The sequence below is a fragment of the Massilia rubra genome, assembly GCF_011682065.1.
Taxonomy (GTDB): Bacteria; Pseudomonadota; Gammaproteobacteria; order Burkholderiales; family Burkholderiaceae_D; genus Telluria_A; species Telluria_A rubra.
Genome location: NZ_VUYU01000024.1, coordinates 55,403 through 105,173, shown reverse-complemented (window position 1 = coordinate 105,173; position 49,771 = coordinate 55,403). Strand labels below are relative to the sequence as shown.

Here is a 49,771-nt window from a genome sequence, read left to right as displayed (position 1 = left end):
CCCCCCCCCCCCCCCCCCCCCCCCCCCCCCGCGGCGGGGCGCGGCGGGGCGGCCCCCCCCCGCCCCCGCGCCCGGGGGGGGGGGGGGGGCCCCCGCCCGCCCCCCCCCCCCGCGCCGCCCCCCCCCCGCCCGGGGGGCGCCCCCCCCCCCCCCGCCCCGCCCCCCCCCCCGCCGCGCGATCTCGCGCAGCGCGCGTTCGCAGGCGGCCTCAACTTGCGCCGCACTAACGCGGTGCGCACGGATGGCGGCGCTGTTGAGCACGCGGATACCGCCGCTGGCGACCGCGCCCATGGCGTATTCCTCATGGCCGGGCAAGCCGAGCTTGCGCACGAGCAGGACGTCGAGCGCAAGGCCGAGCGCCCTGGCGATGGCGAAGCCGACCGGAACGCCGCCGCGCGGCAAAGCCAGCACCAGCGCGTCGGCGCCAGCGGCGTGGCGGGCCAGCGCCAGCGCCAGGAGTTTGCCGGCCTGCGTGCGGTTTTTGAAGTGTCGGAGGGGTTCCATACTTCTTCGACAGGTGAACGGCACTTCGGTTGCACGAATGTCGAGAAATGATGATGTTCTTTTCAAAGCCCGGCGCGATCGGGTCCGGCGACCGCCGCCATTCGCATTTCATGGTTTTTTATGGCGCACGATTGATCTGGCGCAGGGCTTGCGTCTGCGCGCCGATCAAAACCGCGCAGGCGCTGTCTGATTCAGCAGGGAGGAGACCTTCATGAACGAAACTTTACTGCGCAATTGGTGGTTGCTCGCTGTGCGCGGCGCCATTGCCATTGTGTTCGGCGTGCTTGCCCTTGCGTGGCCAGCGGTCACGCTGCTGACCCTGGCGGTCCTGTTCGCCGCGTTCGCGCTGCTGGGCGGCGCGGTCTGGATCTTCGGCGCCATTAAATACCGCGGCGAAGACCGGCACTGGTGGATGCTGTTGCTGCTCGGCCTCGTCAGCCTGGCCGTCGGCGTGCTGGCCACGTTCAACCCGGCCATCACCTTGCTCACGCTGATTCTGCTAATGGGGGCCAATGCCGTGGTCAGCGGCGTGCTCGATATCGTCATCGCCATCCGCGTGCGCAAGTTCATCCGTGGCGAGTGGCTGTTGCTGCTCAGTGGCGTGGTGTCGATCGTGTTCGGCCTGATCGTCCTGCTGTTTCCGCTCGGGGCCGGCGCCGTCCTGCTGGCCGCCATGGTCGGGGTGTATGCGATCGTTACCGGTGTGTTGATGCTCGTGTTGGCCGTGCGCGTGCGGACCTGGTCGCGCATCAATGCGGGACGCAGCAGCCCGGCGGCGGGGACGGTGTAGCGAGCACAGGCATGGCGCGCGCCCGGACAAGCCTGCGCGCCATGCCTCGCTGGTCAGCCTAACTGCACCCGATGGAAGCGCAGGTGGTCTTCCATGAAGGTGGAAATGAAGTAGTAGCCATGATCGTAGCCGGCGTGCCGGCGCAGTTCGAGCGGCTGGCGTGCTTTGACGCAGGCCGCTTCAAAGGCTTGCGGATACAGCTGCTGTTCCAGGAACTTGTCGGCCAGGCCCTGGTCGATCAGAATGCCGCCGGGGAAGGGCGCTTCCATCGTCAGCATCAGTTCGCTGGCGTCATATTCTTTCCAGCTGTCCCGGTCGGCGCCGAGGTAGCCGCTGAAGGCCTTTTCGCCCCAAGGGCAGCGGGTGGGGGCGGCAATCGGTGCAAATGCCGAGACCGAGCGAAACAGGTCCGGGCGTTTCAACGCCGTCACCAGCGCGCCGTGGCCGCCCATCGAGTGCCCGAAAATGCCGACCTTGGCCGGGTTAACCGGCAATTCGGCCACCACCAGCGCGTGCAGTTCGAGCAGGTAGCTGAACATGCGGTAATGCTTGCTCCACGGCGCTTCGGTGGCGTCCAGGTAAAACCCCGCGCCGGCCCCGAAGTCCCACTCATCGGTTTCGCCGGCAATGTTGGCGCCACGGGGACTGGTGTCCGGGCCGATCAGGATCAGGCCTTCGCGCGCGGCCACGCGCTGGGCGCCGGCCTTGGTCGCAAAAGTCTCTTCAGTGCAGGTCAGGCCGGCCAGGTAAAACAGCGCTGGCAGCTTCTGGCCGCCTGGTACCGCCGGGATGAAGGCGGAAAAGCGCATCGGCAGTCCAATCGCCGTCGATGCGTGGCGGTAAAAGCGCTGTACGCCGCCAAAACAGGCGTGTTCTGATAAAAGTTCGAGCATCGGTCGGTCCAAGTGGTGAATGGTGGCGCAAGTATGCCTTGTCGCGGGAGAGTTTGTCGCCTTGACTTGTCGCCCCGGCTTGCCGCCCCGGCGGGGGCGGGAAGCTACACCAGTTGCAGCCACCCGAGCACGGCGCCGCCGGCCAGTAGCCACAGCAGATGGAGTTTGGTGCGCCAGATCAGCAGTCCGCTCGTCACTGTCAGCAGCCACAGCGGCCAGTCGGTGGCGAAGCGCTGGCTGGCGCTGCCGAGGAGCCAGCTGGTCGAGAGCAACAGCGCGATGACGACCGGCGCCATGCCTTGCTTGAAGGCGCGCACGGCCCGCAAGTCGCGGTTGCGATGGCCCCATTGCGCCGCGAACCAGGTCAGCACGGTCGAAGGCAGCAAGATGCCGAGCATGGTCACCGCCACGCCCAGGAAGGCCGCCCCGGTGCTGCCGGCGTTCATGCCGACTTGCCAGCCCATCAGTGCGACGAACAGCACGTTCGGCCCCGGCGCGGCCTGGGCCAGGGCGATGGCATTGTTGAATTGCGCCTGGCTCAGCCAGTGATGCTGCTCGACCAGGTAGCGATGCATCTCTGACGTGGTCGAGATGGCGCCGCCGACCGACATCAGCGAGAGCATCAGGAAGTGTCCGAACAGACTGAGCCAGTCGCTCCAGCTGAGCACGATCTGCGGCACGATCTCGGGCGCGCTCATGGCCGCAGCCGGCGATAGGTGAGAAAGCAGGCCAGCCCGCCCACGCCGAACAAGACGACCATCAGCGGCAAGCGCAGCAGCGCCACCAGCACGAAGCCGATGACGCACAGGGTCCAGCACCACAGTTGCGGCATCGGGTTGCGGGAGAGCGCCAGCGACAGCTTCAGGCCGGCGGCGCCGATCATGCCGGCCGACACCGCCGCCATGCCGCGCAAGGCGCCGGCCACGCCGGGATGGTCGATAAAGCGCGCATGGACCAGCGCCAGCAGCAGTACCAGCACCAGCGGCAGGGCCAGCATGCCGGCCAGCGCCGACAGCGCGCCGGCCAGGCCAAAATAGCGCCCGCCGATCATCATCGACAGGTTGACCACGTTCGGTCCCGGCAGGATCTGGGCGACCGCCCAGTCTTCCAGGAATTCCTCATGGGTCAGCCATTGCTTGCGCTCCACAATCTCGCGTTGCACAACCGCCAGCACGCCTCCGAAGCCTTGCAGCGCCAGCAGGGTGAAGGAAACGAACAGGTCGGTCAGCGATTGCGGACGCGGACGCTCGGTCAGGGACGGATTGCTCATGCGCCATTATCGCGCCGGCCCGTCCGCCTGTCCATGCGGGCTCAGCCGCCGCCGATGCCGCGCATCACCCGGCCCGTGCCGCCGCATTCGGGGCAGGCGCCGCCGTCGCCCAGCTTGCCCTTGCCGCTGCAGGCGTCGCAGATGTCCTCGGCCGCACCGGGGGTGCCAGGTGCGGCTTCGTCACCGGGGTTCAGGGTGGGTTCGGTATTGACTGTTTCAGTTGGGGTCGTCATGAGGTCCTCGGCAATGATGGATGGAATGCGCACGGGTGCGATCCGCCATTCTAAAAGCGCCCGATCGGGTCCGGCGCTGCGTTGCCGAAGACAAATATGGCGCGTAAAAACTATGCCCGAAGCATATTTTTTGCCATTTCGATGGAACCTTGACATTGACTTTGATCTTTATTGATGGATACTCGTTAAGCAACTTGGGTTCCCATCGACGTTCTCGCCATGCCCTGTAAGGAATTACAACATGAATCGACAGCAACGCCACGACAGCGGCGGCCTCGCCCTGGCCGAACCGAATTATCAACGCTTGGATCTGCGCCAGCGCGACATCGTCAACCATGCCATCTCGGTCCAGGCAAGCAGGAATACCATGTCCGCCATCGAGTACCTGAAAGCGCAGGATATCCATCCCGACGTGATCGAACGGGTGTTGCTGGAACCTGAGCGCCGGCGCGGAGCGCTCCACCATTGAGCGGTGCACGGTGGGGCTGTGGGGCCGGCGCAAGGCGCGCGTCGGATGCTGTGTGCATATCAGAATGTTATCGAACCACCCCTCCCGAGCTGCGTGCAAAACAGGCGGTTATGCACAAAAAAATCTTGTAGGAAATTTCTTATTATTTTTTACCGCCTTCTCCATTGACTTTGTAAGCGCTTGATTTATATAGGAATAATTTCTGCCTCACGAATGAGCATTTTGTTGAAACCCGCATCGTTACACGCTTGCGGACTGTCAAGGGGGGATTATCCACAAAGTTATCCACAGCGATTGTGGATATCCCAAAAAGTACTTTAGAAACGGCTACTTAGCGCGTGCAAGGGGATGTTTGAGCGTTGCTTCGACCGACGCCGCAGGCGCGGCGGGGCGCGCGACGGAAAATATCGTCAGCGTTTTTACTTGCGTCATAATACTGTATAAATGTACAGTCATGTCAACTCCAGTTCGAATGTCCGATATGACCGCTGCTTTACACGCCGATGTGCCCGCCGACGCCGTTGACGATCCCTTCGCCAGTCTTAATCCCGCGCAGCGCGCCGCCGTCGAGCATGACATCGGCGTGGCCCCGGCCGATGCGCGGCCCCTGCTGGTGATCGCCGGCGCCGGCTCCGGCAAAACCAATACCCTGGCGCACCGCGTGGCGCGCCTGATCACGAGCGGCGCCGATCCCCAGCGCATCCTGTTGCTCACATTTTCACGCCGCGCCGCAAACGAAATGACTACGCGCGCCGGTAATGTATTGCACCGGATCATGGGCGTGCGCGGCGGCCAGGCGCCTGCCACGCTGCCTTGGGCCGGCACGTTTCACAGCATCGGCGCGCGCCTGCTGCGCGACTACGCCGGCCGCATCGGCCTGGACGAATCGTTCACCATCCACGACCGCGGCGATTCGGAAGACCTGATGGGCATGGTGCGCCACGAGATTGGCCTGACCCAGACCCAGAAACGGTTTCCCCTCAAGGGCACCTGCCTGGCCATCTACTCGCGCGTGGTCAACAGCCGCGATGCGCTGGCGCTGGTGCTCCAGAGTACTTTTCCATGGTGCAGCGAGTGGGAAGCCGAGCTCAAGACGCTGTTCGGCGCCTACGTGGACGCCAAGCAAGAGCAGAACGTGCTCGATTACGACGATCTGTTACTGTTTTGGGCGGAGATGGCGGCCGATGCGGAACTGGGTCTGCACATCGGCGGTTTGTTCGATCATGTGCTGGTCGACGAGTACCAGGATACCAACCGCTTGCAGGCCGCCATTCTGATGGGCATGAAGCCCGGCGGGGAGGGCGTGATGGTGGTCGGCGACGATGCGCAGTCGATCTATTCGTTCCGCGGCGCCACGGTGCGCAATATTCTCGATTTCCCCAAGCAATTCGCGCGGGAAGCGCGCATCGTCACCCTCGACCGCAACTACCGTTCGACCCAGCCGATCCTGGACGCCTCCAACGCCGTGATCGGCGCCGCGCTGGAACGGCACGCCAAGACCTTGTGGACAGACAAGGTATCGACCGTCCTGCCGCAACTGGTGCTCATTCCCGACGAAGCCGAACAGGCGCGCTGGGTCTGCAACCGTATCCTGGAGCACCGCGAAACCGGCATGGCGCTCAAGGCGCAGGCGGTGCTGTTTCGCGCCGCCAGCCACAGCGCCGCGCTGGAGCTTGAACTCATGCGCCGTAACATTCCCTTCGTCAAATTCGGTGGCCTCAAGTTCCTTGAAGCATCGCACATCAAGGATGTGCTGGCGGTGCTGCGTTTTGCCCAGAATCCGAGCGGCAGGGTGGCCGGTTTTCGCGTGGTGCAACTGGTGCCCGGGATAGGCGCCGCCACCGCCACCCGCCTGCTCGATGCGGTTGCCGAATCGGCCGAGCCGCTGCGCGCGGTCGAGCAATTCGCCGCGCCCGCCAAAAGCGGCGGCGACTGGGAGCAGTTCGTGGCCCTGTTCCGTGCCCTGCGTGCGCCGGGCTTGCGCTGGCCGGCCGATATCGAGCTGGTCAAGAACTGGTATCTGCCGCACCTCGAACGCATGCATGACGATGCGCAGGTGCGCGTGGCCGACGTGGAGCAGCTGGCGCGCTTGGCCTCCGGTCATGGCTCGCGCGAAACCTTTCTGGCCGAAATTACCCTCGACCCGCCCGAAGCGACCAGCGACCGCGCCGGGCCGCCTCATCTGGACGAGGATTACCTGATTCTCTCGACCATCCATTCCTCCAAGGGGCAGGAGTGGAAGTCGGTGCATGTGCTCAACGTGGTGGACGGTTGCATTCCGTCGGATATGAGCACCGGCAATTCGGACGATATCGAGGAGGAGCGGCGCCTGCTGTACGTCGCCATGACGCGCGCCAAGGAGCATCTGCACCTGGTGGTGCCGAACCGGTTTTTCATCAAGCAGCAGGCGCAGATGGGCGACCGGCATGTGTATGCGGCGCGTTCGCGCTTCATCAGCCCGGCCATGCTCAAGCATTTCGACGAATCGGTATGGATGACGGCCGACACCGCTCAAAGCAGGAAACCCATGCCCGAGAGCGTGCGCATGCTGGTGCGCGATCGCGCGCGCAACGCCTGGAAGTAAGCTGGGCCGCCGTCAGGCGCTGTTACACGAGCACGGTGGCCACCGCCACATATTCGTAGGGCGCACCGCCCGCTTCGCTCAGCGCCTGCACCGAGCAGCGCAGGTGCAGGGCGGCGCCATCGGCCGCTTGCGTGCGGATGTCGCCCGACCAGGCGCCATCGTGCGCCAGCGCCTGCTCGATCTCGCTGGCGAGCGGCTCGGGAAACGGCGCCGCGTGCAAGGCGTCGAGCCCATGTCCGATGAGTTCGTCGCGCCGCTTCCCGCTCAGCTCGCAGACTCGATCGCTCGCGTCGCGGATGCGCCCCTGTGGATCGAGCGTGAGCACCAGGGCTTGTTGCCCGATCAATTCCTGCACCGCGCGCGCCTCGGCCAGCTGGGCTTGCAGCGCGGCCCGGTCGGCGGCGGCCGCCTGCAGGCCGGCATAGGCGCGCAGCGACGCGATCACGGTGGTGAACAATTTGCGTGTGGTCAGGTCGGCCTTGGACCAGAAATCGTTGATATCGTAATCGCAGATGATGCTGTGTTCCAGCGCCTGGCCAGGCTGGCCGGTGCGCAGCACGATACGCACGAGTTCGTTGTGGAGATCGGAACGCACCTGGCGCGCCACCTGCAGGCCGGCATCTGGCGTTTCCATGATGACATCAAGTAGCACCAGCGCAATGTCGGGCGTGGCGCGCAGGGTAGCCAGCGCTTCCTTGCCGCTGTAGGCGTGCAGGAAGCCCAGGCGCCGTCCCTGGAACTGGGTATTGCTGAGCGCAAACTTGGTGACCACGTGGACGTCGACATCGTCGTCCACGATCAGGATGCGCCAGGGCGGTTTTTCGTGCGCTGGCGACGCAAGCAACTCGGACGGGTCGTCGTCCTCGATGAACAGGTCGCCGTTGATAGCGTCGTCGGAAGCGGTAGCGGGCATGCAGCCACACTATGCCAGGCGGCACGCTTTGTCAAAGACCACACGAGTTATCCCCTGTTTTGCTCTTTTGTAGGAATTTGCCGAATGGACAGTTTGTGACAATGCCAGCACCAGTTTTAAGTCCCTGATTTCATTCATGATTTTTTTTGCCTTTTGAACGGGCATTTTGTAGAAACCCGTTTAAATCCGGGCGTTAAGCGGCGCCGGGGGTGGCTTATCCACAATGTTATCCACACTTCTTGTGGATATCCTTAAAAAGCCTGAAAAATCCGGGGCTTACGGTTAAACAGGGGCGCCGCGCCTGGTTTTTTTGCGCAAGGGCAATTGCGCCAGGTGCTTGACTTGCTCGAAGCGCTCGAGAAACAGGGTGTAGGCGCGTTCCGGGCCAACCGGGATAATGCGCTCAGGATGGGGCGGCGGCAGGTGACTCCAGTCGATCCAGGCGGCCGGCAGCAGGTCGCGCAGTTCGGTGGCCATGCAAACCAGGTCGGCTTCCTTGATCGCCGGCACATCGTCGTTGAAGCCGAAGTGCCGCCGCAATGCAGTCTTGATGGGATGGACCCGTTCCTTCACATAGTCGCGTCCCAGCATGACCTTGACCGGTGACGGCCAGTCGCCGAGGAATTCTTCGCAGTCGTGCATCAGCGCGGCATACGCCAGCGCCGGCGGCACCAGGTGGGAACTCATCACCGAGTGCTCGGCCACTGAATACCAGGGCCGCGCGGCGCCGCCCCAGCGCGGTTGCGAGGCCAGGCACAGGGCAATGTCGGCAATCGGCAGCCCGCTCGCGTCGGGGGTGAGCAGGTCCAGCACGAAGCCGGACGGCAGCAGGATCGCCGTGCGTCCGTCCGGCTTGTTGAGTAAGTCAAATTGCATGATGACAGTGATCGCGACGAGAGTGGAGCCTCCTGAAGTGTACTGTTTTTGCCAGGGCGGCGGCGTTTCGGACCGCCCGGCGCGGCATACTACTGGCTGCCCTCGCCGCAATGGTCCTGGCATGACCCTGGAAATTCCCCTCGATCACCTGAAGGAGCACGATGAACAGGCTGAAAAGACTCACTTTCTGGGGCGCGCACGACGATGACGACAGCCTCCCGCGCAGCGTGATGGAAGGGCGCAAGACTGTCACGGCCGAGACCTTGGAGGAGTACGGCAAACCCTATGGCGACTACGGTGACGGCGCTTACGAGCCCGGCGACCTGATCGAGGTTTACGATTTGCGCCAGCGCCTGCGCTGCACGATCAGGGCGACCAAGGTGCTTACCATTGAGTTCGGCAATATTCCCGAGGAAGTCTGGCGTGGTGAAACCTTTTCCAGCGCGGAAGAGTTCAGGGAATGCCACGTGCGCTGCCTGCCGCACCTGCACTTGCATGACGGCTTCCAGTTCGTCACGCTGCATTTCGACTTGGTCGATATCATCTTGCCGTAGCGGGACGCGGGCGCGCCATCGCCAGCGCCAGCACAATGGCCAGCACGGCAATCCCGGCGGCGAGGTAGCTCAGCGACGGCAGGCCGAGCTGGGCAATCGCGGCGCCGCCGGCAATCGCGCCCAGCCCCGTGCCGGCATTCGCCGCCGAAATATTCATGCTCGCCGCCAGCGCCTGGGCCGACGAGCCGGCCTTCACACGCGCACCTGGCAGATCGGGAACAGCGCCGTGTACGCCAATCCCCACACGGCCAGCGCCAGCGCCAGCCAGCCATGCTTGCCAACCGCCAGCAAGGTCGCCAGCATGCCGCCGATTAACAGCAGCAGGAACACCACGGTCGCGCCGAGCGGATTGCCGTCGACCACGCGCCCGCCGATCCAGTTGCCGATCATGCCGACCGCCCCGAATCCCATCAGCCACCATCCGACCTGGGCGGCGGGAATGCCGGCCAGCCGTTCGAGCATGTCGGCCAGGTAGGTGTAGGCCGTGAACATGGCGGTAAATACCAGCACCGACAGGGCCACGTGCGCCAGGAAGCGGCGGTCTTTGAAAATCGCGGTCTGCTTTTCACCGGCTTTGGTGGCCGGCGCCGGCAAGGCCGGCATGAAGGCCTGGATCATGCCCGCCATCAGCACCGAGAGTCCCGACAAGATCCAGAACGTGTTGCGCCAGCCAAAGGTATCGGCTGCGAGCGTGCCCAGTGGAATGCCGAATACCAGGGCGGCCGAAATGCCCAGGTACACCTTGGCCACGGCCCGGCCGGCGTGTCTGGGTCCGGCAAGCTGGCCCGCTGTTTCGCTGGCGGTGCCCCAGAACACGGGCAGCATCAGGGCCGGGATGAAACGCGCCAGCGCCAGCACCCAGATGTTGGCGGACAAGGCCGCCAGCGCGTTCGAGGCGCCGAAGACCAGCAGGATCGCCACGAACAGCTCCTTGCGCCCGACCTGCGACAGGCGCGCCGTGAGGAAGGGACCGAACAGCATCACCGTGAACGCGAACAAGGTCACCAGTTGCCCGGCGGCCGAAATGGAGATGTGCAGGTCTTGCGCCAGCGACGGCAGCAGGCCGAGGATCAGGTATTCGGTGGTGACGATGACAAACGCCGCCACGGCCATGATGGCGATTTGCAGTCCCGCGCGCGGGCTGTCCAGCGCGGCCGCGCCCGCTGTCATTGTTGATGTGTTCATATCTTTTTATCGGAAAGGAAACAGGCCGTCAGTGTATTGGCGAATCGATTTCGTATTGATGGTAAGATTTACGGCTATCCATGACCAAAATTCATCAATTGTGTTTTCTTCCGAACGCCTCAGGGGATCGACGTCTTCGTCAGCGTCGTCGAGCGCGGCAGCTTTGCCTCGGCTGCCGCTCGCCTCAACCTGACCAGCTCGGCCGTCAGCAAAAGCATTGCGCGGCTGGAAAGCCGCTTGGGCGCACGCCTGTTTGCCCGCACCACGCGGCGCCTGGCGCTGACCGACGGCGGCGCCGTGTTCTACCAGACCTGCCTGCGCGTGCTGGCCGACCTGGAAGAGGCAGAGGCCCTGATCGGCGCCGAGTACGTGGAACCGACCGGACGAGTGCGCATCGACCTGCCGGCTTCGTACGGTCGCCTGCACGCCTTGCCGGTCATCCTGCGTTGCCTGGCCGGCCATGACCTGCTGCTGCCGCACATCTCGTTTTCCGATCATTTCATCGACCTGGTCGAAGAGCGGGTCGACATCGTGGTGCGCATCGGCGGCTCCAACGCCTGGCCGGCGGCCCTCGGCCATCGTTACCTGGGAGCGGAACGCCTGGTGTTTTGCGCCGCGCCGGCCTATCTGGAGCGCAAGGGCGTGCCGCTGACGGACGCCGACCTCGACCAGCACGAGCGGGTCGTGTACGGCCGTGCGGACGGACTGGTCAATTCGTGGTTGTTCGCGGGCGGCGAGCAGGGCGCGATCGAGCAGCGTTTCATGCCGGGACGCATCGCCGTGGGCGATGGGGAAGGGCAGACCGCGGCCGTGCTCGCCGGCCTGGGCATCGCCCAGTTGCCCACCTGGCTGGTCAGGCAGCATATCGAACGCGGAACGCTGGTCGAGGTCTTGCCGCACCTGGCAACCGACGGTTTGCCGATGAACGTGGTGTGGCTCAAGGCGCGCCAGCATCTTCCCAAGGTCAAATTGTTGCTCGATGTACTGGGCAGCGCGCTGACACCAGCAGGGGCTATGCTGCCCTGAACGCGGCCGTGTTGATGGTCGTCACCGAAAACAGCCGTTGCGCTGGCACTTGCATTGCCATTCAATTACTGTGACTGCGGCAACTTACTTGCCGTCCACCTTACACCGGAGAATCAGCATGGAATCACAAGACCTGGCGTCAACGATGTTCCTCATGTCGATGTTCGCGCTGTACATGATGTACCTGAAGCAGGATGAGCAGTACAGGAAGCTCATGCGCCTCGAAAACATGCTCAGCTCGGTTCCCGGCGCGGGCGACGGGTACAAGGATGTCAATCCACGGGTCAGGGCCAAGATTGTCGCCGGCGAGATCAGCGCCGCCATCATCCTGCATCGGAGCATCGAGGCGATTTCGTTCGGCGAGGCCGAGGCCGCCATCAGGACGTACATCGCCCGCCAGGATTAATCCGACGGCGCCGTGTCCGCGGCCAGCAGGGCGACAAACTCGTCGGCCGCCACCGGTCGGCTGAAGAAATAGCCCTGTACTTCATCGCAGCCGGCGCCGTCCAGATAATCGAGCTGTGCGCGGGTTTCCACGCCTTCCGCCACCACCGTGATGCCCAGGCCATGCGCGAGCGCAATCGTGGCCTTGGCGATCGCCGCGCTTTTCGCATCCTCGGTAATATTGCGCACGAAACTCTGGTCGATCTTCAGCTTGTCCAGCGCAAAGCGGCTCAGGTAGCTGAGCGACGAATAGCCGGTGCCGAAGTCGTCCAGCGCCACCGCCACGCCCATGCCGCGCAGCTCGGCGATCTGGGCCATGGCCAGCTCCGCTTCCTGCATCAGCACGCTCTCTGTCAGTTCGATGGCCAGGTAACGCGCCTGCATGCCGCTGGCGCGCAGCGCGCTGCTCACGATCGCCGGCAGGGTGCCGGCCGTGATCTGGTGCGCCGACACGTTGACCGCCACCGGCAGCGCGCACAGGCCGGCATCCTGCCACGCCTTGTTCTGCGCGCAAGCGGTGCGGATCACCCATTCGCCGATCTCGACGATCAGGCCCGAGTCTTCCGCCAGCGGAATGAATTCGGCCGGCGACACCATGCCCAGCTCGGCGCTGCGCCAGCGGATCAGCGCTTCCGCGCCGCACACCCGCATGTCGGCCAGCCGCACCTGGGGCTGGTAGAACAGGGAAAACTCCGAGCGCCCCAAGGCGCTGCGCAGCCGGTGCTCCAGCGCCATCCAGTGCAGCGCCCGGGTGTTCATTTCGGATGTGAAATAGCGGAAGCTGTTGCGCCCGCTGTTCTTGACGTGCGACAGGGCCGTGTCCGCATTCCTGATCAAGTCGCCCGGGTTCACGCCATCGAGCGGGAACAGCGCAATCCCCACGCTGGCCGTCACCACCACCTCATGCCCCAGCAACTGGCACGGCGCGGCCACCGTGTCGAGCATTTGCTGGGCGGCGGCGTTGATGTCGTCGTTGTCGTCCACGCGCGAGAGCACCAGCACGAACTCGTCGCTGCCGATACGCGCCAGGGTGTCGCCGGGATGCAGGCGCGCCAGCAGGCGCTGCGCCATTTCGCGCAGCAGCAGGTCGCCGGCGTCGTGCCCGATGCTGTCGTTGACCCGCTGCAAACGGTCGATATTGAGCAGCAGAACGGCAATCGCGCGCTGCGCCTGGTGCGCCGCCTCGATCGCCTGTTCCAGCCGGTCGTTCAGCAGCGAGCGGTTCGGCAAGCGCGTCAGCGGATCGTGGTTGACCATGAATTGCAACTGCTCATTGGCTTCGGTGATATCGCTCAGGTCGGTGAACACGCCCACGTAGCCGGCCATGCCGTGTTCCGCGCTGGCCACCGCGCTCACCGTCAGCCACTCGGGAAAGACTTCGCCATTTTTGCGCCGGTTCCAGATTTCTCCGCGCCAATGCCCATCGCGCGCCACCGTCTCCCACACTTGCCGGTAGAAATCGATATCGTGCAAGTTCGAGCGCAGCATACGGATATTGCGCCCCAGCACCTCGGACTCGCTGTACTGGGTGATCCGTTCGAACGCCCCGTTCACGGCCACGATGTTGCTGGCCGCATCGGTTACCACGATGCCGTCGCGCGTGTATTCGAACACGCGCGCGGCCAGTTCGAGTTTTTCGTTGGACTGGCGCCGCTCGGTGACATCCTGCAAGGTGCCCATCAGCGCGATCACATTCCCGGCCGCATCGCGCACCCCCGTGCTGCGCGAATGAAAGGTGCGCTGCGGACCGAGCGCCGGGTTGCTGCGCAGCTCGCCCGCCCAGTTCATGCCATGCTGCACGGCCGACTCGACCAGATGACGGTCGTGCGGGTGAATTTGCTGCAAAAACACGTCGAGCGGCGGTGGCTGATCCGCCGGCGGCAGCCCCAGCAGCCGGTACATCTGCTCCGACCAATGCCCGCTGCGGCTCTTCAGATCGAGCCGCCAGCTGCCGATCAGCGCCAGTTGCTGCGCCGCCCGCAGCGCATCGTCGCTGTTGTGCAGCGCCTGGTTCAATCTGAAGCGCTTGTGCAATTCGCGCAGCGCCAGGGAGCTCAGCCCGGCCAGCACCACCAGGAACGCCAGCGACACGCCGATGTAGGCGCCGGCCATGCCGTACCAGTCGGCCAGCAGTTCGTCCTCGCCCAGGCCCACCACCACCACCAGCGGGCGCCCGCTGACGCGCTGGTAGAAATACAGGCGCCGGATCTGGTCGATGTTGCTGTCGGCGATATAGCTGCCGGCCTCGGGCGTGCCGGGCGTCTCATGGAAATTCGGGAAGAAGGTCAGGCGCTTGCCTTCGGCCATGCTGGCCACCGGCATGCGCAGCATCAGCACGCCGTCGGTGCGCACCAGGGCGACGATCCCATCCTTGCCGACCTTGACCGCATCGTAAAAGCGGCGCAAATATTTCGGTTCCAGCGCCGCCACGATCACCCCGCCAAAACTGCCGTCGGGGCGGTTGATGCGGCGGCTGAAGCTGATGAAGGGCACGCCCAGCTTGCTGATGATCGGCCCTTCGATGTGCATGCCGTAGGTCGGCTGCTCGCGGTGAATCCGGAAATACGCACGGTCCGACAAGTTGTAGCTGCCTGGCAATTTCTGGCTGTCGTGAATCATATTGCCTTCGGCATCGAGCAGCCAGATGGCGCGGATGAAGGGCAGGTTGGTGATACTGCTGTCGAGTAATTCATCGACCAGGCGGTCGCGGTCGGCCGGCCCGTGCGGCACCATCTGCACCGCCTTGATGGTCGTTTGCATGGCCAGGTCGACCGCGAAGATGCTGTCGACCGCCTGTTCCTCGAGCACCTTGACCAGCACGCGCGCGCTGTTGCTTTTTTGGGTGATGACGTTGTCGCGCGCCTGGACCAGTTCGAACACGAGGTTCGCGATAATGCCGACGAATATCAGTCCGGCAAAGCCGAGCACCAGCAACGTGACCCCGCGCTCGCCGCGATCTGCAAGACGAAGGGAAAAAATGGGGTTCATTGAATTGCACCTTGATCGATTGAGCGGGCCTGTGCGGCTCCCGCTATGGCATTCCGGACCCTGTTTTCACGTCTGTTATATCAGATCAGGCATGAGTAATAAAGCACGAAGTGTTGTGCTCGATGAAAGTGTTGGCGGGCGGTTCAGGCCAGTAAACGCGCGACCATTTAAAATAGCCGGTTTGCTCCCTGAAAAGTCCGCCGTGAATGCCCGTCCGCCCACTTGCCAAGCGCCGCCCGCCGCCCCTCGCGCACTGGCGCGCGCACGCGCGCTGATCGCCCCAAGCCAGCTGGCCGGCTTGCTGCGCGATCCGGCGGTGCGCTTGCTGGAAGCCGGCTGCGACGGCGCCGCCGCCTTCGAACAGGCCCACATCGACGGCGCCGTCTACCTCGACACGCGCGCGCTGGAAGCGCCGCCGCTGTTCAACAAGGTTGACGATGCGGCCCTGTTGCGGGTGCTGCTGGCGCACGGCGTGCGGCACGACACCACCGTCGTCGTCTACAGCCGCAACCCGCTGGCGGCGGCGCGCGCGGCGCACCTGATGCTGTACGCCGGCGTGATCGATGTACGCATGCTCGATGGCGGCTTCGGGGCGTGGCGCGTGGCCGGCTTGCCCGCCGTCGCCGGTCGCGCCGCGGCGCCGCTGCCCGCGTTCGATTTCGGCGCGCCCTTTCCCGCCCGTCCCGACTTCCTGACCGGCATGGTGCAGGCGCGCGCACTGCTGGCGCAGCCCGATGGCGTCCTGGTCAGCATCCGCACCTGGAGCGAATACACCGGCGCCACCTCGGGCTACAGCTACATCGCGGCGCGCGGCGAGATCCCCGGCGCGCTGTGGGGCAGGGCCGGGCGCGAGGGCGATGTGAACAGCATGAGCCACTTCCAGCACCCGGACGGGCGCATGCTCGATGGCGCCGCTATCGAAGCGCTGTGGCGCGCCGGCGGCATCCATCGCGCCAGCCACAACGCTTTCTACTGCGGCACCGGCTGGCGCGCCTCGCTGGCCTTCTTTTACGCGTGGGTCATCGGCTGGGAGCGCATCAGCGTGTACGACGGCGGCTGGTTCGAGTGGAGCGCCGACCCGGCCAACCCGGTTGCCATTAACGCTGCGGCGCCGCCACGATGCGAAACGCCAGTTCCATCGGATCTTGCACCGTCAGCGCGCCACCCATCACCGACATCGGCGTCATGCCGAAATCGCTCTGCTTCAGGATGAATGCGCCGCTCGCGGTCAACCCGTCCGCGCCGCGCACGATCGTGGTCGGCACGTCCACCGTGCGCGCCACCCCGTGCAGGGTCACGGTCAGGCGCAACAGGTCACCCTTGCCGGCGGCGCGTTCGGCGTGCAGCTCCACCAGCGGAAAGCGCTCCGCGTCCAGCACCCGCGTGAGCATATTGGTGCGGGTGCCGGCGATGGCGTCAAGGTCGGGCTGGGTGTTCAGCCCCGCCTTGGTGCGCAAGTCGGTTTCGTCGACCGTCATCTGATCGAGCCGGAAGCGAAAGTCGGCGCGGCCCGCGTCCGGCGCGACGAAGCCCTCGATGCTGCGGCTGGCGACAACGTGGTCGTGCCCCATGCGCGCAAACGTGCCGCCGCGCCGTACCGTCACGGTGATCAGCGAGAGCGCCGCATCGATGCGCAGCACCGGCTGCGTGCGCGCCGCTTCGTGGTACCAGCTGAAAACCGGCGTGGCGGGCGTGGGCGCCGGCGGCGGCGCAGTCGTGCTGGCGCATCCGGCGACAAGGACCAGCAGCGGTAGGTAGGTTCGGATCGGTTTCATGGCACGATTGTGGCACGAATCCGGCCACCGCGCGGCTCACAAAGGCGCCACCGCGCCCAGCGAGCTACTGAGTATGCTCAGCGCCATCCACAGCGCCACCAGCGCGTAAAACACGCGCGGCAGCCAGGCCATCATCTCCAGCTGGAAGCGGTTGATGGTCTCGCTTTCGCTGGCGGCGTGGCGGCGCAGCATCTCGGGCAGGGTGCCGCTTTGCTCGCCGGTGAGCACCAGCGCATGCAGCTGGCCGGTATCGGCCACGCGCAGCGTCTTGATCGCCTGCGCCAGCGTGGCGCCCGCCGTCAGCTTCGGCAGCATCGCTTCCAGGTCGGCGCGCACGAGGCGGTTCCCGACCGTGTCCAGCGCCACCGGCATGGCGTCGAACAGCGGCAGGCCGGCGTCGAGCAGCAGCGCCAGGCTGTCGACAAAGTCGCGCATATTGCGGCGCAAGTGCATCGGGCCGAAGACAGGGAGCGCCAGCAGGGCGCTTTCAACCCCGGCGCGCGCGGGCGACTCGCTGCCGGAGGCGAACCATTCGCTCGCCCGCGCCGCCAGTAGCGCCGCGCCCCCGAGCGCGAGCAAGGGCGAGAGCACGCGCCACAGATAAGCGCCGCCCGAGAGCGTGCCGCCCGCCAGCGCCGGCAGCGGCTGGACGAACAGCGCAATCGTCAGGATCGCCACCGGCAGCACCATGCGCGAACGCAGCGTGGCCAGTTGCTGCGCCCTGGTGGCATGAAAATCGGCCAGCCGTTGGTAGGTCGCCAGCGGACTGCCGGCGGCGAATGCCGCGCGCAGCAGGCGCGCTTCGAATGTGCTGAACAAGCCGCTCGCCAGGCCGGCGCCGGCCGGCTCGTTGCGACGCGCCGCCAGCTTGCGAAAGGCCGCCACCCGTTCACGCCCGGCGCGGCCCAGGTCGAGCAGCGCGTAGGCCCGGTCGGGCGGCAGGCCGGCTTTTTCCATGGCTGCCAGATGCTGGTAAAGCTGCGCGCGCAGCAGGGCGGGAAGAGGGCGGTGGCGGGTCATGCGGCGATTGTGGCACAGGGTGCGCATGGCCGCCAAATTGGCGCTATGATGCACGTTGCTGTTTACTTAACCCGGAAAGGAATGCCATGATCGACCTGTATTCGGCGCCCACGCCGAACGGCCACAAAGTCTCCATCGCGCTCGAGGAACTGGCGTTGCCGTACACCTTGCACACGCTCGAACTGAACCAGAACCAGCAGAAGGAAGACTGGTTCCTGGCGATTAACCCGAACGGCCGCATCCCGGCGATCGTGGACCGCGCCGAAGACAATTTTGCGGTATTCGAGTCGGGCGCGATCCTGGTCTACCTGGCCGAAAAGACCGGGCAGCTGATGCCGACGGACCCCAAGGGCCGTTCGCAGGTCATGCAGTGGCTGATGTTCCAGATGGGCGGCGTCGGTCCGATGATGGGGCAGGCCAATGTGTTTTACCGCTACTTCCCCGAAAAAATCCAGCCCGCGATCGACCGTTACCAGGGCGAGAGCCGGCGCCTGTTCAAGGTGCTCGATGGCCGTTTGCGCGATCACGAGTTTTTGGCCGGCGACTATTCGATTGCCGATATCGCCAACTGGGCCTGGGTGCGCACGCACAAATGGTCGGGCGTCTCGATCGAGGAATTGCCGCACCTGGCGCGCTGGATCGACGCCATCCGCGCCCGTCCGGCCGTGGAAAAGGGCTTGCAGATGCCGCCATCGCCGCGCGAACTGAGTTTGTCGAGCGAAGAAGAAGCCGCCAAATTCTCGGCCGCCGCCCGCACCATGCTCGAAACCGGCCAGTCGCGCAATAACTAACCACTCGCAAGGATGCCCATGAAACTGTACGTCAGCACGTTTGCGCCGAACCCGCGCCGGGTCACCATGTTCATCGCCGAAAAAGGCATCGTCGGCATCGAGCAGGTGATGATCGACCTGGCCGCCAATGAACACAAGAGCGAGGCTTTTGTGGCCAAGAACCCGCTGGCGCGGGTGCCGGCGCTGGAACTCGACGATGGCCGCGTGCTGTGCGAAACGCGCGCCATCTGCACCTATCTGGAAGGGCTGCATCCGGAGCCGAACCTGATGGGCGACGGTTTTGACGAGCGCGCCTTTATCGAGATGGCCGACCGCCGGGTGGAGATGCATCTGTTCCTCGGCATTGCCAACAGCGTGCGCCACACGCATCCGGGGCTGGCGGTGCTGGAGCAGCCGCAGTTTCCCGACTTTGGCGCCTCGCAGGGCGAGAAGATGCGCGAGCACGCGCGCTGGCTCGACGGCGAACTGGCCAAACATCCGTTCGTGGCCGGCGAGCGGTTTACCGTGGCCGATATCACGGCCTGGTGCGCGCTGGAGTTTGCGCGCGGGCTGATGAAGTTCAAACCGGGCATGGAGGGCATGGCGCATTTGCAGGCCTGGCGCGACCGCATGGCGGAACGCCCGTCGGCGGGGCGGTAGATCAGGTTTGCCGGCATGGTCGGACGCTCGGTTGTTCGAGCGTACTAAAGATCCGTTCAGCTAGTTGTTCAGCAGTGCATTTGTTATTGTCCGCAACACGCATCACGATCCTGGGCAGATCGTGATTTGCCTGCTTTTTCCATTCAAGGCGACACACGTTTCGACCTTACCGCCGCAATGGCTGCAGGGACAGGAATAGAGAAAAAGATGAACAAAAAACGCAATCCGGAGGACTTGGAGAAATTCCTGCGGGTGCTGGAGGAGTGGCACCGCACCGGCGCGAATACAATAAGCTGCGATACCTGCCAGGCCGCGATCAGATTGCATGAGCGCGGAACCGCGACGGTTCACGAATGCGACTGTGGCAGGTTCACGGGCAGTCTGCGCGGTCTGTGATGTACAGGGTGAAACACTGATATTGGACGAAATGAAACAGACTCTCACCAAGCTGACTGGACTGCTGCGTAAAGCCGGCGTCCAGTTACGTAAAAAAGAATACGCCGCGGCGTTGGCGTTGGCCGACGAGGCGCTTCCCCTACTCGAAGAACTGTCCGACGACGACGCGCTTGACGACGAAGACGCCACCTGGAGCGGCTATTTCCAGCTTCGGCTCGCCTGCCTCGACAGGCTCGACCTGCCCGACGACCTGGCAGCGACCTGCGAGGCCGTGCTGGAACGTTTCCCGGTCGACGAGGACGACCTGGACGATGAAGAGCTCATCACGCTGGCCAATGTGCGCACCGCATTGACCGGCCTCGCCAAACTGGCCGCCGACCGGGGCGATGTCGACACCGCCGTGGCGCTGATCGACCGTTGCTTCCGCCTGGTGGCGAGCGACGCCGAGGACGACGATCCCTTCCTGGACAAATACCAGCAACGCGCCGCCATTTACCTGGGTGCCTACCAAAGCGCGCCGCAGCGTTACCGCGATGGCTTCTTCGACAGCCTGCGCCACCTGGCGTACAAGGCCGGCAAATTGCATGATCTCAGTATCGACGACGCCGCGCTACTGGCATACCTGAGCGACCCGGCCTATCTGGCGTTCAAGGCGGCACATCCCATCGAACGCCTGCGCAAAGGCGAGCCTGGCGAGACATGGCAAGCGGCCCTCGATCGCTTTTGCGCGATCGCCCACGAACTGCGCGTGGTGCGCGCAAGCCCTGTGTGGCAGGGCTGTTTCACCCTCGAATGCAAAGCGGTCGCGCCTTCCGATCTGGCTGCGCGCGAACAAAAGTGGAACGTCACGCTACCTGCCGCCTTGCGCGCCCTCTACCTCGAACGGGGCAGCGTCGAGGTGCAGGATCCGGAAGCGGATGGCTCGCTGCGGATCTACGCGGCGCAGCACGACAGCATGACCCTGTTCGGCGGCTTTGTTCACATGATTTACAATCTGTGGGGCGACCGCTGGGAGTTCGAGGAGTTTTTCACGGAGGCCGAGATCAGCTGCCTCGATGCGAATTTCTTCATCTTCGGCCACGTCAAGAACAGCGAAAACCGCTACACGCACCTGTTCTTCGACCGCGAGGGACGTTTCGGCGGCCTTACCTACGACCAGAACAACTGGAAGAAAATGCTCCCGCAAGTGAAGGCCATGCTGAAAGGTAAACTCACAGGCAGCATGAGCCTGGACGCGCTGATATCCGGACAAATGGATGCGCTCATCGACCGCCTGATCGACCGCGATGATGAAGCGCGCTTGAATATCGATTAAGTCTCGTCCGCCGTTTGCACGTGCGCGAGCCCGCCCCAGGCGTCATCGCGCCCGGTCAATCAAACGCCGCTCGCCCCGGTGCAGGCAAAGCGCGCCTGATATTGACTGGGCAGCACCCCCAATTGCGCCGCAAACGCGCGGCGCAAGTTGTACTCCGTGCCATGGCCGCTCTGGCGCGCCACCTGCTTGACCATCATGCCGGGCTGTTCGAGCAGCATGCAGGCCGCCTCCAGCCGCAGGCGCGCCAGCAGTTGGGCCGGCGTCAGGCCGGCTTCCTCGCGCAGCTTGCGGTACAGCGACCGTACCGACAATGCGCAAGCACTGGCCATCTGGCCGATGTCGACCGGCTGCGCCAGGCGCGGACGCAGCCAGGCGGTCAACTGGGCGCTCACGCCCAGCGGGTGCGACTGCGCCAGCAATTCGGAGCTGAACTGGCGCTGCCCGCCCGGCCGCTTCAAAAACAGGACCATGCGTTTGGCGACGGCCAGCGCGGCGTCACGGCCCAGGTCTTGTTCGACCAGGCTCAGTGCCAGGTCCATGCCGGCGCTGATGCCGGCCGAGGTATGGAATTTGCCGTCCCTTACGTGGAGCGCATCGTCCAGCACCGTCAGTGACGGATGCTCGCCGCGCAGCGCCGCCGCGTCGGCCCAGTGCGTGACCACGCGGCGCCCGTCGAGCAGGCCCGCGCGCGCCAGCACGAAGCTCCCGGTGCAGACCGAGCAGCAACGCGCGGCAGCGGCGCCCGCATCCGCGACCCAGTCGAGCGTGACGCGACCATCGGCCTGCGCAGCGCACGGCAATGCCTCGACCCGGCCGCCCGAGACGATCAAGGTTGCGCCATCCAGGTCGGGACCGGGCAAGGGCGCCGCCAGCAGGGCGACGCCCGACGATGACGTGACCGCGCCGCCGCCGGCGGCGACCAGGTGGATCCGATAGGGAGGCGCCCGGCCGGCGTCGCGCGCCTCGTCGTTGGCACTGGAAAAGACCTGGACCGGTCCGGTCGCGTCGAGCAGCAAAAAGTTGGGAAAAACCAGGAGCCAGATATCGACAGTGGCAGCAGATGCGTTCATATTGGCAAATATTCAACCATGCTAGACATTTCTGTCAAGAATAATTCATATAAGATCCGCGCTCCCACACTCGACCGATGATCTTCCATGCCCATCAAGCTTTTCAGGACCGGCGCCCGCCACGGCGCCATTGACTTCATCGTCGCCGCCATCGGCTGCGCGCTGGCCGGCAACGCGCTTGCGGCCACTGTGCCGCTTCCTTACGGATGCGAAATGGCAAGCAAGGGCAAGCCGGCGCCGGCTGCTGCAGTGGTTGCCCAGCCCGTCTTTCCGCCGGTCCAGGTGCAGGTACGCACGCCGGTCCAGCCGACGGTGCTGCCAAGCGCGGGGCGCAACTATTTATTGTACGAATTGCACTTGCAGAACTTCTCGGCGGAAGCGGTGACGGTGCATGGCATCGAGGTACTCGACGCGGACCAGCCGCCTTCCACCCCGGTAGCCGAGCTCAAGGAAGCGCAGGTGGCGGCCAGCCTGCGCCAGGTGACGATTGGCGATAACCCGGGCAATCTCCAACGGCTGGGAGTGGGGCAGGGCGCCGTTGCCTTCCTGTGCCTGGCGTTCGACGCCAAGGTCGCGGTTCCCGCAAGGCTCAGGCACCGGGTGTTGCTAGACAAGGCCGTGGCGGACGGTCCCGCGATCGACACGCGCACCACGCCGATGCTGGTACTGGGGCGTCCACTGGTGGGAACCAACTGGACCCCGGGTAACAGCCCGAGCCTGCATTCGCATCATCGGATGGGTTTGTGGGTGGTCGACGGGACTGCGCAGATTTCGCGCCGTTATGCGATCGACTGGAAAAAATTCAACAGCCAGCGCAAGCCGTATGCCGGCGACCCGCGCGATGTGCGTGCGTACTACGCCTACGGCCAGAAGGTGCTGGCCGTGGCGGACGGTGAAGTTGTCACCGCGCGCGACGGCTTTCCGGACAATATCCCAAAAACCGAGGCGGGATTCGAGGCGGCGCTGCCAGTCACCCTTGACACCATCGGCGGCAACCAGATCATCATTGACCTGGGCAATGGGCAGTTCGCCGCGTATTATCATCTGCAGCCGGGCAGCGTCGGCGTCAAGACCGGCGACCGGGTGCGGCGCGGCCAGTTGCTCGCGCGCGTCGGCAACTCGGGTGACGCGCGTTGGCCGCACCTGCACTTCCAGGTGACGGACAAGGCGGACGTCATGGCCAGCGAGGGACTGCCCCAAATCTTCGACAGCTACCGGATCAAAAGCGGCAACCAGGAGTGGGAAGCGCGCACCGGCGAATATCCGATGGGCGATGTGGTGGTTGACTTCGGCGCGGATGCGCAGGAGAACTAGCCGCTGCGTCCGGCACGTGGCTTAGAGTGTCTAACAAAACCACTCACTTGTCTTGGGAGTAGCAGCGGCGTACACTGAGCTACTGCGACCGGCCGCTTTCGGCTGCCAAAAGCGGCCGGTCGCGCGCCTTCGTCACCCTTAGGACCAAAATAATGCTTATCGAAGCCCAAGCAGAACTGCTGGATTCCCTGATTGGCCAACACGAATTACATGCTGTCACGGAGACTATCAAGCGCGCTGCTTACACGCGGGTGGATCTAGTGTCAGCAGGCGAGGAAACCTACGCAACGCTGGGGACTAGTCGGTTTGGCGGCGATCCGGATATCCCTATAAACTGCTCATGGCTCGATCGCCTGGAGGGGATGGTCTTTGTCTTTCAGGTATGCCTCGCTGATTTGGCCTGGAGCACTAGCCTTGGGCTGCCACCGAGCGGAATGCTATACGTGTTTGCAGATGAGGAGGCCGATAGCGCCTCCACTTTTTACTTCCCGGGCGCGTCTGATGAACTTATTAGGCATCGTATGCCCGCCCCGCAGCCTGACAACATCTTTTCGGAAATGAAGTGCGTCCGATTGAAAGGATCGTTGGGAATCGATCTGCCAAGTTACGGCTCCGACGAGTTTGATGAGATCGAAGAGCTTGGGCTTGATAAGGGCTACCAATCCCTTGAGGAGCGACTAACGCCTGCGGACGAGGTATTTTGTCAGCTACGGGGGCGTTATGCCGAACTCAACGGCGATCTGCGCGAGGATGCAGCCAAAGCTGGCGGTGGGAATGCCCGAGACTGGCGCTCGCTCTGGAAAATATTTTCAAGCCTCGAGTCCGGCCTTGTGATCAGTGACCATCATGTTCTTCACGGCATGATCAAAGATCAAGAGCTCGCGACGCGTACTTTTGCGAATGTGTTTTCGATCAGAGAAGTTGTGTAAGCGGCCTCGCGCGCAAACGTCCAAGCAGCTACATGCTGATCGAGCCTACGCTTCAAGAGCACATCGGGCCTGGCTGCGCCGGCGAGGAATCTCAGCACGGATCGCACGCTACGGCGTCGAGTCACGCGAAAGGCTTGGCCGATGGCGTTGGGTCGTTGAACGCACCCTCGGGTGGCTACACCGTTTTCGCAGACTGCGCATCTGTTATGAACGGTGAGCCGACATCCACCAGGCCTTTCTTTCGCTTGCCTGCTCACTCATCTGTTGGAGGTACGTCGAGAGGTTTTGTCAGGCGCTCTTCGCCTATTTACTTTGTGCGCGCTTTCGTGCCAACCACGAACCAATAAGTCGCAGGCATAGCAAGTAGCCGCATACAACAAAAATGAATAGCCAACGGCCACCAAGCGCGAACTTCACTGGGGCATAGACCATGCCCAACAAGAACACGCCGATCACGTAAACAATTACCTGTGGGCTTAGTTTCATCTTATCCAATGGGTATGTTAAGCGGCGCCGACGCGTCTGCCAGAATTGAAGCTGACAACTTCTGACGTCGAGCTATGTAAGGGGCTTGGAACGCAACGGGTTGGGACGAAACGCGCCAGGCGACAGCTACGCGACGCGCTATGCGACACGCTACGCGACGCGCTTGTACCACGCCTGGTGCGCAAACACCGGCCGGTAGCTGGCCGCCAGGGTGTCGCCCGGCGCCAGCTCACGGTCGATGCCCAGCACCCCGAACAGGGCCAGGCTGTCGTGGAACAGGCGCAGGGCGCGCTGGCGCAGCAGCGGGCCGAAATCGGCCAGCGCGCGCCGGCATACAATCAGCTGGAACTCGTTGAACGAGGCATCCGTCACCAGGTTGTACTGCGCCCACGTGATGCGGCTGCGCAGCGCCGGCAGCAGCACCGCGCGCTTGCCGCGCACGTCGAAATAGTCGGCCAGGTTGGCCGTGCCGCCACTTTTCAGGTAATTCTCCTGATACTGCGCCATGCGCTCCATCGGAATGCTGGCATCCATGGCTTCGGCCAGCAGTTCTTCGTTGGCGACGGTGGCAAAAATCTCGGTGCGATGGTGCATCTGCTGCTCGGCCAGCAAAATCGCCAGCGACCACGCTTCCTCCGCATGCGCGCATTCGGCCAGCCATACTTTCGGCAGCGCCGACGCGCGCAGGCAGCCGGCGAGCACTTCGCGCGTCTGGCGCACTTGCTCCGGGTCGTCGAACAAGAACGCCGGCTGCACGCTCAGCGCGCGCAGCAGGGCCGCCGCCGCTGCCGGGTCGTGCAGCACCCGGTCCTGCAGCAGCGACACCGTCGCCAGCGCGCGCTCGGCCATCAAGCCGAGCACCCGCCGCTTCAGGCCGGGCCGGTCGTAGGCGCGAAAGTCGAAGCCGTAGCGCTGGAAAACGCCTTCGAGCAGAAGGTCGATTTCCAGCTCGTCGACGGTGGCAACGCAGCCCTGCCTCGCCGGCCCGTTCAATGCAGCCACACCCGCATCAGCGACAGCAGCTGGGCTACATCGACCGGCTTGGTGATGTAGTCCGAGGCGCCGGCGGCGATGCACTTGTCGCGGTCGCCCTTCATCGCCTTGGCGGTCAAGGTGATGATCGGCAGCGACTTGAACTTCGGTATGCGCCGGATCGCGCGCATGGTGTCGTAGCCGTCCATCTCCGGCATCATGATGTCCATCAAAACGATCTCGATGGTCGGGTCTTTTTCCAGCACCTCGATGCCGTCGCGGCCATTTTCGGCGAACGAAACCTGCATCTGCTGGCGTTCCAGCAGCGACGACAGGGCGAAGATGTTGCGCAGGTCATCGTCGACGATCAACACCTTGCGCCCGGCCAGGCCGCCGTCGGCCGCGTGGATTTCTTCCAGCATGCGGCGCTGCAGCTCCGGCAGCGAGGCGTGCGAGCGGTGCAGGAACAGGGCCGTTTCGTCGAGCAGGCGTTCGGGCGAACGCGCATCCTTGATGACGATGGTCTTGGCGTAGCGCTTGAGCTTTGTCACTTCCTTGCGGCTCAATTCCTTGGCGGTGTAGATCACGATCGGCAGGTCGCGCAGGGCAGGGTCCTTGCCGATCACGTCGAGCAAATCAAAACCGCTGATGTCGGGCAGGGTCAGGTCCAGCACCATGCAGTCGAAGTGCGAGCCGCGCAGCGCTTCCAGTGCGGCTTCGCCGGTTTCCACGGCCACGATGCGCAGGTCGGTGTCGCCGATCAGCGCCACGATCGAGTCGCGCTGCATTTTCTCGTCATCGACCACCAGCAGGCTGCGTTTGCCGCCCAACAGGAATTTCTGGATCCGCGTGAACTCTTCCTGCAGCGCCTCGCGCTCGACCGGCTTGCCAATGTACGAAATGGCGCCCTGGCGCAGCGCCCGTTCGCGCTCGCGCAGGGTGGACATCACATGCACCGGAATGTGGCGCGTGCTCGGGTCGCGTTTCAGGCGGTCGAGCACCGTGAAGCCGTCGATGTGGGGCAGGTCGAGGTCGAGCAGGATGGCCGACGGCAGGTAGTCGCGCGCCAGCGACAATGCCGAATCGCCCTGGTGCGTCACGATCGCCTTGAAGTTCTTCTCGCGCGCGAAGTCCATCAATTCCTTGGCGAAGCGTTCGTCGTCCTCGATGATCAGCACCGACGGGTCGCCCGGGGCGATCAGCCCGCGGTCGTCCAGCACCGATGCGTATTCGACCAGTTGCGCATGCGCCATCGCCGCTTCCGGCGCCACGCCGCTGTCGTACGGCGTCACCGTGCTGGCAATCACCACGGTCGATGGCGGCGGCGCCAGGCGGGCAGGCTGCGGCTGGCGCGCCTGGTCGTAGTTGATGAAGCCGGCCCGGTTGTAGGGCAGGAACAGGGTAAAGGTGGAGCCGGCGTTGACCACCGATTCGACCCGGATTTCGCCGCCCAGCAGGCGCGCCAGTTCGCGTGAAATCGACAGGCCAAGGCCGGTGCCGCCGTACTTGCGGGCAGTCGAGCCGTCGGCCTGCTGGAACGCTTCGAAAATCAGTTGCAGCTTGTCGGCCGCAATGCCCACGCCGGTGTCGCGCACCGAGAACGCCAGCACCGCGTCGGCGTGCACCAGGTTCGGGTGGTCGCTCGTCCAGCCGCTCGTCACCAGCGAAATATCGAGCGAGACCTCGCCATGGCTGGTGAACTTGAAGGCGTTCGACAGCAGGTTTTTCAGCACCTGCTGCAAGCGCGTGGTGTCGGTCATCACGGCGGTCGGCAGGGCGTCCGCCAGCAGCACCGTGAAACCCAGGTGCTTCGCTTCGGCCATGTGACGGAAGGTGCGGTCGACGTAGTTACGCAAGTTCGAGAAGCGGTATTCCGACACATCGAGTGTCACGGTTCCGGATTCGATCTTGGACAGGTCGAGAATGTCATTAATCAGAGTCAGCAGATCGGATCCGGAACCGTGGATCGTCTTTGCGAACTCTACTTGCTTTCCCGAGAGGTTGCCCTCCGGGTTATCCGACAGCTGCTGCGCGAGGATCAGCAGGGAGTTGAGCGGCGTGCGCAACTCGTGCGACATATTCGCCAGGAACTCGGATTTGTACTTGGACGACAGCGCCAGCTGGGTCGCTTTTTCTTCCAGCGCCAGCTTGGCCTGTTCCACCTCGCGGTTCTTGCGTTCCACCTCGATGTTCTGTTCGGACAGCAGGCGCGCTTTCTCGGCCAGTTCCTGGTTGGTCTGCTGCAGTTCCTGCGCCAGCGACTGCGACTGCGTCAGCAGCGACTCGGTGCGGCTGTTGGCCTCGATCGTGTTGAGCACCACGCCGATCGACTCCATCAACTGGTCAAGGAAGGAGAGGTGGGTTTCGGTGAAGCGGTCGAGCGAGGCGATTTCGATCACCGCCTTGACCTGCTGTTCGAACAGGATCGGCAGCACCACGATGTTGGTCGGCGGCGCCGCGCCCAGGCCCGACGAGACCACGATGTAATCGCGCGGCACGTCGGTCAGCCAGATGCGGGTTTTCTCGACCGCGCACTGGCCGACCAGGCCTTCGCCCGGCAGGAAGGAGGTGGCCAGCTTGCGGCTGGAACGGTAGCCGTAGCTGGCGATCATGCGCAGGCGCGCGTCGAGCTCCTGCGAGTCCATCATGTAGAACACGCCGTGGTGGGCCGACACCAGCGGCGCCAGCTCGGACAGGATCAGCTTTGTCACCGCCTGCAAGTCGCGCTGGCCTTGCAGCAGGCGGGTAAAGCGCGCCAGGTTAGTCTTGAGCCAATCCTGCTGCGCATTTTTCTGCGTGGTTTCCTTGAGGTTGCGGATCATCTCGTTGATGTTGTCCTTCAGGTAGGACACCTCGCCGCGCGCCTCCACCTGGATCGAGCGCGACAAGTCGCCGCGCGTCACGGCGGTCGCCACCTCGGCAATCGCGCGCACCTGGTTGGTCAGGTTGGCGGCCAGCTGGTTCACGTTCTCGGTCAAGTCCTTCCAGGTGCCGGCCACGCCGGACACATTGGCCTGGCCACCGAGCTTGCCTTCGGTGCCCACCTCGCGCGCCACCCGCGTCACTTCCGACGCGAACGAGGACAATTGGTCCACCATCACGTTGATGGTGTCCTTCAGTTCCAAAATCTCGCCCTTGACGTCGACCGTGATTTTCTTGGACAGGTCGCCGCGCGCCACGGCGGTGGTCACCGCCGCGATGTTCCTCACCTGGCCGGTGAGGTTGGACGCCATGAAGTTCACGTTATCGGTCAAGTCCTTCCAGGTGCCGCCCACGCCCGGCACGTAAGCCTGGCCGCCGAGTTTTCCTTCGGTGCCCACTTCGCGCGCCACGCGCGTTACTTCCGACGCGAACGAGGACAATTGGTCCACCATCACGTTAATCGTGTTCTTCAGCTCCAGGATCTCGCCCTTGACGTCCACCGTGATCTTCTTGGACAGGTCGCCGTTGGCCACCGCGGTGGTCACGTCGGCGATGTTACGCACCTGGCCCGTGAGGTTACCCGCCATCGAGTTCACGCCGTCGGTCAGGTCTTTCCAGGTGCCGGCCACGCCGGGCACGTTAGCCTGGCCGCCGAGTTTACCCTCGGTGCCTACTTCGCGCGCCACGCGCGTGACTTCCGACGCAAAGGAATTCAACTGGTCGACCATCACGTTGATGGTGTTTTTCAGCTCCAGGATCTCGCCCTTGACGTCCACCGTGATCTTCTTCGACAAGTCGCCGTTGGCCACGGCGGTGGTCACGTCGGCGATGTTCCTCACCTGGCCGGTGAGGTTACCCGCCATCGAGTTGACCGAGTCGGTCAAGTCCTTCCAGGTGCCGGCCACGCCTTTCACCTGCGCCTGGCCACCGAGTTTACCCTCGGTGCCCACCTCGCGCGCCACCCGCGTCACTTCCGAGGCGAACGACGACAACTGGTCCACCATCACGTTGATGGTGTTTTTCAGCTCCAGGATTTCGCCCTTGACGTCCACCGTGATCTTCTTGGACAGGTCGCCGTTCGCCACCGCGGTGGTCACCGCCGCGATGTTCCTCACCTGGCCGGTGAGGTTGGACGCCATGAAGTTCACGTTGTCGGTCAAGTCTTTCCAGGTGCCGCCCACGCCCGGCACGTAAGCCTGGCCGCCGAGTTTACCCTCGGTGCCCACCTCGCGCGCCACCCGCGTGACTTCCGACGCAAACGAGCGCAGCTGGTCCACCATGACGTTGATGGTGTCTTTCAGTTGCAGGATCTCGCCGCGCACGTCCACCGTGATTTTCTTGGACAAGTCGCCGTTGGCCACGGCGGTGGTCACTTCGGCGATGTTACGCACCTGGGACGTGAGGTTGCCCGCCATCGAGTTGACCGAGTCGGTCAAGTCTTTCCAGGTGCCGGCCACGCCCTTGACCTGCGCCTGGCCGCCGAGCTTACCCTCGGTGCCCACTTCGCGCGCCACGCGCGTGACTTCCGACGAGAACGAGGAGAGCTGTTCGACCATCGTGTTGGCGGTGGTGGCCGCGCGCAGGTACTGGCCCATGAGCGGATGGCCGTCCACTTCCAGCGCCATGGTCTGCGACAGGTCGCCCTTGGCCACCGCGCCGATCACGCGCGCCATTTCCGTGGTCGGGCGCACCAGGTCGTCGATCAGGGTGTTGACGGAGCTGATGATGGTGGCCCAGCCTCCCACCACGTTCGGGACCGAGGCGCGCTTTTCCAGCCGGCCTTCGGCGCCGACCACGCGCGATACCTCGGTCACCGCCTCCACCATTTTTTCCTTGGTTTCGATGATGTCGTTCAGGGTATCGGCGATCTTGCCCGAAATGCCGCTCCAGTCGGATGGCATGCGCGCCGTGAAGTCGCCCTTCTTGAGCGCCATCAGGGTCGATAGCAGGAGCTTGATGTCCAGTTCTTCGGCCATGTCGGTCATGTTGTTCATCGGCTTTGTCCTCGTTTTTTGGGAGTTGAAAGAGCGGCCTGATTCTGGTCCGGGCTCGTTGTTGGTGGTATCTGCATGGCTGGTGCGCCGCAGCGGGCCTGCAGCAGCGCCAGCATGTCGGCCGCGTGCAGGGCGGGGCTGAGCAGTTCGCCCTGGTATTCGTCGCAGCCGAGCGACTTCAGGACCGCCAGCTGTTCGGCGGTGTGCACGCCCTGGGCCAGCACCCGCAGCCCGAGCGCGCGCCCGAGGTGGACGATGGCGGCGGCCATGTCGGTGCCGCGCTCGACCCCGATGGCGCGCACGAAAGCGCGGTCGATCTTGATGGCGTCGAGCGGCAGCTCGCGCAGCATGGCCAGCGCCGCGCCGGCGCTGCCGAAGTCGTCGACCGTCAGGCGCACGCCGGCCGCTTTCAGCTGGCGCAGCACGGCCGCGCTGTCGCGCGTATCGAGCAGCAGGTGTTCGGGAATTTCGAGTTCCAGCCAGCCGGCCGGCAGCTTGCAGCTGCGCAGGTGCGCCAGCACGCGCGCGGCCAGTTCGGGGCGGATCTGCAGCAGCGCCAGGTCGACCGCCATGACGACCTTCGACAGCCGGGCCGCCTGGGTCGCCGTTTGCGCCAGGCCCGCGCGCCAGCGCGCCGCTTCGGCGCAGGCCGCGCCCAGCATCCATTCGCACACTTGTTCGAGCAGCAATCTGTCGGCCACGTCGGGCAAAAAGCGCGCCGCGGCGATCAGGCCGTGGCGCGGGTGGCGCCAGTACAGCAGCGCTTCGACCGCTACGACCGCGCCGTCGGGCAGGGCGGCGCGCGGCTGGAACAGCAGTTCGAATTGCTTGCCTTCGAGCGCGGCATGCAGTTCGGCCACCCATTGGGCGCGCTCGCGTTCGCGCGTGTTGAGCTCTTCGCGGAAAAACTCGATGCTGCCGCGCCGGTGCTGCTTGGCGTGGTACATCGCGGTGTCGGCGTTTTTCATCAGTTGCGCGGCGCTGCTCCCGTCCTGCGGGTACAGGCCGATGCCGATGCTGGTGGAGGTGGCGATGCGCTGGCCGTTGATCTCGAAGGGGCGCGTGTGCGCCTGCTCGATCTTGCGCGCCACCCGCGCCGCGTTGGCGGCGGCGCCGCGCCCTTCGAGCAGCACCACGAATTCGTCGCCGCCGAGGCGCGCCACCACATCCGACACGCGCACCGCCGCCAGCAGGCGCGCGGCGACCTGGCGCAGCAGTTCGTCGCCCACTTCGTGTCCCAGGGTGTCGTTGATCTGCTTGAAGCGGTCCAGGTCGAGGAACAGCAGCGCGAATTCGCCGCCGTGGCGGTCGGCCGTGGCGACCGCGTGTTCGAGCTGGGCGATCAGCGAGCGCCGGTTGACCAGGTTGGTCAGCGGATCGCGGATCGAGAGCGCCTGCGCGCGCTGCTCGGCCACCTTGCGTTCGGCCACTTCCTGTTCCAGCGCGCGGTTGATGCGCTCCAGGTCTTGCACGCGCTGGACGCGCAGGTCCTGGTTGAGCAGCGACAGTTCGCGCGTTTTCGCCTGCAGTTCGAGGTTCTTGCGGGTCAGGTCGACGAACACCGCCACTTTGGTTTGCAGTACCTGCGGGATCACCGGCGTAAACAGATAGTCGGCCGCGCCCTTGCTGTAGGCTTCGAGCCGATGGCGCTCGTCGCCGTAGTGGGCGGTGATGAAGATGATCGGCACCGCGCTCGAACGCGGGTGCGAATGGATCGCCTCGGCGGTTTCGAAGCCGTCCATGCCGGGCATGTTGGCGTCGAGCAGGATCACGGCGAAATCGTGGGTCAGCACCATGCGCAGCGCTTCATGGCCGGAGCTGGCCTTGAGCAGCGCGTAATGCTGCGCGCGCGTGGCCTCGGACAGCAGGCTTTCGAGCGCCAGCAGGCTGGCTGCGTCGTCGTTGACGAGTAACACTTTCGGAATGATCTGCACGGTGCGCTAGGTCTGGTTAAATTGGCTGCCGATCACATTTTTTACGACGGTAACGGCAACTGTATACCAGTGCGCCAGCCAGTCAAGGGTCCGGGTAGCGTGGCTTCATCAGCCTGCCCGGACCGGCAGCTTACCCTATTCGGCTACGATGGTAACGTCAAGTTGCCTGAGCCTACCCGAGAATAAATTTCCACGACGCACAATTCATTGCGACCAAGGTCAATGTTGCGATTGCGCTACGCCTTTGGCTTCCTCGGATAAGTCAACCCGACGTAACTGGTAGTTTCATTTCTAAGCGGAATCGCATGCGAAATTTGTTTAACACGCCACTTATGGAAAGTCTAAAATACTGACAAATGGTTACATTTCTGAATGTTTTAGTTAATCACAAGACACTCGCTAGTGTCTCCACGCGATATTTGTGTAAAATAGGCAACAAAAAGGAGTAACGGCAATGGTGAAAATGGGACAACTGATGACGCTTTTGAAAAGCGACCATGAGAATGGCTGGAGTTCGGCCCTGTTTTCGCTGGCCCATGACCAGGGATTCGACCAGGTGCTGTACGGCACGGTCGGCTCCAAGCATGTCAAGCTGGAGACGGCGTTCCTGCACAGCAATTACGCGGCCGCCTGGCGCACCCGCTACGACGCCGACAAGCTCCACTACGTGGACCCGACCGTCGCCCATTGCATGACCAGCTCGCTGCCGATCGTGTGGGAACCGGATACCTTCCACGCTCCCGCCCAGCGCGAGATGTACGAGGAAGCCTGCGGCTACGGCATTCGCTCCGGCATCACCTTTCCCATCCACGGGCCGAGCGGGGAGTTCGGCGTGGTCAGTTTTGCTTCCGACGCCCCGCCCAACGGCGAGTTCGACAGCACGATCAGCCAGCTGATGCCGTCGCTGTCGCTGATCCGCGACTACGCCTTCGAGTCCTCGCTCAAATTCGTCGCGCCCAAGCCGGGCGCCGAAGCGCTGCCGCGCCTGACCAAGCGTGAGCTGGAAGTGCTCAACTGGGTCATGGTCGGCAAGTCTTCATGGGAAATCTCGAAGATCGTGCTCTGCTCCGAGGCGACGGTGAATTTTCATATCGGTAACATCCGCGTGAAATTCAACGTCAACACCCGGCAGCAGGCACTGGTCAAGGCGATCAGCCTGGGCATCATCAGCCCGGAAGATCCCCATCGCTGAGCTTACCCTTGACATACAGCTTCACCAAAATTGCCACCGGCGCTGGAATACCCAGGCCGGTTTCGAAGCGGCTGCCGCTCGACTGCGTCACGCCGAAGCGTCCCCAGAATTTTTCCTGGCTTTCGCGCTTGCTGATCCTGAACCGTTTTAATTCGCTATGGGGCGTGCTTGCCATCGTTGCCGCATTCGCAGCGCCGCTTTCGTGATCGATCCCGCCGCGCTGTTCTGCCACGGCCGTCGTCTGGTAGTTGAAATCCTGAGCCATACCGTTCCTCGCAAACAAAAGGGCAGTATTCCATTCACTGTGCTTACAGGCCACCTAGCAACTCTACTAGTTATGCTAATGCAATTTTTGCATGATTCTTCATGCAAGCAGCATAACTTTTATATATATAAAGCGAGGTACCTAAGATGGCTCTGCATATTCGAATCGCCGCACGGCGCGAATTCAAATCGCGTGACTTGTGGGAGATGCACAAACTGCGCGCCAAGGTGTTCAAGGACCGGCTGGGCTGGGAAGTGCCGATCATGAGCGGCATGGAAATTGATGGTTACGACGCCCTCGAACCACTGTATATGATGATCCGCGAGCCGGGCGGCGGGCCGCTGCGCGGCTGCTGGCGCATCTTGCCGACCGAAGGCCCCTACATGCTCAAGGATTCTTTTGCGCAGCTCCTGCACGGCCAGGAAGCCCCCGCCAACGCCCGCATCTGGGAGCTGTCGCGCTTCGCCATCGAAACCGACGGCAACCCGCGCTTCGGTTTTTCGGAGATTACCATGGAGTCGATCGGCGAAATCATCAGTTATGGCCATCACGCCGGCCTGGACCAGTACGTGACGGTCACCACGGTCGCCATCGAACGCCTGCTGCGCCGCGCCGGGGTGTTGACCACGCGCTTCGGCGATCCGGTCCAGATCGGCGTCGAGCGCGCGGTGGCCTTGTATGTGGACATCGCGGGCACCTACGAAGCGATGTTCGAGGCGCGCCTGGCGTCCTAGCGGGTTACTGGCCGCTACTCGGCCGGGGCGGCCGGAAAGGCGGCAATGCGCGCCGCCAGCATGCGCCAGGACGGCAGGGCCGCCTGCAACTGGGCGTGCGCCGTGCTGCTCGCCGCCGGCCCGGCCAGCAAGACATTTTTCAGGTCGTCGAGCTCGGCACGCAGGGCGCGCGTGCCGGCGGCGGCGATGCGGATGCCGGCGCCGATCCGGTCCATGCCGCTCAGGTAAGCCGACAGCGTCGGCAGCAAGCCTTGCAGATACACCGCTTCGGCCATCATCGAGGCCTGGCCCTCGCGGATATGGTCGAGCTCTCGCATGACGCTTTCGAGTGCGCCGCTGTGCGTCTCGATATCGGCGCCGGCTTGCGCCGCATCCGCGCCGGGCAGCCAGTGACTGTGGCGCCGTGCGCGCGCATCGGCCAGCCGTCCCTGCAAGGTATTGACCTGTTGCGCCAGGATGAAGGCGTGGACATGGTCGGCCTGCAGGCGCTCGGTCACCATCACCGTGTCGGTTTCCAGCGCGCCCGAGGCGCGTCCCATCTGCGCAAGGTAATTGCCGACATCCTGGTCGAGGGCGGACAGCTCATCGGCCGGGGCCGCCAGGCGCCGCACCAGGGCGTCGATCAGGCGCACCGCGCCGGGGCCGGACGAGGGCCGCCCGTGGAACATGTTCAGCAGCGCCGTGGCCAGCGGCGCGGCATCCTGCGCGAGCAGGCTCTCGCCCAGGTGGCGCAGGCCGTCCAGGGCGCTGTGCAGGCCGGGCCGGCTGCGCGTGGCCCAGGCCGCCGCCAGGGTCTTGACCATGAACAGGTACTGGCTGACAGCCGGCCGGCCGCGTCCGGCGCGCTCGGGCAAGCGGGCGATGCGCTGCGACAGGCTGTCGATATCGCCCGACAGTTCGAGGATGATGCCCGCGCCGAGACCGATGCCGGGACTCCAGAACATGCCGCCGCCGGGCGTACGCACGGAGGGCTCGCGCAGGGTCGCCGGCTGGGCGGGAGAGAGCTGGGGAGAAAATGAGGCCAGGTGTGCCATGGTGATGTTCCAGTCACGGTTCGGTTGCTCCGCGCTTGATCGGCGGGCAGGAAAATTCGCTTGACGAACATTACAAACCCGTCCGGCCGGGGTGGAAAGCTGGCAGGATTGTTAGGGCGGGAAGGGGGCAAAACGGTGCGGGAAGGGCGTCGCGGCGCCTGCGCCAGGCTGGCCGGACGCCGGCAATCGGGTGGAAGTTTGCGCTAATCGATATTGAGGGTGGATATTTTTGCGTTCACGCGACAGTTGCCGGGTAAGCCACCTTGCCGGGGGACTGGCGCCGACATGCGGCTTGACCAATCCATAACCGCATGGTTATAATTCGATTCATAGCCAACCAGTGATGAGTTTCGAATGCAAAATGACGTCAATGCGCTGTTCAGGACGATGGCGGACCCGACCCGCAGGGCCATCTTCGAGCGCCTGTGCCGGGATGGCGAGCTGACCGTGGGCGCGCTGACGGCGCAGTCCGGGGTCTCGCAGCCGGCCGTGTCCAAGCACCTGAAGCAGTTGAAAGAAGCGGGCCTGGTGCGCGACCGGCACGCGGGACGGCAGACGCACTTCACGGCGCAGCCGCAGGCACTGGCTCCCATGCTGGACTGGACTTCCCGGATGAGCGATTTCTGGGAAAGCCGGTTCGACTCCCTCGACGACCTGTTGAAAAGGATAGACCAATGAACAACGCCTCGCTTCATACCCGCACCGTCACCGTCGAACGCGATTTTGCCCATCCGCCCGAGAAGATCTGGCGCGCGCTCACCGAGCCGCACCTGATCGAAGCCTGGCTGATGAAAAGCGATTTCGCGCCAAGGCCGGCCCATCGCTTCACCTTCAGCGCCGACTGGGGCTCGGTCGCGTGCCAGGTCCTGGTAATCGAACCGAACAGCGCCCTGTCGTACACCTGGTCCGCCATGGGGCTCGAGAGCGTGGTGACCTGGACGCTCTCGCCCAGCGCGGCCGGCACGCGCCTGCGGATGGAGCAGACCGGCTTCGGTCCGGAGCAGGAGCAGGCCTACCGTGGGGCGCAATATGGCTGGCCGACGTTCATGGCGCAACTCGACAAGGTGCTCTCGAGCGAGGAGTGATCGCCTGGCGGCTTGCCAAGCTGGCCGGCGACGGCGTGGGATTGAACAATCGCCGGTCAGCGCAACTGCTCGAGCAAGAAGGTATACGTCAGCGCCCACATCTGCGCCTGCTGGTCGTTGTTCGCCGCGCCCGCGTGCCCGCCTTCCAGGTTTTCCCAATACAGCACGTCATGCCCCTGCGCCTCCATCAGCGCCACCATCTTGCGCGCGTGCCCCGGATGGACCCGGTCGTCCCTGGTCGAGGTGGTCAGGAGCATGCGCGGATAGCGCTTGTCGCCGAACACATTGTGATACGGCGAATAGCGCCGGATATATTCCCACTCGCCGGCCACTTCCGGGTCGCCATACTCGCCCATCCACGAGGCCCCGGCCAGCAGCTTGTGATAGCGCCGCATGTCGAGCAGCGGCACCTGGCACACCACCGCGTTGAACAGGTCCGGCCGCTGCGTCATCGCGGCCCCGACCAGCAGGCCGCCATTGCTGCCGCCCATGATCCCCAGGTGACGCGGACTGCTCACCTTGCGCTCGATCAGGTCTTGCGCCACGGCTAAAAAATCATCGAACGCGCGCTGGCGCTGGTCCTTCAGCGCCGCCTGGTGCCAGCGCGGCCCGAACTCGCCGCCCCCGCGGATATTGGCCAGCACGTACACGCCGCCCTTGGCCAGCCAGGCTTGCCCGGTCACGCCGCTGTAAAACGGCTTCATCGCGATCTCGAAGCCGCCGTACCCGTACAGGACGGTCGGATTCAAGCCGTCCATGCGCGCTTTACGGTCCATGACGACAAAATACGGCACCCGCGTGCCATCTTTCGACACGGCCTCGAACTGCTTGACGATGTACGGACTGGCGTCAAAAAACACCGGCATCGACTTGAGCGGCTGGCGCCGGTCGCTGCCGGCCTGGCACAGATACAGGCTGGTCGGCGTGAGGAAGTCGGTCACGGTCAGGAAGTACCGGTCCGACGCGCTCGCATCGAGCGCGCTCACGCCCAGGGCGCCGAAGGCCGGCGCATTCACCTCGCGCCGCCGCCACTGGCCGTTCACGTGGCGCAGCTCGACGATGCGGTTCTTGACGTTATCAAGCTCGGTCAGGAGCAGGGCGCTGGCCGTCATGGCAACGCCATCGAGCGAACTGGTCGCGCTCGGGGTGAACAGCACCGCAAAGTCGCGTTCGCCGTCCATGAAACGGGCAAAGTCGGTGGCCACCAGCGCCCCTTGCGGATAGAAGCGTCCGCCCACCTCCCAGTCCGAGCGCAGCTCGATCACCAGCTGGTCGCGCACGGTGTAGGCGTTGGCGTCGTCGGGTTTGTCCACCCGCACCAGGCCCGCATCACCCCTCAAAAACAGCTCGCTGCTGTAAAAACCAATCTGGCGCTCGACGAATTCGTGTTCGAAGCCGGGCGTGAAGTCTTTGTAAGCCGACACGCTCAGGTCATCGGCGCGCGCTTCGAACAGGGTGCTGGCCTGGTCCAGCGCGCCGCCGCGCCGCCATTCCTTGACGATGCGCGGATAGCCCGACGTCGTCATGCTGCCCGCGCCGAAGTCGGTGGCCACGGCCAGCCGGTCGATGTCGAGCCAGCGCGCGCTGCACTTGGACTCGGGCAGCGCAAAGCCGCCAGCCACGAAAGCTTTGCCGGCCAGGTCGAATTCGCGCATCACGTGGGCGTCGCCGCCGCCGCGCGAGAGAAACACCAGGCAGCGCGTGCCGGCCGGCGGCAGCGAGGAGGCCCCGGCCCAGACCCAGTTTTCGCGTTCGGCGATGGCAAGCTGGTCGAGGTCGAGCACCGTTTCCCATGCCGGCGCCGCGTCGCGGTAGCTCTCGAGCGTGGTGCGGCGCCACACGCCGCGCACGTGGACGGCGTCGCGCCAGAAGTTGTATACCAGTCCGCCGTGCTCGCTGATGTAGGCAATCCTGGCCTTGTCGTTGAGGATGGTCGCCAGGCGCTCGCGCAGGGCGGCAAAGCCGCCATGGCCTTCGAGTTCTTGCTCGCACGCGGCGTTGCGCGCGCGCACCCAGTCCAGCGCCGCGCCGGAGCTGACGTCTTCCAGCCACAGGTGGGGATCGTCGGCGTCAACACTGCGCGCCGTTGTGGACGTTTCCGATATCATTTCACCTATTAAATGCCGCATTCCTGCTCCTGTATTGTGTCTGTATTGACGTTCTGCCATGGCGTGGACGCGACAGTAAAATTTATCAATTGCATGTTCTCTTGCCGCAAAGTACCCTTGAGGTAATAAAGCGCGCGTGCGGCGGGGCCGCGCGCGCCTTTTCATGAATAGTATGCTGCCTGCCGGGCAGTTTCCAAGTGCCAGCGAGCGAAAACAACGGGGTTGGACAATGACGCAAGCGATCAAGCGCAGCATGACAGGCACCGTCGGTAGCCGTCCTGTCTCGCGCCTGGTGTGGTGGGGCGTGGGCGTGTCGCTGTCGATCCTGGTCGCGGCGCTGCTGCGCATGGGCGCGACCAGCACGGTCGATGTCGATGCGCGCCAGCGTTTCGACGCGCTCGCGCGCGGCGCGCAATCGAGCCTGTCGACCCGCATCAAGTCGTATTCGGATCTCGCGCGCGGCATGTCGGCCCTGTTCCAGAGCACCGACGCCCCCAACCGCCTGCATTTTCACCGCTACGTGCAGGCACTCGGCATGCGCACGCATTATCCGGCCATCGAAAGCATCACCTTTGCGCGTTACGTGACGGCGTCCGGACGCGACGACCTGATCGCCTCGGTGCGCGCCGACCGCAGCGTCGACGCCGGCGGCTACCCCGACTTCAGCATCCGTCCGGCGGGCGAGCGAGCCGGCTATACGGTACTGACCTTTATCGAGCCGGAAGCGGCGCGCGCCAGCGGCCGCATGGGCCTGGACATCGGCGCCAATCCGGTCGCCGCCGCCCACCTCGAGCAGTCGCGCGACAGCGGCAAGATCAGCGCCTCCGGCATGCCGATCGTGGTCAATGAACCGCGTCCGCACGTGGCGCTGGGCATGCGCATGCCGGTTTATCGCAGCGGCGCGCTGCTTTATAGCGTGGAGGCGCGCCGCGCCGCCTACATCGGCAGCGTGGGCGTGGGCTTCTCGGTGCCGGCGCTGGTCGGCAGCGCGCTCGAAGAAATGCCGCAGCGGCGCCTGCGGCTTGCCTTGTACGCCGACGGCGGCCATGACCCCGAGCGCCGAACCCTGGCCCTGGGCGCCCAGGACCGGCAGCTGTATAACGACCATGATCCGGCGGCCGCCGGCGACAGCGCCGGCGACTGGTTCGACACCGTGCTTCCGGTCGATTACAACGGCAGCCTGTGGAAGGCCCATTTCCGCATCGCCCGTGCGGACCTGTACAGCGACTTCGACCTGATCCTGCCGCCGCTCACCTTCGCGGTCGGTTTCCTGGTGACGATGCTGGCCTACGCCTACTTCTTTACCCTGTACCGCTCGCGCCGCACCGCCATCGAACAGCGCGTGCTGCTCGATTCGGTCCTGAACAGCATCGACGGGCATGTGTACATGAAAGACCGCGAGCGCCGCTACATCTATATCAACGCGCGCACCGCCGAAGCGATGGGCCAGCCGGCCGAAGCGATCATCGGCAAGCTCGATAGCGAGGTGATGGCGCCCGAACTGGCCGATGCCGACTGGAACCAGGATCGCCAGATTTTCGTCGACGGCGCGCGCCATGCCGGCCAGGTGGAATTTACCCGGCCTGACGGCGAGGTGCGCCAGCTCTGGACCGTCAAGGTGCCGGTGCTGCTCGACGGCGAAGTGAGCGCCGTGATCGGCCTGTCGACCGACGTGACCGAACTGCACAAGCTCAAGGCGCAGGCCGACGCCGCCAACCAGGCCAAGAGCAACTTCCTGTCCAACATGAGCCACGAGATCCGCACGCCGATGAACAGCATCATCGGCATGTCGCACCTGGCGCTGAAAACGGTGGCCAATCCGAAGCAACGCGATTACCTGGAAAAGATCCATCATTCGAGCCAGCACCTGCTCGGCATCATCAACGACATTCTCGATTTTTCCAAGATCGAAGCCGGCAAGCTGGAACTGGAAGTGCTCGACTTCGGCCTGGGCGCGCTGATGCAGAACATCGCCAACCAGCTCGGCGACGCGGCCGCCACCAAGCACCTGGCGCTCGAATTCGAGATCGACCCGGCGCTGGCGCAGCAATTGCGGGGCGACCCGCTGCGGCTCGAACAGGTGCTGCTCAACTTCACCTCGAACGCGATCAAGTTTTCGGAAAACGGCCGCATTCGCGTGCGCGCGGTGCCTGGGAACGAAGGCGAGAGCGAGAACGAGAACCAGAGCGACCTGCTGGTGCGTTTCGAGGTTGAAGACGCGGGCATCGGCATGAGCGAAGCCGAAATCGCCGACCTGTTCAAGTCCTTCCACCAGGCCGACCCCTCGACCACGCGCAAGTACGGCGGCACGGGCCTGGGCCTGGTGATCAGCAAACAGTTGGCGGAGCTGATGGGCGGCAGCGTCGGTGTCGATTCGCTTCCCGGCCGCGGCAGCTGCTTCTGGTTCACCGCGCGCCTGGGCAAGGCGCTCAACTTCCTGCAGGGCGGCGACGGCGCGGTCGATCCGGCGGTGCTCGAGCAGCTGCGCGGCGCCTATATTTTGCTGGTCGAAGACAATATCTTCAGCCAGCAGGTGGGCCAGGAACTGCTCGAAGAAGCCGGGTCCACGGTGGTGGTGGCCAACAACGGCAAGGAGGCGATCGACCTGATGCTCAAGGAGCGCTTCGACTGCGTGCTGATGGACGTGCAGATGCCGGTGATGGACGGCTTCGAAGCGACCCGCATGATCCGTTCCGACCAGCGCCTGCGCGACGCGCTGGTGATCGCCATGACCGCCAACGCCGGCCGCGACGACCAGTCGCGCTGCCTGGAAGCGGGCATGAACGAATTTGTGACCAAGCCGATTTCGCCCAAGCTGCTGTTCGAGGTGATCGCCAAATGGCTGTCCACGCGCCCGGCGCGCAACGGACGGCGACGCATGGCGGAGCCGGCCGACCAGGCGCCGACGCGCATGTCGGCCGCGCCGGTGGTCTCGTCCGACGCCGGCATGCTCGATATGGGCGCGCTGTCGCTGACCTTCGGGGCCAATCCGGTCAAGATGCGCAAATACGCCTTCATGTTCCTCGACTCGGCGCGCGACGGCCTGGCCGACGTCAGCGAAGCGCTCGACCGCGCCGATGTCGAGCGCCTGTCCGACCTGGGGCACCGCATGAAAGCGTCGGCCAAGGCGGTGGGCGCGATGCGTTTTGCGGGGATGTGCCAGGACCTCGAACGCTTGCGCGACGGCGGCACGATCGAGCAGGCGCGCACGCTGGTGGAGGGCATGTACGCGCTGCTCGACCAGTTGAACGAGCACATCGCGCATGAACTGACCGAATCAGCAAGTTGAGCCCGCTTTGAAGCGTTGACCGCACGTATCACCCTACCGCGCCCAGCCCAAAGCTAGTATGCTGTGCGCCATGTCTTCCTCTGTCACGCCCGGCCTCCTTATCCTTCACGGAAACCAGATGGAGCAACTGCGTGCCGCGCTTTTCGCCTGGCTGCGCAACCACCCGCTCGACCCGCTCGAAACCGAAATCATCCTGGTGCAATCGAACGGCGTGGCCGAGTGGCTGAAAATCGCCCTGGCCGAAGAAATGGGCGTGTGCGCCGCCACCCGCGTGGCGCTGCCGGCGCGTTTTTTGTGGGAAGCCTACCGTGGCATGCTCGGGCGCGAACGGGTCCCGACCCGCTCCCCGTACGACAAAGGCCCGCTCACCTGGCGCCTGATGCGCCTCTTGCCGCAGTTGCTGGCCGACGACGCCTTCGCCCCGCTGCGCCATTTTCTGGGCGACGGCGACCCCGAACGGCGCCTGCAACTGGCCGAACGCCTGGCCGACCTGTACGACCAGTACCAGGTGTACCGCGCCGACTGGCTCGACGACTGGACTGCGGGGCGCGACCGCCTGCGCGGCGCGCGCGGCGACCTGACCCCGCTCACGCCGGACCAGCGCTGGCAGGGCTGCCTGTGGCGCGCCGTCAACGACAGCCTGCCGCCCCAGTTGCGCGACTCGGGCCGCGCCACCATCCACCAGCAATTCGTGCGCGCGGCCGACAGTGGCGAAGCGCCGGCCGGGCGCCTGCCACGCCGCGTGGTGCTGTTCGGGATGTCGGCGCTGCCGTACCAGACCTTGCAGGCCATCGCCTCGCTCTCGCACCACACCCAGGTGCTGCTGGCCGTGCCCAACCCCTGCCAGTTTTATTGGGGCGACATCATCGAAGGGCGCGAACTGCTGAAAGCGGCGCACAAACGCCAGCGCCAGCGCGGCGGCATCGATTTATCCGGCGTGCCGCTCGAAGAACTGCATGCGCACAGCCATCCGCTGCTGGCCAGCTGGGGCAGGCAAGGGCGCGATTTCATCCGCATGCTCGACGAATTCGACACCGAGTCGGGCGAGCGCGCCGACAAGCTGCGCATCGACCTGTTCAGCGAAGGCGAGGGCGACACGCTGCTGGCGCAGGTGCAGGCGGCCGTGCGCGACATGCTGCCGCTGCGCGAGCATCCGTGCGCCAGGGGGCAGGCGCAGCCCGGGTGCGCGCCTCATGACGACTCGATCGAATTCCACGTCGCCCATAGCGTCCAACGCGAAGTCGAGGTCCTGCACGACCAGCTGCTATCGTGGTTCGGCGCGCCCGGCGCCCGGCTGCGCCCGCGCGACGTGGTGGTCATGGTGCCCGACATCGACACCTTTTCGGCCGCCATCCACGCCGTCTTCGACCAGCACAAACGCAGCGACCCGCGTTTCATCCCGTTCGAAATCGGGGATGTGAAAGACCGCAGCGTCAACCCGCTGCTGGTAGCGCTCGAATGGCTGTTGCGACTGCCGCAGCAGCGCTGCCGCCAGAGCGAAGTGCGCGACCTGCTCGACGTGCCGGCGCTGGCCGCGCGCTTCGGCCTGTCCGAAGACGAACTGCCGATCCTGGGCAACTGGATCGAAGGCGCCAGCGTGCGCTGGGGCCTGGACCAGCAACACCGCGACGGTCTCGGTCTCGGTTCGGCCGGCGAGCAGAATGCCTGGATCTTCGGGGTGCGGCGCATGCTGCTCGGTTACGCCAGCGGCGCCGGCGGCAGCTTCCGGCAGATCGAGCCGTACGCCGAAGTGGGCGGGCTCGACGCCGCGCTGGCCGGTTCGCTGGCGCAGCTGATCGAAACCCTGCTGGCCTGGCGCGCCACGCTGGCCGGGTCGCGCACGCCGGCGCAGTGGGGCGAACAGGCGCGCGCGCTGCTGGCGGCGTTTTTCGCCGCGTCCGAAGAAGGCGACCGCCTCACCCTGGTGCAACTGCAGGACGCCCTGCAAAGCTGGCTGGAAACCTGCGAGAACGCCGGCTTCGACGAAGCGGTGCCGCTGGCGGTGCTGCGCGAAGCGTGGCTCGGCGCCCTCGACGAGCCGACCCTGAACCACCAGTTCGTGTCCGGCGGCGTGACCTTCTGCACCCTGATGCCGATGCGCGCCGTGCCGTTCCGGGTGGTCTGCCTGCTCGGCATGAACGACGGCGACTTTCCGCGCCGCGCGCGCCAGGCCGATTTCGACCTGCTGGCGCTGCCCGGCATGGCGCGCCCGGGCGACCGTTCGCGCCGCGACGACGATCGTTACCTGATGCTCGAAGCGGTGCTGGCCGCGCGCGACAAACTGTATGTCAGCTGGGTCGGGCGCAATGTGCGCGACAACAGCGAGCAGCCGGCGTCGGTGCTGGTGTCGCAACTGCGCGACTACCTGGCCGAGGGCTGGGACCTGGACCTGGCCGCCATGACCACCGAACACGCGCTGCAACCATTCAGCCGGCGCTATTTCGAGCAGGGCGGCATGCTGACCTACGCGGCCGAATGGCGCGCCGCGCACGGCGCCGCCGCCGGCGCCGACGGCGCCCTGGACGATGCGGTGCTGCCGCCGTTCGAACTCGAATCCGAATACCGCCTCAAGCTGGGCGAACTGGCGAATTTTTTGCGCCAGCCGGCGCGCTACTTTTTCCGGCGCCGCCTGGGCGTGGCCTTTGGCGACGCCCAGGCCGTGGGCGAGGACGAAGAACCGTTCTCGCTCGACGCGCTGGAACGCTACTTTCTGGAGGACAGCCTGCTCGACGACGCGGCCGCGCCGGAGGAGCTGCACGAAGTGCGCGACAGCCTGAGCGCGCGCGCCGAACGCCTCAAGCGCGAAGGCGTACTGCCGATTGGCCTGGTCGGCAAGCAGTGGCAGGAACAACTGGTCGAGGGCCTGGTGCCGGTGCGTACCGCCTGGCTGACCCTGGGCGCGCGCTTCGGCCAGATCGCGCCCAAGCTGGCGGTGAGCCTGGACTTCGGCGGCGTGCACCTGGACGATTGGGTCGACAAATTGCGCAGCAACGCGGTCGAAACGGCGTGGCTGCTGCAAATCTCGTCCAAGGTGCTCGATAAAAAAGGCGCGCCGCGCGGCGACAAGCTGATCGCCCCGTGGCTGCGCCAGCTGGCGGCGGCGGCGGTCGGCCAGCCGGTCACCGGCTACCTGGTGGCGCGCGACGCCATCGTCATGCTGGCGCCGCTCGATCGCGACGAATCGCATGCGCAGCTGGCCGACCTGGTGGCGCTGTGGCGCCGCAACATGGATCAACCGCTGCCGGTAGCGTGCAAGACGGCGCTCGCGCTGCTCCAGCAGGGCGAACCGCGCAGCACCTATGACGGCGGCTTTGAGCTCTCCGGCGAAGTGCTGGACCAGTGCCTGGCGCGCCTGTGGCCCGACTATGCGGCCTTGAGCGCCAGCGGCGAATTCCCGGCGGTGGCCGAAGCGCTGTACGGGCCATTGGCGCGCTGGCTCGGCCAGCACATCGAAATCGCTCCCATGGACCGGGACGCGCCATGAGCCAGCTGCTCGACGCCCTCGAGTTCCCGCTGTTCGGCACGCGCCTGATCGAAGCGTCCGCCGGCACCGGAAAAACCTGGACCATCGCCGCCCTGTACCTGCGCCTGGTGCTCGGCCACGGCGGCGAAAACGGCTTCGCGCGCGCCTTGCTGCCGTCCGAGATACTGGTGATGACGTTCACCCGCGCCGCCACGCGCGAGCTGTCGAACCGGGTGCGCGAACGCCTGGTGGAAGCGGCAGGTTACTTCCGTGGCGAATTCGAACTGGACGACCCTTATCTGCACCAGCTGGCCGACGCCTGCGGCAGCGAGGGCGAACGGATGGTCGCCGCCCATCGCCTGATGCTGGCCGCCGACACCATGGACGAAGCGGCCATCTTCACCATCGACGCCTGGTGCCAGCGCATGCTGCGCGAGCACGCATTCGACAGCGGCAGCCTGTTCGACGAAGAACTGGTCAGCGACGAACACGCGCTGTTCGAAGACGCGGCGCACGACTACTGGCGCCAGAACGTCTACCCGCTCGACAGCGGTGCGCTCGGCGCGCTGCTGGCCTGCTGGCCCGACGTGCGCGCCCTGAAGAACACCGTGCGCGAGCTGGTGCGGCGGGTCGCCGTGCTGGGCGATCCGCCCGACGAATCGCTGGAAGAAGCCATCGACCGGGTCGAGCGCACGCAGGCGGCCGAACTGGCCAAGCTCAAAGCCGGTTGGGCCGAACGCGCCGACGCCATGGAACAGTGGATCGCCGGTCAGCGCGACATCGCCCCCAAGTGCTTCAACGGCAACAAGCTGCGCGCCGATTCGCTGCTCAAGTGGTTCGATGCGCTGCGCACCTGGGCACGCGCGCCCGCCATGCTGATGCCGACCCTGACCGACACGGCCTGGCACCGCTTGACGCCCGACGGCATCACCGACGCCTTCAGCAAGGGCTTCAGCGCCGACATTCCACCATGTTTCGAGGCCACCACCGACCTGTGGGAAGCGCTCAAAGCCATCGACCCGCTGGCGCACGCGCTGTACCGCCACGCCGCCTTCCATATTGCGCGGCGCATGATGGAACTGAAGCGCCGCAAGCGCCAGTTCGGTTTTGCCGACATGCTCGATCGCCTGAAAAGCGCGCTCGAAGGCGCCAACGGCGAGGCCCTGCGCCAGCGCATCGTGGACCAGTTCCCGGTGGCGATGGTCGACGAATTCCAGGATACCTCGCCCGACCAGTACGCGATCTTCAACCTGCTGTACCGGGTGGCGGACAACGACCCCGCGCGCGGCCTGTTCCTGATCGGGGACCCGAAGCAGTCGATCTACGGCTTTCGCGGCGCCGACATCCACAGCTACCTGGACGCGCGCAGCGCCACCGAAGGGCGCCACTACCAGCTCGGCACCAACTACCGCTCGACGGCGGCGCTGGTGGAGGCGGTCAACCAGCTGTTCTTGCACGCCGAAGGGCGCGACGGCCATCCCGGCTTTGCCGGCGGCGCTTTTCGCTTCCGCAAAGGCGGCGTCAATCCGCTGCCGTTCGACGCGGTGGCCGCCAAAGGCCGCGACCAGCAACTGGTGGGCGTCGATGGACCGTACCAGGCGCTGGCCATCTGCAGCACCGACCGCGACGACCTGAAAGCGGACGATTACCGCGATTTTTTCGCCCATCACAGCGCCGAGCATATCGTCGGCCTGCTGAACGATCCGCACGCCGGCTTTAGCGAAAACGGCGTCTTCACGCGCCTAGTGCCGGCCGATATCGCCATCCTGGTGCGCGACCGGCGCGAGGCCACCGCGATCCGGCGCGCGCTGGCGCAGCGCAAGATCCCGAGCGTGTACCTGTCGGACAAGGACTCGGTGATCGAAAGCGAAGAAGCGGCCGACGTGCTGCGCTGGCTGCAGGCGGTGGCCAATCCGCTCGACGGGGCGCTGGCGCGCGCGGCGTTTGCCACCCGCACCTCGGGCCTTTCCTTGGCCGAACTGGCGCGCCTCTCATCCGACGAACTGGCCTGGGAAGTGCGGGTCGAGCAGTTGAAGGGTTTGCACATCGTGTGGCAGCGCCAGGGCGTGCTGGCCATGCTGCGCCGCTTCATCCACGACATGCGCCTGCCCGCCGCGCTGTTGCGGCAAGCCGGCGGCGAGCGGCGCCTGACCAATCTGCTGCATTTGGCCGAACTGCTGCAAAGCGCCAGCAGCCAGCTCGAAGGCGAGCAGGCGCTGATCCGCTGGTTCGCCGAACAACTGGCCGGCGTGGGCGAGGGCGGCGACGAACGGGTGCTGCGCCTCGAGAGCGACGCGGAGCTGGTCAAGGTGGTCACGGTGCACAAGTCCAAGGGGCTTGAATACCCGCTGGTGTACCTGCCGTTCGCGGTAACGGCGCGCACCACCGACCGGCGCAACCGCAGCTTTTTCGAGTTTGTCGGGGTTGATGGCGTGCGCCGCATCGACCTGGCATTGTCGGACGAAGCGATGAATGCGGTGGACCGCGCGCGCATCGAAGAAGACCTGCGCCTGTTGTACGTGGCGCTGACGCGCGCGCGTCACTTCCTGTGGCTGGGCGTGGCCGCGGTCACTGCGCGCAAGGCGGGCGAGAACAAGCTGCACGAATCGGCGCTCGGTTACCTGCTCACGGGCGGCACGCCGATCGGCGCGGCCGACCTTCACCCGCACTGGGAAAAGCTGCGCGGCGGCTCGCAAGCGATCGACCTGCAGGCGCTCGATACGCCGCAGCACATCACCATGCTGGCGCGCGACGAGGCCCGGCCGGAGCTGGTGAACGCCGCCGCGTTTGGCGGCAATTTCGAGCGCAACTGGGCGGTCGGCTCGTTCACATCGCTGACGCGCCAGACCAACGCGGCGCCGATGCGCGCACAGGAACAGACCTTGTTCGACGAAGAACAGCAACAACAAGCGCCGCGCACCGACGACGCGCCGTGGCACCGCTTCCCGCGCGGTTCCGTGCCCGGCAATTTTTTGCACGAACAGCTTGAGTGGATGGGGCAGGAAGGCTTTGCCATCGCCGAAGACGAGCAGTTCGGCGCGCGCCTCGGCCAGCGCTGCGAGCGCGCCGGCTGGGGCCATCGCCAGGAAGACGCCGTCACCTGGCTGCACGCGGTGGCGACCACGCCGCTGCCGCAGCTTGGCGCGCCGCTGGCGGCGATCGATCGCGTGATCCCTGAAATGGAATTCTGGTTCCCCAGCGAGCACTTGAACAGCGCCGCGCTGGACCGGCTGTGCAGCGCCAACCTGCTCGGCAAAACCCCGCGTCCCTCGCTGCCGGAACGCTACCTGCACGGCATGCTCAAGGGTTTTGCCGACCTGGTGTTCGAGCACGAAGGCCGCTACTGGGTGATCGATTACAAGTCGAACGCGCTCGGCCCAAACGACGCCGCCTACGGCAAGGCGGCGATGGCGGTGGGGATGGCGGCGCACCGCTACGATATCCAGGGCGCCATCTACATGCTGGCCCTGCACCGCCTGCTCAAGAGCCGCCTGGGCGACGCCTACGAGCCGGCGCGCCAGCTCGGTGGCGCGATTTTCCTGTTCCTGCGCGGGATCGCCAACGCCAGCACGCGCGGCTGCTACCTGTTGGAGCCGGATGTGAGACTGCTCGACAGCCTGGACGCGCTGCTTGGCCCATCGACGCGGGGTGAGGCATGAAACCGGCGGTCACGCTCGACACCCTGTGGACGCAGGTCGCCACCTTGACCGAAGACGGCCAGTTGCGGCGCCTGTCCGGCACCTTTGCACGCTTTGTCGGCTCGCTCGGCAGCGCCACGCCGGCGCTGATGCTCGCTTGCGTGCTGCTGTCCGAACTGGAAGGGCGCGGCCACAGCTGCCTGATGCTCGACCAGCTGGCGCTCGACCCGGCCACCTTGATGGCCTGGGACAAGGAGCAGTGGGATGCGCTGGCCAGGTCGGCCGGGGCGCTGCCGAAAAACCGCAAGGGCTGGATCGATCAGTTGGCGGCGTCAAGCCAGGTGTGGCGGGTGGGCGACCTCGATTTCGACCAACCGTTGGTGCTCGACGGCGAGCGCCTGTACCTGCGCCGCTACTGGCGCGACGAAACCCTGGTCGCGCACACGATCCGCGCGCGCGCCGGGCAGGTGCGCGAGGTCGATGCGCCGGCGGTGCGCATCTGGCTCGACGTGCTGTTTGCATCCGAGCGCCGCATCAAGGGGCCGGACTGGCAAAAGCTCGCCTGCGCGATCGCGCTGCGCGGCTCGATCGCCATCATCACCGGCGGTCCGGGCACCGGCAAGACCTACACGGTGGCGCGCCTGCTTGCGCTGCTGTTCGCGGTGGCGCCGGACGCC

The 49,771-nt window shown here is 65.0% G+C and carries 38 protein-coding genes and 2 pseudogenes (1 of these 40 only partly in view); 23 read left to right on the top strand and 17 right to left on the bottom strand.

The window, feature by feature from the left end:
* Positions 1-213 precede the first annotated feature (213 nt).
* Both F0185_RS26690 and F0185_RS26685 read left to right on the top strand, forming a co-directional pair.
* Positions 214-555 (top strand): hypothetical protein, encoded by a 342-nt coding sequence (locus F0185_RS26690; RefSeq protein WP_167229749.1) that lies wholly within the window; start codon positions 214-216, stop codon positions 553-555.
* Between the two features lie 160 nt (positions 556-715).
* The gene (locus F0185_RS26685; RefSeq protein ID WP_167229746.1) at positions 716-1,294 is read left to right on the top strand and encodes an HdeD family acid-resistance protein; all 579 of its coding nucleotides are present in this window, start codon (positions 716-718) and stop codon (positions 1,292-1,294) included.
* 53 nt (positions 1,295-1,347) lie between these two features.
* On the opposite strand, the gene fghA is transcribed toward F0185_RS26685, so the two are convergent.
* The 4 genes from fghA to F0185_RS26665 form a co-directional block, all read right to left on the bottom strand.
* Positions 1,348-2,187 carry an S-formylglutathione hydrolase gene (gene fghA, locus F0185_RS26680; RefSeq protein WP_167229743.1) on the bottom strand — a complete coding sequence of 280 codons (840 nt, stop codon included), beginning with the start codon at positions 2,185-2,187 and terminating at the stop codon, positions 1,348-1,350.
* A 104-nt stretch (positions 2,188-2,291) separates the two neighbouring features.
* Complete coding sequence (locus tag F0185_RS26675) at positions 2,292-2,885, bottom strand: chromate transporter (RefSeq protein ID WP_167229740.1); 594 nt, start codon at positions 2,883-2,885, stop codon at positions 2,292-2,294.
* The gene (locus tag F0185_RS26670) at positions 2,882-3,457 is read right to left on the bottom strand and encodes a chromate transporter (RefSeq protein WP_167229737.1); all 576 of its coding nucleotides are present in this window, start codon (positions 3,455-3,457) and stop codon (positions 2,882-2,884) included. The genes F0185_RS26675 and F0185_RS26670 overlap by 4 nt, the downstream gene beginning before the upstream one ends.
* A 41-nt stretch (positions 3,458-3,498) precedes the next feature.
* Positions 3,499-3,690, bottom strand: a complete 192-nt coding sequence (locus tag F0185_RS26665; protein WP_167229735.1) for a hypothetical protein — start codon at positions 3,688-3,690, stop codon at positions 3,499-3,501.
* A 241-nt stretch (positions 3,691-3,931) separates the two neighbouring features.
* Between F0185_RS26665 and F0185_RS26660 the strand changes: the two genes are divergently transcribed.
* Both F0185_RS26660 and F0185_RS26655 read left to right on the top strand, forming a co-directional pair.
* A complete protein-coding gene (locus F0185_RS26660; protein WP_167229532.1) occupies positions 3,932-4,159 on the top strand; it encodes a hypothetical protein in 228 nt (75 codons plus the stop codon).
* 481 nt (positions 4,160-4,640) lie between these two features.
* A complete protein-coding gene (locus F0185_RS26655; protein WP_167229733.1) occupies positions 4,641-6,743 on the top strand; it encodes an ATP-dependent helicase in 2,103 nt (700 codons plus the stop codon).
* Positions 6,744-6,765: 22 nt separating this feature from the next.
* Here the strand turns inward: F0185_RS26655 and F0185_RS26650 are convergent, their stop codons facing one another.
* A complete protein-coding gene (locus tag F0185_RS26650; RefSeq protein WP_167229731.1) occupies positions 6,766-7,656 on the bottom strand; it encodes a PAS domain S-box protein in 891 nt (296 codons plus the stop codon).
* Between the two features lie 282 nt (positions 7,657-7,938).
* Positions 7,939-8,532 (bottom strand): hydrolase, encoded by a 594-nt coding sequence (locus F0185_RS26645; protein ID WP_167229729.1) that lies wholly within the window; start codon positions 8,530-8,532, stop codon positions 7,939-7,941.
* 161 nt (positions 8,533-8,693) lie between these two features.
* On the opposite strand from F0185_RS26645, the gene F0185_RS26640 reads away from it, so the two are divergent.
* Complete coding sequence (locus F0185_RS26640; protein WP_229477200.1) at positions 8,694-9,086, top strand: ASCH domain-containing protein; 393 nt, start codon at positions 8,694-8,696, stop codon at positions 9,084-9,086.
* Here the strand turns inward: F0185_RS26640 and F0185_RS26635 are convergent.
* Positions 9,073-10,256: pseudogene (locus F0185_RS26635) on the bottom strand (MFS transporter). The gene F0185_RS26640 and the pseudogene F0185_RS26635 sit on opposite strands and share 14 nt — an antisense overlap.
* Positions 10,257-10,364: 108 nt before the next feature.
* On the opposite strand from F0185_RS26635, the gene F0185_RS26630 reads away from it, so the two are divergent.
* Together F0185_RS26630 and F0185_RS26625 are read left to right on the top strand one after the other, a co-directional pair.
* Positions 10,365-11,297 (top strand): LysR family transcriptional regulator, encoded by a 933-nt coding sequence (locus F0185_RS26630; protein ID WP_370664073.1) that lies wholly within the window; start codon positions 10,365-10,367, stop codon positions 11,295-11,297.
* Between the two features lie 118 nt (positions 11,298-11,415).
* On the top strand, positions 11,416-11,703 hold the full coding sequence (locus F0185_RS26625; protein WP_167229727.1) for a hypothetical protein: 288 nt from the start codon (positions 11,416-11,418) through the stop codon (positions 11,701-11,703).
* Here the strand turns inward: F0185_RS26625 and F0185_RS26620 are convergent.
* The gene (locus F0185_RS26620) at positions 11,700-14,729 is read right to left on the bottom strand and encodes a bifunctional diguanylate cyclase/phosphodiesterase (protein WP_167229725.1); all 3,030 of its coding nucleotides are present in this window, start codon (positions 14,727-14,729) and stop codon (positions 11,700-11,702) included. The two genes, F0185_RS26625 and F0185_RS26620, sit on opposite strands and share 4 nt — an antisense overlap.
* Before the next feature lie 202 nt (positions 14,730-14,931).
* On the opposite strand from F0185_RS26620, the gene F0185_RS26615 reads away from it, so the two are divergent.
* A complete protein-coding gene (locus F0185_RS26615; RefSeq protein ID WP_370664071.1) occupies positions 14,932-15,942 on the top strand; it encodes a sulfurtransferase in 1,011 nt (336 codons plus the stop codon).
* Here the strand turns inward: F0185_RS26615 and F0185_RS26610 are convergent.
* Positions 15,827-16,504, bottom strand: coding sequence for a YceI family protein (locus F0185_RS26610; protein ID WP_167229721.1), 678 nt, complete (start codon positions 16,502-16,504; stop codon positions 15,827-15,829). The two genes, F0185_RS26615 and F0185_RS26610, sit on opposite strands and share 116 nt — an antisense overlap.
* A 36-nt stretch (positions 16,505-16,540) precedes the next feature.
* Complete coding sequence (locus F0185_RS26605) at positions 16,541-17,524, bottom strand: type II secretion system F family protein (RefSeq protein ID WP_167229719.1); 984 nt, start codon at positions 17,522-17,524, stop codon at positions 16,541-16,543.
* An 86-nt stretch (positions 17,525-17,610) separates the two neighbouring features.
* On the opposite strand from F0185_RS26605, the gene F0185_RS26600 reads away from it, so the two are divergent.
* From F0185_RS26600 to F0185_RS26585, 4 genes are all read left to right on the top strand, one after another.
* Positions 17,611-18,315, top strand: a complete 705-nt coding sequence (locus F0185_RS26600) for a glutathione S-transferase family protein (RefSeq protein ID WP_167229716.1) — start codon at positions 17,611-17,613, stop codon at positions 18,313-18,315.
* Positions 18,316-18,333: 18 nt separating this feature from the next.
* A complete protein-coding gene (locus tag F0185_RS26595; RefSeq protein WP_167229713.1) occupies positions 18,334-18,954 on the top strand; it encodes a glutathione S-transferase family protein in 621 nt (206 codons plus the stop codon).
* 207 nt (positions 18,955-19,161) lie between these two features.
* On the top strand, positions 19,162-19,350 hold the full coding sequence (locus F0185_RS26590) for a hypothetical protein (RefSeq protein ID WP_167229710.1): 189 nt from the start codon (positions 19,162-19,164) through the stop codon (positions 19,348-19,350).
* Positions 19,351-19,381: 31 nt separating this feature from the next.
* Positions 19,382-20,665: a hypothetical protein gene (locus tag F0185_RS26585; protein WP_167229707.1), complete on the top strand. Its 1,284-nt coding sequence runs from the start codon at positions 19,382-19,384 to the stop codon at positions 20,663-20,665.
* Between the two features lie 59 nt (positions 20,666-20,724).
* Here the strand turns inward: F0185_RS26585 and F0185_RS26580 are convergent, their stop codons facing one another.
* The gene (locus F0185_RS26580; protein ID WP_167229704.1) at positions 20,725-21,735 is read right to left on the bottom strand and encodes a GlxA family transcriptional regulator; all 1,011 of its coding nucleotides are present in this window, start codon (positions 21,733-21,735) and stop codon (positions 20,725-20,727) included.
* Between the two features lie 87 nt (positions 21,736-21,822).
* Between F0185_RS26580 and F0185_RS26575 the strand changes: the two genes are divergently transcribed.
* The 3 genes and pseudogenes from F0185_RS26575 to F0185_RS26565 form a co-directional block, all read left to right on the top strand.
* Positions 21,823-23,049, top strand: a complete 1,227-nt coding sequence (locus tag F0185_RS26575) for a M23 family metallopeptidase (RefSeq protein WP_167229701.1) — start codon at positions 21,823-21,825, stop codon at positions 23,047-23,049.
* Between the two features lie 152 nt (positions 23,050-23,201).
* Complete coding sequence (locus F0185_RS26570; RefSeq protein WP_167229698.1) at positions 23,202-23,978, top strand: DUF1963 domain-containing protein; 777 nt, start codon at positions 23,202-23,204, stop codon at positions 23,976-23,978.
* 1 nt (position 23,979) lies between these two features.
* Positions 23,980-24,267: pseudogene (locus F0185_RS26565) on the top strand (transposase); the annotation flags it as partial.
* A 347-nt stretch (positions 24,268-24,614) separates the two neighbouring features.
* Here the strand turns inward: F0185_RS26565 and F0185_RS26560 are convergent.
* The 3 genes from F0185_RS26560 to F0185_RS35515 are packed head-to-tail and all read right to left on the bottom strand — an operon-like array spanning position 24,615 to position 32,286.
* The gene (locus F0185_RS26560) at positions 24,615-25,466 is read right to left on the bottom strand and encodes a CheR family methyltransferase (protein ID WP_370664070.1); all 852 of its coding nucleotides are present in this window, start codon (positions 25,464-25,466) and stop codon (positions 24,615-24,617) included.
* Positions 25,454-30,352, bottom strand: coding sequence for a hybrid sensor histidine kinase/response regulator (locus F0185_RS26555; protein ID WP_167229692.1), 4,899 nt, complete (start codon positions 30,350-30,352; stop codon positions 25,454-25,456). Before F0185_RS26555 ends, F0185_RS26560 begins: the two co-directional genes overlap by 13 nt.
* A complete protein-coding gene (locus F0185_RS35515; protein WP_370664069.1) occupies positions 30,349-32,286 on the bottom strand; it encodes a putative bifunctional diguanylate cyclase/phosphodiesterase in 1,938 nt (645 codons plus the stop codon). The genes F0185_RS26555 and F0185_RS35515 overlap by 4 nt, the downstream gene beginning before the upstream one ends.
* 475 nt (positions 32,287-32,761) lie before the next feature.
* Here F0185_RS35515 and F0185_RS26545 point away from each other — a divergent pair, with 475 nt between their 5' ends.
* Positions 32,762-33,478: a helix-turn-helix transcriptional regulator gene (locus F0185_RS26545; RefSeq protein WP_166897963.1), complete on the top strand. Its 717-nt coding sequence runs from the start codon at positions 32,762-32,764 to the stop codon at positions 33,476-33,478.
* Here the strand turns inward: F0185_RS26545 and F0185_RS26540 are convergent.
* Positions 33,453-33,743, bottom strand: a complete 291-nt coding sequence (locus F0185_RS26540) for a helix-turn-helix domain-containing protein (RefSeq protein ID WP_229477199.1) — start codon at positions 33,741-33,743, stop codon at positions 33,453-33,455. The two genes, F0185_RS26545 and F0185_RS26540, sit on opposite strands and share 26 nt — an antisense overlap.
* Before the next feature lie 146 nt (positions 33,744-33,889).
* Here F0185_RS26540 and F0185_RS26535 point away from each other — a divergent pair, with 146 nt between their 5' ends.
* Positions 33,890-34,477 carry an acyl-homoserine-lactone synthase gene (locus F0185_RS26535; RefSeq protein WP_166897965.1) on the top strand — a complete coding sequence of 196 codons (588 nt, stop codon included), beginning with the start codon at positions 33,890-33,892 and terminating at the stop codon, positions 34,475-34,477.
* A gap of 14 nt (positions 34,478-34,491) precedes the next feature.
* Here the strand turns inward: F0185_RS26535 and F0185_RS26530 are convergent, their stop codons facing one another.
* Positions 34,492-35,511, bottom strand: coding sequence for a hypothetical protein (locus F0185_RS26530; protein WP_167229689.1), 1,020 nt, complete (start codon positions 35,509-35,511; stop codon positions 34,492-34,494).
* Positions 35,512-35,865: 354 nt separating this feature from the next.
* Between F0185_RS26530 and F0185_RS26525 the strand changes: the two genes are divergently transcribed.
* A complete protein-coding gene (locus tag F0185_RS26525; RefSeq protein WP_167229686.1) occupies positions 35,866-36,189 on the top strand; it encodes an ArsR/SmtB family transcription factor in 324 nt (107 codons plus the stop codon).
* Positions 36,186-36,596, top strand: a complete 411-nt coding sequence (locus F0185_RS26520; RefSeq protein WP_167229683.1) for an SRPBCC family protein — start codon at positions 36,186-36,188, stop codon at positions 36,594-36,596. The genes F0185_RS26525 and F0185_RS26520 overlap by 4 nt, the downstream gene beginning before the upstream one ends.
* 56 nt (positions 36,597-36,652) lie before the next feature.
* Here F0185_RS26520 and F0185_RS26515 read toward each other — a convergent pair whose 3' ends face one another.
* Positions 36,653-38,704 carry a prolyl oligopeptidase family serine peptidase gene (locus tag F0185_RS26515; protein WP_223164584.1) on the bottom strand — a complete coding sequence of 684 codons (2,052 nt, stop codon included), beginning with the start codon at positions 38,702-38,704 and terminating at the stop codon, positions 36,653-36,655.
* Positions 38,705-38,933: 229 nt separating this feature from the next.
* Between F0185_RS26515 and F0185_RS26510 the strand changes: the two genes are divergently transcribed.
* The 4 genes from F0185_RS26510 to recD form a co-directional block, all read left to right on the top strand.
* Entirely contained in the window at positions 38,934-41,993 is a 3,060-nt protein-coding gene (locus F0185_RS26510; protein ID WP_229477198.1) for a CHASE domain-containing hybrid sensor histidine kinase/response regulator family protein, read from the top strand.
* 70 nt (positions 41,994-42,063) lie between these two features.
* Positions 42,064-45,477: an exodeoxyribonuclease V subunit gamma gene (gene recC / locus F0185_RS26505; protein WP_167229677.1), complete on the top strand. Its 3,414-nt coding sequence runs from the start codon at positions 42,064-42,066 to the stop codon at positions 45,475-45,477.
* Complete coding sequence (gene recB, locus F0185_RS26500) at positions 45,474-49,115, top strand: exodeoxyribonuclease V subunit beta (RefSeq protein ID WP_167229675.1); 3,642 nt, start codon at positions 45,474-45,476, stop codon at positions 49,113-49,115. The genes recC and recB overlap by 4 nt, the downstream gene beginning before the upstream one ends.
* A protein-coding gene (recD, locus tag F0185_RS26495; protein WP_167229671.1) for an exodeoxyribonuclease V subunit alpha crosses the window boundary here: on the top strand, positions 49,112-49,771 show its 5' portion. 1,269 nt of this gene lie beyond the right edge of the window; 660 of the gene's 1,929 nt are visible here — the first part of the coding sequence; the start codon lies at positions 49,112-49,114; its stop codon lies beyond the right edge, outside the window. The genes recB and recD overlap by 4 nt, the downstream gene beginning before the upstream one ends.

Excerpts from the sequence above, each read along its gene's own strand:
- F0185_RS26600 (WP_167229716.1), top strand. The coding sequence starts at position 17,611 with ATGATCGACCTGTATTCGGCGCCCACGCCGAACGGCCACAAAGTCTCC.
- F0185_RS26595 (WP_167229713.1), top strand. The coding sequence starts at position 18,334 with ATGAAACTGTACGTCAGCACGTTTGCGCCGAACCCGCGCCGGGTCACC.
- F0185_RS26670 (WP_167229737.1), bottom strand. The coding sequence starts at position 3,457 with ATGAGCAATCCGTCCCTGACCGAGCGTCCGCGTCCGCAATCGCTGACC.
- F0185_RS26640 (WP_229477200.1), top strand. The coding sequence starts at position 8,694 with ATGAACAGGCTGAAAAGACTCACTTTCTGGGGCGCGCACGACGATGAC.
- F0185_RS26685 (WP_167229746.1), top strand. The coding sequence starts at position 716 with ATGAACGAAACTTTACTGCGCAATTGGTGGTTGCTCGCTGTGCGCGGC.
- F0185_RS26545 (WP_166897963.1), top strand. The coding sequence starts at position 32,762 with ATGACGCTTTTGAAAAGCGACCATGAGAATGGCTGGAGTTCGGCCCTG.
- recB (WP_167229675.1), top strand. The coding sequence starts at position 45,474 with ATGAGCCAGCTGCTCGACGCCCTCGAGTTCCCGCTGTTCGGCACGCGC.
- F0185_RS26530 (WP_167229689.1), bottom strand. The coding sequence starts at position 35,511 with ATGGCACACCTGGCCTCATTTTCTCCCCAGCTCTCTCCCGCCCAGCCG.
- F0185_RS26585 (WP_167229707.1), top strand. The coding sequence starts at position 19,382 with ATGAAACAGACTCTCACCAAGCTGACTGGACTGCTGCGTAAAGCCGGC.
- F0185_RS26580 (WP_167229704.1), bottom strand. The coding sequence starts at position 21,735 with ATGAACGCATCTGCTGCCACTGTCGATATCTGGCTCCTGGTTTTTCCC.
- F0185_RS26555 (WP_167229692.1), bottom strand. The coding sequence starts at position 30,352 with ATGAACAACATGACCGACATGGCCGAAGAACTGGACATCAAGCTCCTG.
- F0185_RS26610 (WP_167229721.1), bottom strand. The coding sequence starts at position 16,504 with ATGAAACCGATCCGAACCTACCTACCGCTGCTGGTCCTTGTCGCCGGA.
- F0185_RS26520 (WP_167229683.1), top strand. The coding sequence starts at position 36,186 with ATGAACAACGCCTCGCTTCATACCCGCACCGTCACCGTCGAACGCGAT.
- F0185_RS26570 (WP_167229698.1), top strand. The coding sequence starts at position 23,202 with ATGCTTATCGAAGCCCAAGCAGAACTGCTGGATTCCCTGATTGGCCAA.
- F0185_RS26605 (WP_167229719.1), bottom strand. The coding sequence starts at position 17,524 with ATGACCCGCCACCGCCCTCTTCCCGCCCTGCTGCGCGCGCAGCTTTAC.
- F0185_RS26535 (WP_166897965.1), top strand. The coding sequence starts at position 33,890 with ATGGCTCTGCATATTCGAATCGCCGCACGGCGCGAATTCAAATCGCGT.
- recC (WP_167229677.1), top strand. The coding sequence starts at position 42,064 with ATGTCTTCCTCTGTCACGCCCGGCCTCCTTATCCTTCACGGAAACCAG.
- F0185_RS26665 (WP_167229735.1), bottom strand. The coding sequence starts at position 3,690 with ATGACGACCCCAACTGAAACAGTCAATACCGAACCCACCCTGAACCCC.
- F0185_RS26525 (WP_167229686.1), top strand. The coding sequence starts at position 35,866 with ATGCAAAATGACGTCAATGCGCTGTTCAGGACGATGGCGGACCCGACC.
- F0185_RS26510 (WP_229477198.1), top strand. The coding sequence starts at position 38,934 with ATGACGCAAGCGATCAAGCGCAGCATGACAGGCACCGTCGGTAGCCGT.
- F0185_RS26650 (WP_167229731.1), bottom strand. The coding sequence starts at position 7,656 with ATGCCCGCTACCGCTTCCGACGACGCTATCAACGGCGACCTGTTCATC.
- F0185_RS26590 (WP_167229710.1), top strand. The coding sequence starts at position 19,162 with ATGAACAAAAAACGCAATCCGGAGGACTTGGAGAAATTCCTGCGGGTG.
- F0185_RS26515 (WP_223164584.1), bottom strand. The coding sequence starts at position 38,704 with ATGATATCGGAAACGTCCACAACGGCGCGCAGTGTTGACGCCGACGAT.
- F0185_RS26660 (WP_167229532.1), top strand. The coding sequence starts at position 3,932 with ATGAATCGACAGCAACGCCACGACAGCGGCGGCCTCGCCCTGGCCGAA.
- F0185_RS26540 (WP_229477199.1), bottom strand. The coding sequence starts at position 33,743 with ATGGCTCAGGATTTCAACTACCAGACGACGGCCGTGGCAGAACAGCGC.
- F0185_RS26655 (WP_167229733.1), top strand. The coding sequence starts at position 4,641 with ATGACCGCTGCTTTACACGCCGATGTGCCCGCCGACGCCGTTGACGAT.
- fghA (WP_167229743.1), bottom strand. The coding sequence starts at position 2,187 with ATGCTCGAACTTTTATCAGAACACGCCTGTTTTGGCGGCGTACAGCGC.
- F0185_RS26575 (WP_167229701.1), top strand. The coding sequence starts at position 21,823 with ATGCCCATCAAGCTTTTCAGGACCGGCGCCCGCCACGGCGCCATTGAC.
- F0185_RS26675 (WP_167229740.1), bottom strand. The coding sequence starts at position 2,885 with ATGAGCGCGCCCGAGATCGTGCCGCAGATCGTGCTCAGCTGGAGCGAC.
- F0185_RS26620 (WP_167229725.1), bottom strand. The coding sequence starts at position 14,729 with ATGAACCCCATTTTTTCCCTTCGTCTTGCAGATCGCGGCGAGCGCGGG.
- F0185_RS26625 (WP_167229727.1), top strand. The coding sequence starts at position 11,416 with ATGGAATCACAAGACCTGGCGTCAACGATGTTCCTCATGTCGATGTTC.
- F0185_RS26645 (WP_167229729.1), bottom strand. The coding sequence starts at position 8,532 with ATGCAATTTGACTTACTCAACAAGCCGGACGGACGCACGGCGATCCTG.